Source organism: Dongia deserti (genome assembly GCF_003574735.1).
Lineage (GTDB): Bacteria > Pseudomonadota > Alphaproteobacteria > Dongiales > Dongiaceae > Dongia_A > Dongia_A deserti.
This window is the reverse complement of record NZ_QORW01000017.1, coordinates 57,672-115,342: the sequence shown is the minus strand read 5'-3', so window position 1 is coordinate 115,342 and position 57,671 is coordinate 57,672. Positions and strand designations below refer to the sequence as shown.

General features: G+C 61.8%; 52 protein-coding genes (1 of these 52 only partly in view). 19 read left to right on the top strand and 33 right to left on the bottom strand.

Annotation, left to right across the window (positions count from 1 at the left end):
• Positions 1-398: 398 nt before the first annotated feature.
• On the bottom strand, positions 399-1,850 hold the full coding sequence (pdxR, locus tag DTX69_RS23130; protein WP_284736010.1) for a MocR-like pyridoxine biosynthesis transcription factor PdxR: 1,452 nt from the start codon (positions 1,848-1,850) through the stop codon (positions 399-401).
• Between the two features lie 236 nt (positions 1,851-2,086).
• On the opposite strand from pdxR, the gene DTX69_RS30365 reads away from it, so the two are divergent.
• The 3 genes from DTX69_RS30365 (at position 2,087) to DTX69_RS23120 (ending at position 4,339) form a co-directional block, all read left to right on the top strand.
• Positions 2,087-2,272 (top strand): hypothetical protein, encoded by a 186-nt coding sequence (locus DTX69_RS30365; protein ID WP_162917493.1) that lies wholly within the window; start codon positions 2,087-2,089, stop codon positions 2,270-2,272.
• 332 nt (positions 2,273-2,604) lie between these two features.
• The gene (locus tag DTX69_RS23125) at positions 2,605-3,657 is read left to right on the top strand and encodes a methyltransferase (protein WP_284736009.1); all 1,053 of its coding nucleotides are present in this window, start codon (positions 2,605-2,607) and stop codon (positions 3,655-3,657) included.
• A 58-nt stretch (positions 3,658-3,715) separates the two neighbouring features.
• Positions 3,716-4,339, top strand: a complete 624-nt coding sequence (locus DTX69_RS23120; RefSeq protein ID WP_119303945.1) for a LysE family translocator — start codon at positions 3,716-3,718, stop codon at positions 4,337-4,339.
• 556 nt (positions 4,340-4,895) lie between these two features.
• On the opposite strand, the gene DTX69_RS23115 is transcribed toward DTX69_RS23120, so the two are convergent.
• The 8 genes from DTX69_RS23115 to DTX69_RS30360 form a co-directional block, all read right to left on the bottom strand.
• Positions 4,896-5,951 carry a DUF2955 domain-containing protein gene (locus tag DTX69_RS23115; RefSeq protein ID WP_162917492.1) on the bottom strand — a complete coding sequence of 352 codons (1,056 nt, stop codon included), beginning with the start codon at positions 5,949-5,951 and terminating at the stop codon, positions 4,896-4,898.
• Positions 5,941-7,062 (bottom strand): HlyD family secretion protein, encoded by a 1,122-nt coding sequence (locus tag DTX69_RS23110; protein ID WP_284736008.1) that lies wholly within the window; start codon positions 7,060-7,062, stop codon positions 5,941-5,943. The genes DTX69_RS23115 and DTX69_RS23110 overlap by 11 nt, the downstream gene beginning before the upstream one ends.
• Positions 7,063-7,168: 106 nt before the next feature.
• Positions 7,169-7,693, bottom strand: a complete 525-nt coding sequence (locus tag DTX69_RS23105; RefSeq protein WP_119303943.1) for a hypothetical protein — start codon at positions 7,691-7,693, stop codon at positions 7,169-7,171.
• Positions 7,694-7,797: 104 nt separating this feature from the next.
• Positions 7,798-9,195 (bottom strand): DUF1254 domain-containing protein, encoded by a 1,398-nt coding sequence (locus DTX69_RS23100; RefSeq protein ID WP_119303942.1) that lies wholly within the window; start codon positions 9,193-9,195, stop codon positions 7,798-7,800.
• A 41-nt stretch (positions 9,196-9,236) separates the two neighbouring features.
• The gene (locus DTX69_RS23095; RefSeq protein ID WP_119303941.1) at positions 9,237-10,193 is read right to left on the bottom strand and encodes a DUF2950 domain-containing protein; all 957 of its coding nucleotides are present in this window, start codon (positions 10,191-10,193) and stop codon (positions 9,237-9,239) included.
• Positions 10,194-10,238: 45 nt separating this feature from the next.
• Positions 10,239-11,543 carry a DUF3300 domain-containing protein gene (locus tag DTX69_RS23090; RefSeq protein WP_119303940.1) on the bottom strand — a complete coding sequence of 435 codons (1,305 nt, stop codon included), beginning with the start codon at positions 11,541-11,543 and terminating at the stop codon, positions 10,239-10,241.
• 264 nt (positions 11,544-11,807) lie between these two features.
• Positions 11,808-13,661 (bottom strand): tetratricopeptide repeat protein, encoded by a 1,854-nt coding sequence (locus tag DTX69_RS23085; RefSeq protein WP_119303939.1) that lies wholly within the window; start codon positions 13,659-13,661, stop codon positions 11,808-11,810.
• On the bottom strand, positions 13,627-13,857 hold the full coding sequence (locus tag DTX69_RS30360) for a hypothetical protein (RefSeq protein WP_162917490.1): 231 nt from the start codon (positions 13,855-13,857) through the stop codon (positions 13,627-13,629). Before DTX69_RS30360 ends, DTX69_RS23085 begins: the two co-directional genes overlap by 35 nt.
• Positions 13,858-14,168: 311 nt before the next feature.
• On the opposite strand from DTX69_RS30360, the gene DTX69_RS23080 reads away from it, so the two are divergent.
• From DTX69_RS23080 to DTX69_RS23045, 8 genes are all read left to right on the top strand, one after another.
• Positions 14,169-14,423 (top strand): hypothetical protein, encoded by a 255-nt coding sequence (locus tag DTX69_RS23080; RefSeq protein ID WP_119303938.1) that lies wholly within the window; start codon positions 14,169-14,171, stop codon positions 14,421-14,423.
• A 26-nt stretch (positions 14,424-14,449) separates the two neighbouring features.
• Positions 14,450-15,205 carry a hypothetical protein gene (locus DTX69_RS23075; RefSeq protein ID WP_162917489.1) on the top strand — a complete coding sequence of 252 codons (756 nt, stop codon included), beginning with the start codon at positions 14,450-14,452 and terminating at the stop codon, positions 15,203-15,205.
• A gap of 19 nt (positions 15,206-15,224) precedes the next feature.
• Entirely contained in the window at positions 15,225-15,713 is a 489-nt protein-coding gene (locus tag DTX69_RS23070) for a hypothetical protein (protein ID WP_162917488.1), read from the top strand.
• Positions 15,688-16,263 (top strand): hypothetical protein, encoded by a 576-nt coding sequence (locus DTX69_RS23065; RefSeq protein ID WP_284736007.1) that lies wholly within the window; start codon positions 15,688-15,690, stop codon positions 16,261-16,263. Before DTX69_RS23070 ends, DTX69_RS23065 begins: the two co-directional genes overlap by 26 nt.
• On the top strand, positions 16,260-16,784 hold the full coding sequence (locus DTX69_RS23060) for a glycine zipper domain-containing protein (RefSeq protein ID WP_284736006.1): 525 nt from the start codon (positions 16,260-16,262) through the stop codon (positions 16,782-16,784). The genes DTX69_RS23065 and DTX69_RS23060 overlap by 4 nt, the downstream gene beginning before the upstream one ends.
• 3 nt (positions 16,785-16,787) lie before the next feature.
• Entirely contained in the window at positions 16,788-18,086 is a 1,299-nt protein-coding gene (locus tag DTX69_RS23055) for a patatin-like phospholipase family protein (protein WP_119303933.1), read from the top strand.
• A 183-nt stretch (positions 18,087-18,269) separates the two neighbouring features.
• Positions 18,270-19,802: a DUF1254 domain-containing protein gene (locus DTX69_RS23050; RefSeq protein ID WP_119303932.1), complete on the top strand. Its 1,533-nt coding sequence runs from the start codon at positions 18,270-18,272 to the stop codon at positions 19,800-19,802.
• A 34-nt stretch (positions 19,803-19,836) separates the two neighbouring features.
• A complete protein-coding gene (locus DTX69_RS23045; RefSeq protein WP_119303931.1) occupies positions 19,837-21,348 on the top strand; it encodes a DUF1254 domain-containing protein in 1,512 nt (503 codons plus the stop codon).
• Positions 21,349-22,133: 785 nt separating this feature from the next.
• Here the strand turns inward: DTX69_RS23045 and DTX69_RS23040 are convergent.
• The 18 genes from DTX69_RS23040 to DTX69_RS22955 form a co-directional block, all read right to left on the bottom strand.
• Positions 22,134-23,129, bottom strand: a complete 996-nt coding sequence (locus tag DTX69_RS23040; protein ID WP_162917486.1) for a GlxA family transcriptional regulator — start codon at positions 23,127-23,129, stop codon at positions 22,134-22,136.
• A 298-nt stretch (positions 23,130-23,427) separates the two neighbouring features.
• The gene (locus DTX69_RS23035) at positions 23,428-23,997 is read right to left on the bottom strand and encodes an HD domain-containing protein (protein WP_284736005.1); all 570 of its coding nucleotides are present in this window, start codon (positions 23,995-23,997) and stop codon (positions 23,428-23,430) included.
• A complete protein-coding gene (locus tag DTX69_RS23030; protein WP_119303929.1) occupies positions 23,994-24,845 on the bottom strand; it encodes a TauD/TfdA family dioxygenase in 852 nt (283 codons plus the stop codon). Before DTX69_RS23030 ends, DTX69_RS23035 begins: the two co-directional genes overlap by 4 nt.
• Positions 24,846-25,087: 242 nt before the next feature.
• Positions 25,088-26,164, bottom strand: a complete 1,077-nt coding sequence (locus DTX69_RS23025) for a tartrate dehydrogenase (RefSeq protein ID WP_119303928.1) — start codon at positions 26,162-26,164, stop codon at positions 25,088-25,090.
• A gap of 1 nt (position 26,165) precedes the next feature.
• Positions 26,166-27,248: an isocitrate/isopropylmalate dehydrogenase family protein gene (locus DTX69_RS23020; RefSeq protein WP_119303927.1), complete on the bottom strand. Its 1,083-nt coding sequence runs from the start codon at positions 27,246-27,248 to the stop codon at positions 26,166-26,168.
• 51 nt (positions 27,249-27,299) lie between these two features.
• Positions 27,300-28,709 carry an MmgE/PrpD family protein gene (locus tag DTX69_RS23015; protein ID WP_119303960.1) on the bottom strand — a complete coding sequence of 470 codons (1,410 nt, stop codon included), beginning with the start codon at positions 28,707-28,709 and terminating at the stop codon, positions 27,300-27,302.
• Between the two features lie 128 nt (positions 28,710-28,837).
• Positions 28,838-29,578, bottom strand: a complete 741-nt coding sequence (locus DTX69_RS23010) for an FCD domain-containing protein (RefSeq protein WP_162917485.1) — start codon at positions 29,576-29,578, stop codon at positions 28,838-28,840.
• A gap of 166 nt (positions 29,579-29,744) precedes the next feature.
• Positions 29,745-31,466, bottom strand: a complete 1,722-nt coding sequence (locus DTX69_RS23005) for an ABC transporter permease (protein WP_119303925.1) — start codon at positions 31,464-31,466, stop codon at positions 29,745-29,747.
• Positions 31,467-31,475: 9 nt separating this feature from the next.
• The gene (locus DTX69_RS23000; RefSeq protein ID WP_119303924.1) at positions 31,476-32,522 is read right to left on the bottom strand and encodes an extracellular solute-binding protein; all 1,047 of its coding nucleotides are present in this window, start codon (positions 32,520-32,522) and stop codon (positions 31,476-31,478) included.
• An 11-nt stretch (positions 32,523-32,533) separates the two neighbouring features.
• Positions 32,534-33,601, bottom strand: coding sequence for an ABC transporter ATP-binding protein (locus DTX69_RS22995; protein WP_119303923.1), 1,068 nt, complete (start codon positions 33,599-33,601; stop codon positions 32,534-32,536).
• A 106-nt stretch (positions 33,602-33,707) separates the two neighbouring features.
• Positions 33,708-34,457, bottom strand: a complete 750-nt coding sequence (locus DTX69_RS22990; protein ID WP_119303959.1) for an SDR family NAD(P)-dependent oxidoreductase — start codon at positions 34,455-34,457, stop codon at positions 33,708-33,710.
• Between the two features lie 14 nt (positions 34,458-34,471).
• Positions 34,472-35,845 (bottom strand): MmgE/PrpD family protein, encoded by a 1,374-nt coding sequence (locus DTX69_RS22985; RefSeq protein WP_284736004.1) that lies wholly within the window; start codon positions 35,843-35,845, stop codon positions 34,472-34,474.
• Positions 35,842-37,251 (bottom strand): MmgE/PrpD family protein, encoded by a 1,410-nt coding sequence (locus DTX69_RS22980; protein WP_119303922.1) that lies wholly within the window; start codon positions 37,249-37,251, stop codon positions 35,842-35,844. The genes DTX69_RS22985 and DTX69_RS22980 overlap by 4 nt, the downstream gene beginning before the upstream one ends.
• A gap of 94 nt (positions 37,252-37,345) precedes the next feature.
• Positions 37,346-38,833 (bottom strand): tripartite tricarboxylate transporter permease, encoded by a 1,488-nt coding sequence (locus tag DTX69_RS22975; protein WP_119303921.1) that lies wholly within the window; start codon positions 38,831-38,833, stop codon positions 37,346-37,348.
• 102 nt (positions 38,834-38,935) lie between these two features.
• Positions 38,936-39,316, bottom strand: a complete 381-nt coding sequence (locus tag DTX69_RS22970) for a VOC family protein (protein WP_119303920.1) — start codon at positions 39,314-39,316, stop codon at positions 38,936-38,938.
• A 51-nt stretch (positions 39,317-39,367) separates the two neighbouring features.
• On the bottom strand, positions 39,368-39,892 hold the full coding sequence (locus DTX69_RS22965) for a tripartite tricarboxylate transporter TctB family protein (protein ID WP_119303919.1): 525 nt from the start codon (positions 39,890-39,892) through the stop codon (positions 39,368-39,370).
• A 4-nt stretch (positions 39,893-39,896) separates the two neighbouring features.
• Positions 39,897-40,874: a Bug family tripartite tricarboxylate transporter substrate binding protein gene (locus DTX69_RS22960; protein WP_119303918.1), complete on the bottom strand. Its 978-nt coding sequence runs from the start codon at positions 40,872-40,874 to the stop codon at positions 39,897-39,899.
• Positions 40,875-40,984: 110 nt separating this feature from the next.
• On the bottom strand, positions 40,985-41,722 hold the full coding sequence (locus DTX69_RS22955; protein WP_119303917.1) for an FCD domain-containing protein: 738 nt from the start codon (positions 41,720-41,722) through the stop codon (positions 40,985-40,987).
• A 166-nt stretch (positions 41,723-41,888) separates the two neighbouring features.
• On the opposite strand from DTX69_RS22955, the gene DTX69_RS22950 reads away from it, so the two are divergent.
• From DTX69_RS22950 to DTX69_RS22935, 4 genes are all read left to right on the top strand, one after another.
• Entirely contained in the window at positions 41,889-42,983 is a 1,095-nt protein-coding gene (locus DTX69_RS22950) for an AbrB family transcriptional regulator (RefSeq protein WP_162917484.1), read from the top strand.
• A gap of 10 nt (positions 42,984-42,993) precedes the next feature.
• Positions 42,994-44,361, top strand: coding sequence for an MmgE/PrpD family protein (locus DTX69_RS22945; protein ID WP_119303915.1), 1,368 nt, complete (start codon positions 42,994-42,996; stop codon positions 44,359-44,361).
• Between the two features lie 531 nt (positions 44,362-44,892).
• Complete coding sequence (locus DTX69_RS22940; RefSeq protein ID WP_119303914.1) at positions 44,893-45,939, top strand: EamA family transporter; 1,047 nt, start codon at positions 44,893-44,895, stop codon at positions 45,937-45,939.
• 5 nt (positions 45,940-45,944) lie between these two features.
• Positions 45,945-46,691 (top strand): hypothetical protein, encoded by a 747-nt coding sequence (locus DTX69_RS22935; RefSeq protein ID WP_162917483.1) that lies wholly within the window; start codon positions 45,945-45,947, stop codon positions 46,689-46,691.
• A gap of 9 nt (positions 46,692-46,700) precedes the next feature.
• On the opposite strand, the gene DTX69_RS22930 is transcribed toward DTX69_RS22935, so the two are convergent.
• The 5 genes from DTX69_RS22930 to DTX69_RS22910 all read right to left on the bottom strand — a co-directional run bounded on the left by DTX69_RS22930 (position 46,701) and on the right by DTX69_RS22910 (position 51,115).
• Positions 46,701-46,937: a hypothetical protein gene (locus tag DTX69_RS22930; protein ID WP_119303912.1), complete on the bottom strand. Its 237-nt coding sequence runs from the start codon at positions 46,935-46,937 to the stop codon at positions 46,701-46,703.
• A gap of 99 nt (positions 46,938-47,036) precedes the next feature.
• Positions 47,037-47,924, bottom strand: a complete 888-nt coding sequence (locus DTX69_RS22925) for a DUF1259 domain-containing protein (protein ID WP_119303911.1) — start codon at positions 47,922-47,924, stop codon at positions 47,037-47,039.
• Between the two features lie 164 nt (positions 47,925-48,088).
• The gene (locus tag DTX69_RS22920) at positions 48,089-48,664 is read right to left on the bottom strand and encodes a chromate resistance protein ChrB domain-containing protein (RefSeq protein WP_162917482.1); all 576 of its coding nucleotides are present in this window, start codon (positions 48,662-48,664) and stop codon (positions 48,089-48,091) included.
• A gap of 46 nt (positions 48,665-48,710) precedes the next feature.
• Positions 48,711-50,132, bottom strand: a complete 1,422-nt coding sequence (gene chrA / locus DTX69_RS22915) for a chromate efflux transporter (protein WP_119303910.1) — start codon at positions 50,130-50,132, stop codon at positions 48,711-48,713.
• Positions 50,129-51,115, bottom strand: a complete 987-nt coding sequence (locus DTX69_RS22910; RefSeq protein WP_284736003.1) for a chromate resistance protein ChrB domain-containing protein — start codon at positions 51,113-51,115, stop codon at positions 50,129-50,131. The genes chrA and DTX69_RS22910 overlap by 4 nt, the downstream gene beginning before the upstream one ends.
• A gap of 93 nt (positions 51,116-51,208) precedes the next feature.
• Between DTX69_RS22910 and DTX69_RS22905 the strand changes: the two genes are divergently transcribed.
• Both DTX69_RS22905 and DTX69_RS22900 read left to right on the top strand, forming a co-directional pair.
• Positions 51,209-52,102: a type II toxin-antitoxin system HicB family antitoxin gene (locus DTX69_RS22905; protein WP_162917481.1), complete on the top strand. Its 894-nt coding sequence runs from the start codon at positions 51,209-51,211 to the stop codon at positions 52,100-52,102.
• A 94-nt stretch (positions 52,103-52,196) separates the two neighbouring features.
• Positions 52,197-53,339 (top strand): hypothetical protein, encoded by a 1,143-nt coding sequence (locus DTX69_RS22900; protein ID WP_119303908.1) that lies wholly within the window; start codon positions 52,197-52,199, stop codon positions 53,337-53,339.
• 94 nt (positions 53,340-53,433) lie between these two features.
• Here the strand turns inward: DTX69_RS22900 and DTX69_RS22895 are convergent, their stop codons facing one another.
• Positions 53,434-55,005, bottom strand: a complete 1,572-nt coding sequence (locus DTX69_RS22895) for a Fic family protein (RefSeq protein WP_119303907.1) — start codon at positions 55,003-55,005, stop codon at positions 53,434-53,436.
• 255 nt (positions 55,006-55,260) lie between these two features.
• Between DTX69_RS22895 and DTX69_RS22890 the strand changes: the two genes are divergently transcribed.
• Both DTX69_RS22890 and DTX69_RS22885 read left to right on the top strand, forming a co-directional pair.
• Positions 55,261-55,866, top strand: coding sequence for a hypothetical protein (locus DTX69_RS22890; protein WP_119303906.1), 606 nt, complete (start codon positions 55,261-55,263; stop codon positions 55,864-55,866).
• Between the two features lie 6 nt (positions 55,867-55,872).
• Positions 55,873-57,671, top strand: the 5' portion of a protein-coding gene (locus DTX69_RS22885) for a DEAD/DEAH box helicase (RefSeq protein ID WP_119303905.1). The gene runs 1,366 nt beyond the window's last position; 1,799 of the gene's 3,165 nt are visible here — the first part of the coding sequence; the start codon lies at positions 55,873-55,875; the stop codon falls past the right edge of the window.

Genomic DNA, 57,671 nt, shown 5'->3' with positions numbered 1-57,671 from the left:
CGATCATCAACGACCCATTCAAGTCGTTGACAAGACGAAATAATTCTCCCGGCCACCTACGAATACCGTCAGCCCAACCGTCACAGGTAGCTGCTTGCCCGCGATAGGTGACGATAGATCTTGGAGGTTACGGAGCACGTTATCTCAGCAATGTCGTGCATTGCGATTTCGTCTGTTGGCTCGCCAGATCACAACATCAAACATTGGAGCAGCGCCGCCTTGAGCGGCGCACGCCTACTCGTGAAATCCCGTCGGGCAATGAGCTACTTTCGTCTGCTACGCCCGCAATAGCGGACCATGTACTTGCTCAAGAGAATGGCACGTTAGTGCGATAAGCCGACATAGCTCAGATGTGACTGTCACGTTGTGCTTTTCGCCGCAGGACCGCCGACGACGGTTCAGTGGTAAAAGCAGGATCGTAGCCGCCGCAGCCCGTCTTCGATGCTGGCGGTAGGGATTGCCCCATATCCCAGCAGCAGTCCGGATGGTCCCGGCGAATCGACACCGAACCTCGACAGCTCCTGAACGGCGACACCGGCGTCGCACGCCCGGCGCACGACGGCGCCGATCCGGCCGGCGGACGCGGTGCGCGCGACGGCGGCGATGTGAAGTCCGGTGGTCGAGGGGATGACCTCGAGATGGTCGGCAAAGTCGCGGGCCAATGCGTCCGCGATCATCCGGTGACGCGCCCGATAGACTTCGCGCGCCTTGCGAAGATGACGGGCAAATCCGCCGCCGTCAATGAAGTCCGCCAGCACGGCCTGGATGGTTGTCGAGGTGTGCCAGTCAGTCACAAGCTTCGCCTTGTGAACAGCCTCGCGTAGCGAGGGCGGGACCACGACGAATCCCAGACGCAGCGTGGGCAGCAGCGTCTTCGAGAACGAGCCGATGTATATGACCCTCCCGGTCGTATCGAGCATCCGGAGCGGCTCGATCGGACGCCCTCCGAAGCGAAACTCGCTGTCGTAATCGTCCTCGATGACCGCGGTGTTGTGGCGATCGGCCCAGGCCAGGAGCGCCAATCGTCGAGGCAGCGCCATCGACACGCCGAGCGGGTACTGGTGGGACGGCGTCACGTAGACGGCGCGCGCTTGCCGCGGAAGGGCGTCGACATCGAGACCGTCGCGGTCGACCGCAACGCCGGTCACGCGCAGACCGAGCGCCGCGAATGCCCACCGCGCAAGTGAATAGCCCGGATCCTCCACGGCAATGTGATCTCCGGGTGAGAGTAGCACCCGTGCGATGACGTCCAGCGCCTGCTGCGTGCCGTTCGTGACAATGACGTCGTCGGCCGACGCCTCGACACCGCGGGAGACGGCGATGTGACGCGCAATGGCTTCCCGCAGCCCTCTGTTGCCCGCCGGGTTGTCGTAGACGATCGTGCTCTCGGCTTCGGAGCGCAGTTGGCGACCCATCAATCGTCGCCACGCGTCGTGCGGGAACAGCGCCGCATCGGGGAGGCCGCTCCGAAAGTCGAAACGGGGAGGCTGGGCGAAGATCATAGGCGGCAGCCAAATCGCATTCCAGACCGGGCGCGCGCGCAGCGCAGCGCCGATCCGCTTGTTCTTCGGCCTGCTTCGCGTCGATGCCAGGTTCTCGCTGACGACCGTGCCCGCGCCCACGCGCGACGTCACGAATCCTTCGCCGGCGAGACGGTCATAAACGCCGGTGATCGTCGTGCGAGAGACCGTGAGCTGCCGCGCGAGCTCCCTGCTGGGCGGCAGCGGATCGCCGGGCCGCAGCTGACCCTCGACGATCGCCCGGCGCAGCTGCCGGTAGATCTCGCCGCTGAGGTCTTTGCGACCGACCAGGCTGATGTGAAGCTCCATTTCCGCAGTATAGGGCGCCATGAATTGGCCTGCCAGACTTTGCAGGAATTGGCTCTCGTAGCAGTCCTCTGCCTTTCCTATCTTACCACCGACGCTGCAGGCAAACGCTGCCCAGCGAAAAGATGCCCGACGTATCGCCCTTGCCGATCAAGGAGGAGCAGACGGCTCCAGCCTCGGAAAGTGGCACGACCCTGACGTGTTCCCGGGTCGATGCACATCAGCCACAGCCGGCATCATCGCCTGACTGGAGGATCGCCATGGCAATCAGGTCGTTGCACTGGATCTGGCAGCTGATCGGGAGCGAGCGGCGCAGTGCGGCGCGACCGGAGCGACACGCCTCGCCGCCCATGACGATCGAGGTGGAATCCTTGCCGGACTACCGATGGCGCGAGCTCGGGTTTGTCCAGGCCCGCCGTAATGACGAAACCGAGCAAACTCGCTAGTGCGGCACGTCCCCCTGTGAACCGGTTCACTTCGCTCGCGACCGCAGACGGCTACCCTCCAAGCCGGACGCTGAGCACTTCGTGCCATTCCGCAATGACCGAGAGATGGAACCCATGAAGGTGCTGGCCATCGGTGGGGGTATCGGTGGATTAGCGAGCGCGCTGAGCCCGCATGCCGCCGGTATCGAGTGCACGGTCTTCGAGCAGTCGGACAGCATTCGCGAGCTTGGCGGCGACATGCTCCTTAACGGCCAACCAGGTAATGAGATCAAATCAATTAGTTATGCCAGTGGATACGCCTCCGCGGCGCCCGCAAAATTGGAGACACAGCAATGGAAGACGCCAAGCTGCCGACAATGTCGCGTGGTGACGTCACGCCAGATCACATTATGCAGATCGGCATGGGATTCTGGGCATCGAAGGCGCTGCTGAGCGCTGTAGAGTTAGGCGTCTTCACCTACCTTGCCGATAGGTCGAAGACTGGGCGCGAACTTGAACGCGCCTTGGAACTCAATCCGCGCGGAACGTACGACCTTCTGGACGCTCTGGTCGCGCTTGGCCTGCTCGAGCGCGACGGCAACGGCGTGGCGGGTCGATACCGCAACACCGCCGAGACGGCAGTGTTTCTTGATCGCAAGAGCCCGCAATACAGTGGCGGGATCCTCGAAATGGCGAATGCGCGGCTTTACCGATTCTGGGCCGACTTGACGCCGGCACTGAAGACGGGAAAGCCGCAGAACGAGGTCAAGCATTCCGGCCTGCCAATGTTCGATGAACTCTACGCCGACCCAAAACGGCTGGAGCAATTCATGGACGCTATGGCCGGCATTTCGAAGGCGAACTTTAGCGCCCTCGCCGAGAAGTTCGACTTCTCACCCTACAGCACGTTGGCCGACATTGGCGGTGCGAGCGGACAGCTCTCTTGTTCGGTCGCAAGCCAACACACGCATCTTTCCTGCCGCTCATGCGATCTGCCCGTCGTGAAGCCGATTGCAGAACGCAACATCCGCAAACATGGCCTGAGCGAGCGAGTGCAGGCGGACGTCATCGACTTCCTTCACGACGGATTCCCGAGAGCCGATATCATCACTATGGGGATGATCCTTCATGACTGGAATCTCGACCGTAAGAAGATGCTGATCGCCAAGGCGTACCGCGCTCTGCCCAAGGGCGGAGCACTGATCGCGATCGAGAACATCATCGATGATGAGCGGCGAAAGAACGCATTCGGCCTGCTGATGTCTCTCAACATGCTGATCGAGTTCGGAGACGCATTCGACTTTACCGGTGCCGACTTTGCCGGCTGGTGCCGAGACGCGGGCTTCGCGCACTGCGAGGTTCGACACCTAGCGGGGCCCACAAGCGCGGCGATTGCGTACAAATAGCACCAAGATGGCGGGCTTCGACCAGGCACAGGTCAACCGCTAGGATCGGAACTACGGCGTGGATTGGTCCACTCTTGCCCAATTCTTGGCGGCGACGCTCCTTCTTCTTGTAACGCCCGGCCCGGTCATAGCGATTGTCACTCATAACACTGTACGGCGCGGAACCGCGGCCGGCCTGCTGACTGTGGTCGGCGTCGGGCTTGGCGATGCGTGCTTGCTCGGGGCAACGTTTGCGGGCTTGCGGCTTTCCAGCGAACTCTTGCCGGCGGTGTTTCGATGGCTTTCGCTCGCTGGGGCGCTTTACCTCATCTGGCTCGCCGCAGAGGCCCTGCTCGTCCGCCGTGGGACCTCGCGAACGGCAATCTTGTCTCGCTGTCGTAAGCCGCTCCTGGACGGCCTGACGATCGCCTTCGCGAATCCTGCGGCGCTTCTGTTCTATACCGCCTTTTTCCCGCAGTTCATCGACCGGAATGATTCGATCGCGGAACAGATGATCGTGTTGAGCGCGTTATATATTTGCACTAGGTTGACGGTCGACGCTGCGTGCGTCCTCACTGTTGCGCGCGTCCGGTTACCGGCGGGCCGAACGCAGATTGGCAGGTTCGCGGAGCAGGGAACTGCCGCCGTCTATCTCTCGATCGCGGTCATCACCGTCCTTAGGTTCATCGAGGTGGCAGAGTGATTTGGAGGCTGTCCACGCATCGTCGGCACTAGCATTTCCGTGCACCCACGGACGTCGCAATCCCATTCGGAAGACCGCATCAGGGCGCTGCGCCACACCGTCCGCATCGGACACCAGGCGTGGACATCGGCGCTCGTTCTTTGCCATTCAACTGATCCATCAGCTTCAATGCACACTTGCCAGTGCCCGCCGCACATAGCCGTAACGGTCCGAAGCGGAGCAAAAGATCTGGGCTTTCGCCGAGCGGGCGACAAGCGTCGCGTCGCGCTCAAGTAGCGCGACCGAAACGTTCCTTATGAAACGTCTGGGTCGGAAGAATTGACCCGTCCAACTGGAGTTCCATCATAACTCTCCGCAAATGGCAGCCTTGCTGGACACTATCCCAGGCCCTGGACACAGGGCTGGAAGCGGAATTCGCGAAGCGGACACGCTTAGTTTCAGCCGAGGATCGGAGCAAGGCCGAACCGCGTTCGCGCGAGAGTTGTCGCGCCGACATTGCGCGACGAAGGCGAGGCTGGCGAGTTGCGTGCTGATGGCTGCTTCGATCTTGTTCCAGTCAGCCTCGGAACCGTGCTTGACAAGGCAAGATGCAGCGTCGCGGGAGCAGCAAACTGACACCAGCCAGCGCATAGAGTGACGCAAGGCCGACGTCAATAAACCGGCTGATGAAGGCGCCGCCGCTGCCATCGCTGATCGGCGTCAATCCTAGGCCCAGCAGGATCAGGAAGGTTGGCATCGCGACGGCGAAGATTTCCGCTTCAGGCGTGGGACGCGTGGCGCCTTCGGACAAGGCCAGTGCAACTGCGAGCGTCACCAGGAACAGGAGCGGAAGCCATGGAACCATGGCGACCGTGTAGTAGGCGACGCTGGCGAGTACGCCCCCAATCAGATTGCCGAGCAACAACCCAAAGGCTGCGCGCTGGCGTATGTCGACCTTTTGGCTGAGCAGCGAGACGATGGTGATGAGGACAACGATGCTGACTTCTCCGTCGACAGCCAGATAGTGGATCAGCGCAGGCATGAGGATAAGGGTATAGGCGCAGGCCGTTCGAACCGGGGCGATCGTAGCGGATGGCTGATTCTGCGGCTCCCTCCCAGCCTCGATGGAGATCATGCCGGGGGTATCGGGAAAGAGCGCGTAGCCCAGCCATGCCAGCAAGACGGCGGAACCCGCCGATGCGATCATGATCCAGACGAAGTGCTGGGCCAGGTCCCGCGAGACCACCGCCAGGACAGGCACCATGACGTTACAGGTCAAGAGCATTGCCGGCAGTGGGCCGCCTCTGCCCGTCAATTGCATGAGAAAACATCCGAAAACGACCAACCCCAGAACGAGCAGGTATACGAGCGGACGATTCTGCAAGGTGTTGGCAAGACCGAGAGCGAAGCCGCTGGCGGCCGCAATGATCACCACGAATCCCAGTGCTTGCGGCAAGCTGGGGGTCTGCCGGCTGTTCAACAGCATTTGAAATGCCAGCAGCGGAGCGAGGAAAGTGAAAGGCTCCCCCTGGATTTCGGCGATCGTCAGGCCTAACGCGACCGCCAGAGCAATCCGCAGACTCTTTCGTTGGCGCTTCTGAAGGGCGTCGAGCGTGGAACTGTCAGGTGGCATAAGTAAGGATGCTGACGAGCCAGATCCACGCCCGGCCGACGGCATTCACCAAGCCGTTCTCTCCGGTATAGACGATGACATTGGCCTGAGATCCGTGCCTAAGACCGGGCACGTATTTTTCTGCGTCCAGTTCGATCCGCACTGGAAATCGCTGTGGATCGCGGATCCAGCTCGATTGATTCCTGATCGTGGGCAGAGCGCCGAGATTCCCGCTGTTGTAATTGGACACGCCCCAACCGATACTTTCGACCGTGCCGGGGAAGATCTCGCCCGGCAGTGCGTCGAATACGATATCGACGGCATCGCCCGGTTTCACGTTCTCCAGGTTGTTCTCGCGGAAGCTGGCGATGACCCAGTAACTGCGCGCGTCAATGAATGTCATGACGGGCTGGCCGGCCGCGGCGAATTGCCCCAAGGTCAATTGCAGATTGGTGACCAGCCCGGGCGTGGGTGCGTTGACCATGGTGCGGATAAGATCGCGTTCCGCTTTCGCCTGCGCGGCGGTAGAGGCACGAAGCTGCGGATTGTCGGCGCCCTGTGGCCCCAGCGCTTCCTCGGCTTGGCGCTGCTCGGCCTGCGCCTGCCTGAACTTGGCCTTGGCAGCATCGCGCTCGGCTTTCGCTTGGTCGCCGCGCGCCTTGGCAAAAACGCCCTTCTTGACCAGCTCCTGTGTGCGCGCCGTCTGCTCCATCACGTTGGTGAGGTTGGCCTGAGCTTCCACCACCTTGGCCTGGGCAGCGCTGACACCTGCCGTGTCGGCACCGATCGACTGTCCGGCGGCTGCCACGTCAGCCATGGCCTTTTCGCGCGCGATTTCGTAGGGCTCAGGATCGACGCGGAACAGCAACTGTCCGGCCTCGACTTTCTGATTGTCTTCGACCGCGACCTCGACGATGCGTCCGGGCACTTCCGGGGCAATGGCCACGACAAACGCCTGGACGATGCCTTGTGGTGTATAGGGCGTCAGGCGATCGGCGATCAGCGAATATCCAAAGAGTATGACGCAGATGAGAAGGATGATGGCGACCCACCGGCGAACCGGATTGTGGGACTTCGTTGCCTCCGTCGGCATTGCTGTCTCGGTCGGCTCGGTTGTTTCAGCAACGCTCATAGTCGCCCCCTTGGACATTTCGATCACGGTGATCGCCTAGCGCCTCGAAGCTGCGATTGCCGGCCCTCACCCGCGAGCGGCGGGACACAGACCTCATCGGTCTGCCTTACGCGCCCCTGTCGTCCTGAGTTGAAACCTTCGCATTATAGTCAAAGAGCGCCGCGAGTTTGTTCCAGAACTCGCCTCCGAGGACGAACAAGCTCGCGATGAGAACCGCATCGGCGGCCAAACTCCAAAATTTCTCGTTCGCCTCCCAGTCGACGAATATTCCGGGGAAGTACGGCAACAGTGAGCTGAATACGAGGGACAGAACGAACAGCACGAGCCCGATGCGATAGCGGCCCTGGCTCACCTGTTCAGCCGGCCGGAAGCGGCCGAGGAAGTTGAACACGTAAGTCTTCAGCAGATTGAAACCAGGCTTTCCCATTACAGCGATGGCAGCGACTTTCGTCAGCACCGGCATGACGGCGAGGAAACCCGTCAAGGGGGTCTTCAGGCCCATGCTTAAGTCCGCCCCGGCTACCAGCGGGATGAGCGCCCATGCCACATATCCCCCAGCAACTAGCAGAATTCCGATTCCGAAGCGCCAGCCCGACTGAGCGAAGCTGGGTGCTTGTGCGGTACCGCTCATCGCGTCACTCCCGTTCAATATCTCTTACGGCCCGTATGTGCCGGGCTCCAGCACCTTCAAGAGGACGCAAGGCGGCGTCGAGCGCCGCCTTCTTTTAACCTCTGTCAATTTGCTACTTCGAGTGGCGGCACCGTCCACGCGCCGGTCAGGACTTCTTCCTTCGGATAGTAGAGGCGCATGACACCGAAGAAGGGACCTTTCGGCGCAGGCAACCAGTTCGACTCCTTATCCGGGCCAGGATTCTCAACCTGGATATAAATGGTCAGCCCGCCATCGGGGTCGAGCTTCATGTTGGGAAGCATCGGCGAATTGATGAGATAGCGATTGATCGGATTCGCCACGAGCAGCTGGGCCGGCAGATCATACATGGTCATCGACCAGAAAGCGTTGACCGGGGGGAAGGCGCCCGGCGCAAAATTCAGAGTGTAGTTCTTCTCCGAAGCATCGTATGGCTGGCCGGCGGCATCCTTTTGATAGGCGCCGTAGTAGGCCTCTTGTTTTGAGTTCCCGTAGATTCCCATTTGGGCGCCAACCGCTCGCTTAACCCATTCCCCATTGAATAGCTCTCGCGCGCCGAGAACGTCGGCGGCGTTCGCCGTGACGGCGCGGACCGCGTCGATCTCCCTCTGGCCGTCTTCCATGCCGCTCACGAGCGCGGCGCGCATGTCGGGCGACAGCACGGCGATGTCGACCGTCTTGCCAGGCTCCACGCCGATCTTGGCGAAGCTTGCGCGAAGGTCGGCGTCGGCAGGATTGACCGGGCAGAATTGCAGGACGAAGGCGAGCAGGTTGAAGAACTCCGGCGAGGTGCGCTGATCCTGAGCGGTCGACGGTTTCGGCCAATTGATCTCCGGCGCCGATGCTGGAGCCTCGGCCTGGAGATAGGCTGAGAGTGGCTCGAGCTTGTAGCCGGCCTGGATTTTCTTGACGTTTTCGATGTCATCCGGACCGAAGAGCTGGGTCCGATAGACCGGGAAAACAAACTCCGTCTCCGACCGGATGACTTTAGTGATTCCACTCGGAGCCTCGCCGGTCCAACCGGGCCCGGCGATCAGGTAGCTGCCGCCGCCGTTGCCCTCAGCCCGCGTCCCGAGATAGGCGAAGTTATGCGTGTAGAGATCGACGAGTTGCACTGAGTAGTAACGGTCCTTCTCGATAGCCGGAAGTGTCAGCACGATCGGCTCCGCCCGCAGATCGAGAAAGGCATAAGAGTAAGGCGTGTCGGAGTTAGGTGTCTGGACCGCTTTGTCTGCGGGCGTGTAGACGTTCGCGGCGCTTGCGATCTGATTCAGCGGACTCTTGAACTCCGGGCTCTGAGTGTCGATGAAGTAGGCATGCACAACCCTGTAGTTGTCGACTATCGGAAAGCCAAAAACATAAGCGTCCTTTGCGATAGCCCGCGCCTCCGCCGGCGTAACGTCCGCAGCACTGGCTTGCGTGAACGCCGCCGCGATCAAAGCAGCAGCCGATAGCATGCTTGCGATCTTCATCTTCACGTTCATCGTTTTCTCCCTGACGTTCGCTCCCTCTGACACTCGCTGGCCTATTTTACGGCGGGCTGCCACGAGTCATCCGGGTTGAACTCTTGAATTGCCGCCGAGGCGAGATCGGTGTCCTCTCCAAGATCCTTCTCGTAGAGCTTGCCTTGGTGGCTGACGACGAATGTCTGGACTCCCGTGACGCCATATTCGGCTGGTACCGCTATCAGGCCGTAGCCGGCAATCATGTTGCCGTTGATGACATAGTCGTATCGTCCGCCAGGCGCATTCTCGCCCTGGCGAGTCAGGACACGAAAGTAGTAGCCTCTCAGTGGATCACCAGCGTCGCGGCTTTCAAAATATCCACCCTGAAGTGCGACAAAGCTCCGCAAGGGACTGACGGCCTCGTTTGAAGCCTCGGCTACCTCCCAATAGAGGCCATCGTGCTTGCCGTTTGAGCTCGCCAACCTCTGCGCATATTCGAGAACTTCGTCGCCGTCGCGATCGGCGACCGCATATTCGACCTGTGCCTTTACGTAGGCACGCAAGGCAGAGATCGCAGCGAGCTCGTTGGCTCCGATGCGCCTGGCGAGCAGTTCGTAGAGTCCCGCCTCAGCGTCGAACTGCCATCCTTTTGCAGTGCGGACGATCGGAAACGGCACCGGCCACTGCTGTTTCCCGATGAGAATGGTGCGCGTGTCGCCATCTCCTTCCTGCAGGGTCATCGCTTCCGTTGCAGCGGCGAGCGCCAGCTTTCGATTTTCGCGCTCGGCTGTCTCGTCATCGGTGAAGAGGCTGTCCTTGTACTCATCCCCCAGCACGTCCAGAATCGCCTCACGGTTGCCTGCCTTCAAGGCGCCGACCAGTGCCTCCGCGGCCGCCTCCGGCGTCTCATACACCTTCGCGTCCTCGGCCTGGGCGGGTGGCGCAAGCCATACGGCAAGCACCAACGTGGCGGCCCAGCGGATCGGCCGGAGTGTCCGGCCACGGTTATCAGGCATTGCTTCGATCCTTTTCTTCATAAGACGCTCCCTTCCAAAGCAAATTCAGCCGACCGAATGGAGAAATCAGCGGCGATTCGGCCGAGGCTGGCCGCTGGCCTTGAGGCTGTTGGCGCCGCGCTTGCTCTGGACGTTGACTTTTGATCCCGATGACACTTGGCCAAATGCGCCCCCAGGTTTTTGTTTGAGCTGCGTCTGGTTGATCGCCTTGGCTGGTTCCTGCTTTTGAACCTGAGGCAGTTTCTGTTGCTTGGGCTTGAGCTGCTTCTGTTGCGTCGATACCTTCGTCGTCACGCTCGACGACTTCTTAGGAAGGTTCAAGCTGGTCTGGCCTCGTTGGCTTTGCTTCTGAACGGCAGCACCGCTCTGGATTCTCGCAGCGGGTTTGGGCGACGTGACGGGTGTGCCGCTAACTGCAGGCCGTGCTTTGGCTGTCGTCTGGCGTGCCGTAGTGGATTTCTGCCGTGCCTTCTCCGGACTCCAGGTCATTTTTCCTTGCTTGGCGGGACGCGTCTCGGCACTGAAGCGATTGTTATCGATGTTGACCCGGTCATTGTCGATATTGATGTCCCCGCTATTGTTGATCTCGATGTCGCCTCCGTCGAAGTCACCGTCACAGCAATCAATATCGATGTCGTCGTCGTCCCAATCGAAGGCATAGGCAAAGGTGGCACCGACGACGGCTCCGGCGAAGAAGGTCGCCGTTGGATTGTAGTAAGGAACGTAGGGCGTCGAATAGACAGGCGGGGGATAGGCCGCGTAGTTTTGATAGACAATCGGCTGCGGGTCGTACGTAGGCACGTAGACGACGTTCGGCTGGGCCGGCTGAACGATGATGGTATCGCCTTCCTGGACGATCGTCTGCTGTTCGTTCGATTTGAGATATCCGGCATCAACGGCTTCGTCGCGCAACTGCTGTATGGTGTTCATGACGTCTTCTTGCTGGTCCAGCACCGCATTGCCAAGCTGCTCGGTCCATTCCAGATTGTCGTTCATCTGAGTGGCCGCCTCCGGATAATTGATCAGCGCGGCAATGGCGGGGTCCCAGTCTGGGTTTGGCTCCAGAGCCGGATCTGTCGCCTTCTTCTCAAGAAAACGGCTCGCCTGAACGACTTGCAGAGGATTGGTGCTGGCCGGCAGCACGATGGCAAGCAGCTCGTCGGGATAGAGAGCAACAGGCGCCAGGACAGCCCGCAGCTCTTCGGTCGAAAGCAGATAGAGCGGCGCCTCGCTTTCGGCGACGACCGCGGCATCGTCCTCGATGCCGGCCATCTGTGCCTGCGCGGACGGCATTGCGGTTGTCGAGGCTGCCGTCACTATGGCGCATGCGACGGTGCAGAAAAGATTACGCCAACGTTCCTGTTTCATCATTTTCCACCCCGAGCCATGTTATCCTTTGCCAGAGAATCGGCAGGCGTCCTTGCCGTCGAGCGCCGGAAGGGCCGCTCGACACTGCTCAAATCCGTTCCCAGCGGTCTCGGTAGCGGCGCGTGCTGCGATGATCCGCGACAACGATCCTTTCCGACGCCATTCGTAGTCCGGAGGATCGCGCCGATGGAGTACGTTACCGTAACATCTCAAGCTAAAGCGACGATCTCGTGACAAGAGTCGCCACCGCTGCGTTGCAGAGCGGTATCAGATATCTTGGCCGAGTATGTTCATCCCGGCCTTGCGGAGGCCATCGACGAGCCCGCGCGTGAGTTCCGGGTGTAGGTTGTGCTTCTTGAAGAATGCAACCGCATGTTCTGTAAAGGCCGGATCAAGCTCCAGAATCTTGCGGACGGCCTCTTCAGCCTCCGTCCTGTGGCCAAGTTGGCCAGCCGCGGCGGCGATCGCGATATAACCGTACGAGATGTTCGCCAGGTTGATGCGTTTGGCTTCAGTCAAGGCCTTTCGATAATCCCCACTGCGATAGGCGTGAAGATAGGTCGCAACACGATAGAAGTCGCTCAGGGCGGGGTTTCGCGCCATTGCCTCTGTGATCAGCGCGTACCTTTCCCATTGGCCGGCAACGTAGGCGCGGCCGCCGAGGTCCGCCATCAACTCCGTGTCATTGGGATTAAGCTCCAGGCCCTGTTCCGCCGCGCGAAGGCTGGAATCGACATCGTTCCGGAGCCAGTAGATGAGGTGCAGCGCCTGGTAGCCGTGAGCGGAGCGCGGCTCCAGCTCGACAGCCCGGTTGGCAAGTTCGAAGGCGCGCGCCAAGGGATCGAACGAGATCTTGCTCCGATCGAACCCGTAACGAGCGGCGTCGCAATACAGCAACGCAAGCTTGGAATGCGCCAGCGCGTAGCTAGGATCCTCAACAATCGCATGCTCAAGGCAGTGGCGAATGCCGGCGAACTGCTGCCGATCGGCCTTTTTCCAGTACTGGAGGAACTGCAGCACGCATTCATATGACGACAAGGAGCTTGGCGCACCGGCCCTCAATTCCTTGACCTGGTCGCCGAATATGACACCATAGGGCTGCGCCAGAATCTGGACGATCTCCGTGGCAATCTGGTCTTCGGTTGCAAACAGGTCCTCCGGCACCAGCCGGCCTCTAAAGGTTCCCGACCAGACATATTGCCCCGTCTCAGCATCGATGAGTGCGACCGAGGCACGGAAGCTCTCGGCAAGTGCTGTCGTCGTGCCAGTCACCAGATAGTCTGCTCCGAGCTTCGCGGCGGAAGCTCCTACGTCTTGAGAGAGGGGCTGACGGAAACTGGTTTCCGGTCCGAAAACCATCAGGTCGTTAAAGCGCGTGAGCCCGCTGATGACCTCTCGCGTCAAGCCGGCCGCCACATCGGGGCGAGACGATTGACCTTCAGAAGTAAACGGCAGAACGAGGATTACAGGACCATGCCAAGCTTCAACGGAACTTGGCTCCGGCCGCGAGTAAACGTACCACGCCGCGGCAATTGCAATTCCAACAACGAAGATCAGCGCGGCAATGGCCACCAACACAGGTCGATTTCGAACCGTGATTACCGGGACAGCTGCTTCATGCGGATCGGCAACGTGGGAAGGGTCATGCACGATCGGATCCGGATCTGGTCGCGACGGCGCGTTGACCTCGAAAGTGGGAACGTACGACCCCTTCGGAATCGTGATGAGGACAGGATCGGTTGCTCCGGACGTGAGATAATAGTGGTCGAGCGCACGGCGCAAGCGCCCAGCTTCGATGCGAACGATGGGATCGACCTGTGGATCAAAATCAGCTTCGCGCCCCAATACCGACGTTGCGATACTATAGGCCTTGATCCGGTCGGCATGGCCCTGCAGCTTTTCGCGCACCACATAGGAGAGGAAGTTTCGATGGCGGTCTGAAACGTCGAATGCGGCACTCGCAACCATCCGTTCGAGTTGGTCAAGGACCGCCGATGCCGGCACTTGGGCGATGCCCGGCCCCGCACCTTCGCTCTGTAGTTCTACCCCCATCATGAAGTCCGGATTCAAGTTAAGTGAAACCGACTCAATCGGCAGATGCAGAAGCACCGACAGGAACATTATCAGGCGGGATATCGAAGATACAGCGTCCTTTTGAATGACAATATAATGAGATTGCCAGCCACCCGACCGCCATTCCGGCGCGCGTTCTAAGAAATTTCATCATGTATTCAGCGACGTAGCGCGTCTCTGATACCGTAACATGTCCCACTTCACTGGCGATTTCGGCGTCAGCTTGTCCGGAAAAGAAGCTCATAGAGCGTCATGAGGCCAAGCGCGTCCATTCGCTGCCTGTCCTTACCCAGTTGGATCTTCCTGATGATTTCGCGTGCCGACGCGGGGACCAGGGGTAACAATCTGGAGTGTCTCCGGGCGACCCGCGTTGCGAATGCCCAGCTGAATGCTCGCACTAAGCGACGCGACACACGAATGACGCGCACCCCTCCTCGCTGTCGCACGAACACCGCCCTGCTGTTACCGTAACGTACCTCCCCTTCAGGCGAGTTTGCGCCACCCTCCACCTTGAAAGCACGAGCCATCGTTGCGGTCAGTGATGTGGGAGTTCCGGTGTCTGCACTCGCGTCGCACATCGCCATCGTCACCACCCTGTTTCCAGGCCAGGAGGCGGCAGTCAAAGCGCTTGTGATACGGAGCGAGCGCTTCCGTAGCCTCTGCGAGGACTACATGTTGGCAGCGGAGACTTTGACCATCATGGAAAAGCGAAACCTGCCGCAGGATGGAGAAAAGATGCTGGAATACCGAAGCCTGGTGACGGAGCTCGCCGGAGAGCTCTCCGAGGCATTCGCAGAGTCCAGCGAATGATTCGTTGCTGGGAGGCAAGCTGGCGAATGACCGGGCTCGTACTAATGGCTATGGCTACATCGGCATCGGCAGATGACGTTGATGGCAATCTCGCGCCGATCGACGATTGGTCCCTGTCCATTGCGCCCTATGCCTGGGCCGCGGGGATGAAGGGAACGGTAGCGAGCTTGCCAGGCCTGCCGCCGGTAGGAGTGGACGCCAGCTTTCAAGATCTGCTTGAGAACCTCGATATCGGCATCATGGTGTCCACTGAGCTTCGCTATCGCCGCTGGGCTGCGTTCTCGGACATCCTATACATCAACCTGAGCGCCGATGCGGACACACCAGCGGGGATTCTTTTCGACAATATTGACGTTGATCAGGAAACCTTCATCGGGACCTTTGCTGGCGCCTATCGCGCGTTCGATGATGGCGGCACGTTTATCGACGTGATGGCAGGAGTCCGTGTCTGGTCTGTCGATACCAGGCTCACCCTGGACGGCGGCCTGTTGGCCGACCAGGAGCGGGAGCACAACGAGAATTGGCTCGATCCGATGATCGGAGCCAAAGCGCGCTACCAGTTCGGCAACGGCATCTTCCTTAACGGCGTCGTGCAGATCGGCGGGTTCGGTGCTGCTTCGGACTTTTTCTGGGATGTCTTCGGTGGCGTTGGGTACCAGTTCAACGACAGCATCTCCGCCGTCGCTGGGTATCGGCATCTCGAAGAAGACTACGAACGCAACGGGTTCGTATTCGACGTGGAAATGTCCGGCCCCGTACTCGGCGCCGTCATTCGCTTTTAACCGAAGGGAGGCAGCATACATGCCTGCAGAAACAAGACAGCTGGCAGTTCCCCATACCATCGACGGAGTGACGCGGCGCCGGTTTACCGCTGCGACGCTGGCCTGTCTCGGCCTCGCGTTTGCTTGGCCAGCAGCAGCGGCGAATCCGGTTCAGTCGGGCACTGTAACCATCGAACAGGTGCAGATTGCCTTCATCGGCAGCGGCAATCTGGGTGGCGGGACGCTGGTCGCCGGCGGCAGCAAGTACGGATTCACCGTCGGCGGATTGGGCGTCGGCGGCTTCGGTGTTTCCAAGATGGAGGCGACCGGCACCGTCTACAACCTGCACAACCTCGCAGATTTTTCCGGCGCATATGTCCAGGCGCGCTACGGCCTCGCTGTCGGGTCGCTCAGTACCGGCGAACTGTGGCTGCAGAACGCGCGCGGCGTGGCGATCCATCTCAAGGCCAAACGAACCGGTCTCGCTCTCTCATTGGGCGGCGATGCCGTCTACATCGACTTCGATTGAATCAAGGAGACATACCATGAAGTCACGTAAATGCACTGGCTTGTCGGCAATATTGTTAGGAGCGGCAATATTGGCGGCGCCAGCGGCTGCTGAGACCGAGCAGACCATCAAGGCCTTCTCCGCCTGGCAGGGACGTGGTCAGATGTTTGAAACCGGCCCGGATCGCGCGACGTTCGTCGGATCATTCACAGGAATGATCTTCGTCGAGAGCGACAAAGGTCCGATCAATGCAGGTTTCATGACCTGCCCGGCCATCGTCGATGTCAACATTCTGGATGGCACGCAACAGGCCAAGGGACGCTGTACGATCACGGCCCAGGACGGTGCTCGCGCCTATGGAGAGATCTCATGCCAGGGGGTCCATCTGGTCGGCTGCGACGGGGATTTCAAGTTCACGGCGGGAACCGAACGCTTCAAGGGAATCACCGGCGGCGGGCCGGTGACCATCCGGAGCGGCCTGAAGGATTTCGCCATGGGCGACGGCAATATCATCCAGGAATCCGCTGGCGGAATCATCGTGTGGCCAAAGCTCATCTACAGGTTGCCATGATTGAGCGGGTCCAAGGGAGAAATCGCATGAAAAGACCATACCGGTTGTTGCGGCTCCGCGGAGCGGTGACCTTGCTCGCTACGGCGCTGCTGTTCGACAGCCCGGATGCACTGGCCAATGCACCCATCATCTATCCTGCCTCCGGACAGAGCATGGAACAGCAGGCTGCCGACGAGACGCAATGCCGCGGCTGGGCGCAACAGCAAACCGGCGTCTCGCCCTATTCGACGCCGCCGGAATATTACAGCAGCGGCTATTCGAGCCCAGGAGTGGTCGGCGGCGCAGCGCGCGGCGCGGCGCTGGGTGCCATCGGCGGCGAAATCATGAACAACGACGCGGGCAAAGGTGCGGCGGCCGGAGCCGCAATGGGCGCCACCGCCGGCTTCATGCGTCGCAATCAGGAACGTCGTCAGCAGGCGCAAGGCAACCAACAGGCACAAGCGCAGTATCAGGCTGACTTGGCCAATTACAACAGCGCTTTTGCCGCCTGCATGCAAGGCAGCGGTTATGTCGTGAAATGACTCATGCCGCTCCGGCGTAAAAGGGGCTTCGTGAATCTTCGGCACTTTGATCTGAACGAGGGGAAAGCTGTGACTATGTTGCGCTTATCGCGTGTTGCGGCTCTGTCACTGGTCATTGTGCTGTCGGGTTGCAGCACATTGCTGCGCGACCCGGCGCCCTCCGCCCGGATGGCGGACGCCCGGATCGGCGAATTCACATCAATTCGATACACGCCGCTGGCGGATAGCAAGCCGGTCGCCGATGCGATCCGCCAAGCCTTTGTCGGCGAGACGCCCGACAACTACGAAACCTTGCCGGATGGCGGTCGCCGTTATGATTATCTCGCTGTGTCCGGGGGCGGTTCAGACGGCGCGTTTGGCGCAGGCTTGCTGAACGGGTGGAGCGCGCATGGCGACCGGCCCAAGTTCAAGTTTGTCACCGGCGTCAGCACCGGCTCGCTGATTGCGCCTCTGGCTTTCCTGGGCTCGGATTACGACGCGAAGCTGAAAGAAGCCTACACGACGATCGACGCCGCCCATGTCTTCGTGCTGCGCGACATGATCATGCTGCCCTGGGCGGAGGCGCTCGCCGACACCGCTCCACTGCGGCAGATCGTGGCCAAATATGTAAGCGAGGATGTGCTGGATGCGATCGCCGCCGAGCATGCGAAGGGCCGGCGGCTGTACGTAGCGACGACCAATCTCGATGAAGAGCAGCCTGTGATCTGGGACATGGGAGCGATTGCGTCCAGCAAGAACCCCGGCAGGTTGGCGCTGTTCCGAGAGATTCTGGTCGCATCGTCGTCCATTCCCGCGTTCTTTCCGCCCGTCCTCATGAAGGTAACGATCGACGGTAAGATCTATGACGAAATGCATGTCGATGGCGGGGTTTTCTTCCAGGCTTTCGGCGTGGGTGCCGTCGTCGATCTGCCCGCCGCGATCCGGGACGCCAATCCGGACTTCAGCGGCCAAATCGAGCAGCGTCTTTATGTGATTCGCAATGGCCGCATCGACGCAGTCCCGTCGCCAGTCGCTCGGGGGCTTGGCAGCATCTCTGCGCGCGCCATCGCCACGCTCATCAAGGTCTCCGGCATCAACGACCTCTACCGCCTCTACCTCGGTTCGCTGCAGGACGACGTCGAATTCCGCTATGTCACCATTCCGCGCGGTGACCAGCCCCTGACCACCGAGGAGTTTAACAAAGAAGAGATGAACCGGAAATTCGAGATGGGGCGAAAGATGGGCATCGAGGGCATTCCTTGGCAAAGCACGCCTCCCGGCTATTCCACGCCTGAAGCGCCGACCACCGTTACGTCTGGATAAGAGGATTTGACGTCTCACGCCAGTCGACCTGAGGCGGACTTGAAGACGGGTGTAATAGGCGGGGTTCATATTGCCGCGTAGTAGCGCCTGTGCACTTCGCCTTGCTGATGTCTCTTCCTGGACCGGCACTCACTGCCGAAGTCACCGTGTTTCTCGACCCGAACAGATCAACTGGAGGAAACGATGAGGGCGACAAGAACAATGGGCCTGCGGGTCGCGGCCCCCCTTGCATCGATGGTGCTTCTATGGCTGCCTACATTGGTTCAGGCGCAGGACGCAAAGCCAAAATATTCCGCCAACGTGCCGCCGTCGATCCAGACACCCGACACTGTCGAAACGCGCATCGGCACCCTTAGATTCTTCGACGGTTTGCCCGATGAGGAGACCGTCAAGAAAGTCTACGACAACCTCGATTTCGGGCGCGGCGTCGAGGCCTTCCTGACCGGCATGCCCGCTGCCTCGGTCTATGGCGTATGCGAAGGCATGAGCGAGGTCGGCGTCAAAAGAAACAGGGAAATCGGCATCACCGAAGACCTGATGGATGCGCGCTCGCTGTTCCTTACGCCGAACTCCACAACCGTCTACGTCATCATGTGCCTCGACCTCAACGAGGGGCCGATGGTGCTCGATGTGCCGGTGGGTGTATTGGGACCAATCCAGGACGCCTATTTCCGTTTCGTGTCCGATGTCGGCCTGACCGGCCCCGACCAGGGCAAGGGCGGCAAGTACCTTTTGGTGCCTCCCGGCTATGCCGGGGCGCTCCCCAAGGACGGCTATTTCATCACGCATACCAAGACGAACAACCACGTCGCCTTCTATCGCGCCTTTGTTCAGAACGGCGACATCGCCGGCGCCGTCAAGAACGTCAAGGATAATGCCCGGATGTATTCCCTTGCGGAAGCCGCAAGCCCGCCCGAGCAGAAATTCGTCAACATCTCGGGCGTGCAGTTCAACACAATCCACGCCAACAACTTTCATTTCTACGAGGAACTCGACGCCGTGGTGCAAGCCGAGCCGGCCGACTTCGTCGATCCAGAAACTGTCGGGCTCTTTGCTTCAATCGGAATCAAGAAGGGCAAGCCTTTTGCGCCCGACGAGCGGATGAAGGCGATCCTGGTCGATGCCGTCGCGGTCGCCAATGCGACGGCGCGCGCGATCGTGTTTGCCTCGCGCAACGAGGCCACGAAGTTCTATCCAGACCGGCAGTGGTTCTCGGTCTTCGCCGGTGTAAGCCACGAGTTCGCCCAAGGCGCCGAGCGTGTGCTCGATGCACGCACGCTGTTCCACTACTATGCCACGGGCGTAACGCCGGCGATGGCTGTCGCCAAGCCCGGCACCGGATCGGCCTATGCCATCGCGGCACGTGACTCCCAGGGTCGGTACCTCGACGGCAGCAAGACCTACAGGATTACGCTGCCCGCCCCGATTCCGGCCGGAAACTTCTGGTCCTTCACTGTCTATGACGGGCAAACACGATCGATGCTGGAAACCGACCAGAAGCTCGCCGGGCTCGACAGCACGCTGCCCACTGTGAAGACCAATGCGGATGGATCGGTGACAGTGTGGTTCGGCCCAAAAGCGCCGGCAGGGCACGAGGGCAACTGGGTGCAGACGATGCCCGGCAAAGGCTGGAACTCGCTGCTGCGGCTCTACGCACCGCTCGAGCCCTGGTTCGACAGGAGCTGGAAGCCAGGCGATTTCGAGCTGATCGAATAGTCGCTGCACTTTGTACGATTCAAGGAGAAGCATCATGACTCTACAGGTACTGCTGCGCGCCAGCATATCGATGATGTTGGTGCTCGGCGCCGCTGGTTCGGCAATGGCCCAGGCCAAGCCGAGGATGGCGACCGATATTCCGCCTGAGATTACGACACCGGACACCGTCGAGACTCGCCTCGGCACGCTGAAATTCTTCGACGGCCTGCCGGACAGGGCGACTGTCGCCAAGATGTACGATAATCTCGATTTCATGCGCGGTGTCGAGGTCTTCCTCAACACCATGCCCGGCGCGTCGCTCTATGCGATGCGCGAGGGCCTGCGCAGCGTCGGCGTGGACAACCAGACGGTTGCCGTGTTTGAGACGCTGGCTGACTCCAAGTCGCTGTTCCTGACGCCGAATACCGAGACCGTCTATGTCTTCGGCTGGCTAGACCTCAAGGACGGACCCGTCGTGGTCGAGACGCCGCCGAACATCCTGGCGTTCGTCGACGATTTCTGGTTCCGGCATGTGACCGACATGGGCAATGCCGGTCCCGATCGCGGCAAAGGAGGAAAGTTCCTGTTCGTGCCGCCCGGTTTCACCGGACCCATACCGGGGGGCTATTTCGTCGCGCGGCCGCGGACGTTCGGCAACTGGCTGTTTGCACGCGGGTTCCTGGTGAATGGCGACCCGAAACCGGCCGTGGAGAGCTTCAAGAAATCATGGCGGCAATATCCGCTGGCGAAGGCAGGCAACCCGCCTGAAACGAAGTTCGTCAACGTATCAGGCAAGGCATTCAACACGATCCACGCCAACAACTTCAAATTCTACGAGGAGATCGCGCATCTTGTCGCGGAGGAGCCGACCGAGGCGTTGGATCAGGAGACGCTCGGGCTGCTCGCCTCGATCGGGATCGAGAGGGGCAAGCCCTTCGCCCCTGACGAAAGGATGAAGGCGATCCTGACCGAAGCGGCGGCAGTCGGCAACGCCACCGCACGCTCGATTCTTTTCGACAATCGGGACAAGAACTTCCTTCTTTATCCCGGCAGCTACTGGGAAGTCGGCTTTCTCGGCGGCAGCAGTGAGTTCCTCATCGATGGCGCCCGCTATCTCGATGCGCGCACCCGTTTCATGTACTACGCCACTGGCGTCACGCCTGCGATGGCGGCCAAGATGGTTGGTGTTGGCTCGCAATACGCCGTCAACTTTCGCGATTCAAAGGGCGAATATCTCAACGGCGCCAAGACATATCGCCTTCGCATACCGCCTAACCCGCCGGTGAAGAACTTCTGGTCGTTCGTCGTCTACGACGGACAGACTCGTTCTGAATTGCAGACCGACCAGCAATATCCGAGCATCAGCAGCCAGAAGGCCGATCTACAGATCAATGCGGATGGCTCCGTGGATGTTTATTTCGGCCCGCGGCCGCCCGCCGGCAAAGAGAGCAACTGGATTCAGACAATACCGGGCAAGAGCTGGAACACGATCCTGCGACTCTACGGACCGCTGGATCCCTGGTTCGCCAAGACCTGGCGGCCCGGTGATATCGAGGAGATGGACTGAGTCGCTTATATCGGCTCTGACCGATCTCTCTCGGCCGGCATGCGCTAGAAGTGACAACTCACCTCCGGGAATACCACGAATCCAGCGAACCATCTAACTTAGACTATACTACGAACCCGCACGGTCGCTTGTTGGATATGCCGACGGAGATGCCGTCAATTGTTCTCGCTTTCGCCTACTTGCATCGCCGCCCAATTGATCGTCGGCTACACATAATAAACAGACCACGGAAATCCGTGCGCCGACATGCGCTTAAAGTACGTTTATGTACCCCTACCCACTCGATCATCAACGACACAGCTAAGCGGTTTGATTTCATGAAATCCTTTTGGCCTGGCAGCCTACAATACCGTCAGCACGACCGTCATACGTAAACCCTTCCCGCGATAAGTAGCGATAGTCTGGGAGCTTACGGAACCACGTCGTCTAAGCAATGCCGTGCTTTGCAATTTTGTCTGCTGGGCAATCAGAGCGCACTTCCCGAACTTGAAGCATTTGAACAGCACATCCACCCCGCGAAACCTCGTCATCGAGACAGATGAGATACTCTCGTCTGTTACGCGTTCAATAGCAGACCATGTGCCTGCTCAAGAGAGTGGCTCGTTAGTGCCAATTGCAGACCACGTGCGATGTGACCATGGAATGCAACTGGGCGGCCGGTCTTTTGCTAGTCAGCGCTCGTTCTGACGGCATGGCGTAAGGCGACGAAGAAAGCAAACGCAGCCACCCGACAGCGCCGATGGCCACAGCGATGACGAGATAAACCTCGCACGAAGATTGCAGCCTTAGTCCAATACCAGTCGCATGCGATCGCGTCGCGGATTGTGGCCAAAAGCTTTGGCATAGGCACGAGAGAAATGCGACAACGAGACAAAACCGGTGGCAATACCGACTTCCGTAATGCTCAGGTCTGTTCGATGAACTAGGCGCCGAGCCTTAAGCAGGCGGCGCCGCAAAGTGAACCTGCAGGGTGACAATTTGAATTGCATCTTGAACAAGCGCTGTAGCTGGCGCGGGCCGATACCGACAGCCGCCGCCAATTCATCAGTGCTCAACGGATCCGCAAGATTAGCATCGATAATCTGGATCGCTCCTATCAAGTTGCGATTCCAAATCCCGAATACAACGGCTTCCGAACGCTGACTTTCCGTGCTTGCGCGGATCCGATCGTGATTGAGGACATCTGCTACCTGGCGAGCTACGCTGGCGCTCACCGTTGTCGCTACGCAGGCCAGCGCGAAATCGATCAATACCTTGCCGCCAGCACACGTAAGAAGCCGATCCTGCACCGCATATAATCTGTTGCTCAAAGCAAGGTCTGGCCATCGCTCCTCAAAGATGTCCCGTTCTGACCAATGAACGGCACAGGTCTTGCCAGTCAGCAAACCTGCACTCGCCATCAAGATGACGGCAGAGCCACTCGCCAACACGTACGCCTTATGCGCTATGGCACGACAGAGCCAAGCCTTCAGGTAGCTCATATTGGGAGGGTCGCCATCGGACAAGAGTATGATATTGTCCGGGAAAGCTGCCGCCTCGATAGCCTTTTGTACGCCCACTTGGGTGCCAAGCGAACTGGTGACGGCCATCCCATCCAAGCTGATGAGATAGTAAGCAAATACATTGCGCCCTGCGCGCCTATTTGCAGCCCGGAATGTGTCACAAAGCGCCGCCAGGTCATAGAGTGGAAAACCCGGTAGCAAGACGATGCCCACCTCAACTTGGTCAGTGAGAAAGTTCTGCATTACCAAAGGAGCAACCGACGCGGCTTGTTGAATCATCGGCCGCCGGCCGGTCATGGGCGACCGAGGCACTGGTCTAGCTTCTGCCTCTTTTCGCTCACTATAATGATGCACGTTTGCTCGCCCGATACTTACCAGATCATCTTCGTAGCCTTTGTCGATCGTGCGATCGCGGCTGTGAAGCAAGGGCGATGCCCGCAGGTCATGTGGCCCTGGGCGAGCGGCTGCAGGCCTCGGACTCATGACCGGCTTCATCAATTGCGCTGATTGGGCCACATCACTCGCGGCCAAGCCGAACCCAAACCAACATGCGACACAAGCACAGCTTGGTCCTCGATCAAGCCGGACCCAATTGCTTGTAAGCTTCTCGAGAGAAGACCTGGTTGACCATTGGTTCGAAGAAGCCCAATGGCTCCGGCGCATAGCTTGGGTCAAACGACGATTGATCCCATCTTTCGCAGAAGGCGACGCACACTTCGAAATGAGGATGCCCACGGAATTTCTCGCGTTCGTTCCTGTTCCAGCCATAGTGATGGGCATAGTAGTACATCTGGAAAACGCCATGATGCTCGACGGTCCAGATGCATTCCTCACGGACGTATGGGCGGAGTATTTCGGCCGCAAAGCGATCATGGTTCTGAGGGGCGAGCCCGTCGCCAATATCATGAAGTAACGCCGATACGATCCAGTCGATGTCGGCACCATCACGCACGGCCCGCGTCGCCGCCTGCAACGCATGTTCGAGCCGCGTAATCTGGTAGCCTTCGTAGGTTTCCTCTCCCTGGCGCTCCAGTTCGCGCAGGAGCCTCGCGGCGGTACCGGTCCAGTGCTTGGGTTCCAGGCTCCGGAGCAGCTTGTAGTCGTCGTAGGTTCCATCTCGCATCTGAGTGAAGCTGACGACGTTCACTTGGGGCCTCGCGCCTGCAGTTTGCGAGAGAGAACCCGGTACTGGCTCTCGATCGCATCCCGATCGATATAACATCCTTGCAGATGCCGGAGACCGGATCGGGGATCGAACGCGGTCCTGCCGTGAAGGAGGCGGCGATTGTCGAACATGACCAGCTCACCGGGAGACAGGAGAAACTTGATCTCGAACTCCGAGGACCGAAGTGCCCGATCGAGCAGGCGCCGCGCGGCATAGAAGCGATCCAGTTCCTGAGGCGGCAGCAGAGGAACGAAGTCAAGACGAGGACTGAACCTGATGCCAGAGAATGTGCCGGCATGGTCATGCTCGATAATGGGAGCGTAGTCGGTGTAGTCCCCATCAAGGTCCCTGAAGATAAATCGAACGGGGATATTCGACAGGATCTCGTATGCGCCAGGATCGATTGCGCGGATCCTCTCGACCACCGCATAGCCATCGACCAGCGTGGACAAGCCGCCGGTGGACTCATTGATAAGACAATGCAGCAGCTGTACGCCGGGAACCGGATCGCGGTAGGGATTATCTGTGTGCGCATCGAGGCCAAGGCCGGTATAGGCGAGGTCGTTGGCCTCGGGGATGGACTTCACCTCGAACAGCAGGCCGAAATTGGTCTCCCGCGGATAGCCGAAGCGACGCGCCACATCCAGAATTGACCCTGGTTTGGTGGGGACTTCGCGCAGGACCACGAAGCCATATTTCAGGAAGTGCTCGATCTGCTCGAGCGAGCGCTCCGGCGCGTATTCGGAGGTCCAGGTGAGCGTATTGATAGGGCCTAACTGACTGTCCCACGCTATGCGCTTTGGCAGGCCGAGGTCGGGCTCGAGATCCATCTCGGAAAGAATGCTATGTCTGTAAAAGTGACCCTTGGCCCCATCATTGAAGGACACATGCCAGGCATCGCCCGATACCTGCCGGACTTCGACGATCTCGTGGCAACCATTGACCCGTACCCGAAAATACGCGGAACACCGCCACGGATGCCTATTGGCGCGTCTAACAGACCGTTCATTGCCAGCCTGATCGTTTCGACACAGCAGAAGCAGCTAAGTCCACGTAGTGCTACCGCCGCCGCTCAAGCATTGACGCCGCGGACGGCTGCAATCACCGCGTCGGTGACCTGCTTCGTGGTGGCATTGCCGCCGAGGTCCGGCGACACGACCTCGCGCCTGCCGGTCACCGATGTGATCGCCGACATCAAGCGGGCGGATGCCCTCTGCTCACCAAGATGGTCCAGCATCAGCGCCGCGGTCCAGAAGGATGCCAGCGGATTGGCGACGCCTTTGGCGGTGATGTCGAAGGCCGAGCCGTGAATTGGCTCGAACATCGACGGATACTTGCGTGACGGATCGATGTTGGCAGTGGCACCGAGGCCGAGCGAGCCCGACAATGCTGCCGCCAGATCCGTGAGAATGTCCGCGTGCAGGTTGGTGGCAACGACCGTATCGATGCTGGCCGGCTTGTTCACCATGCGCTGGGTCATGGCGTCGACGAGCATCCAGTCGATAGTGAGATCCGGATAGTCGCGGATCACCTCCCTGCACACCTCGTCCCACAGCACCATGCCGTGGCGCTGGGCGTTGGACTTGGTGACGACGGTCAGGAGCTTGCGCGGTCGCGCGCGGGCGAGGTCGCAGGCGAAGCGCGCGACGCGCTCGATGCCGGCCCGCGTGAAGACCGCGACGTCCATGCCGACCTCGATCGGCAAGCCGCGATGCGCCCGGCCCCCGACGCCGGCATACTCGCCCTCGCTGTTCTCGCGCACGATCACCCAGTCGATGCCAGCGCTCAGCTCCGGCCGCAATGGTCCGATGACGCCAGGCAGCAGCTTGGAGGGGCGAACATTGGCGTACTGATCGAAGCCCTGGCAGATCGCGAGCCGCAAACCCCACAGCGTGACATCGTCCGGCAGATGCGGATCGCCGACCGCGCCGAAATAGATGGCATCGAAGGGTCGCAGCTGCGTCAGGCCATCCTCCGGCATCATGTGCCCATGGCAGCGATAGTAGTCCGACCCCCAGTCGAAGCGCTGGAAACTGAAGGTCAGGTCATGTTCTACCTCCGACAGGCTATCGAGCACGCGGCACCCCGCCTCGATCACCTCCGGTCCGATCCCATCCCCGCCGATAACGGCGATCCGATGCGCACCCATCTCATTTCTCCGACTCGATCGCGGCGACGATGGCCCGGGTCATGTCGTTCGTATCGCCGGTGCCGCGGATGTCCCTGGTGCGAGTCGTGGGATCGGCGAGTGCGTGCTCGATGCCGCGCTTCATCGAAGCGGCGGCGCCCACGGCCGGCTCGATTCCGCGATTGTGCCCGAGCCACTCGAACATCATGCGCGTGGATTCGATCATGGCATAGGGGTTTGCGATGCCCTTGCCGGCGATGTCGGGGGCTGAGCCATGAGTCGCCTGCGCCATCGCGATGTTACCTTCGCCGATGCACAGGCCCGGCGCCATGCCGAGGCCGCCGACCAGCCCGGCCGCCTCGTCGGTCAGGATGTCGCCGAACATGTTGGTGGTCACCACCACGTCGAAGCTCTGCGGATCGCGCACCAGGCGCATGGCGAAGGTGTCGACGATCACCTCGTCGAGGGTCACATCCGGGAATTCCTTCGCCACCTTGTAGCACTCCTCGACGAACATGCCGCAGCCGAGCTTGAACACCGTGTTCTTGTGCACGGCGGTGAGCCGCTTGCTGCGGGTCCGCGCGATCTCGAACGCGGCGCGCGCCACCCGCGCGCTGCCGGCTCGCGTGATCACACGCACGGAGATGGTCACGTCCTCGGTCGGGCGGAACTCGCCACACCCCGCCACCACGTTGCGGTCCGGCTGGAAGCCTTCGTTGTTCTCGCGCACGATGACGAGGTCGACACTCTCGTGTAGTGCGCCGAGGCCGGGGAAGGATCGGGTCGGCCGCACATTGGCGAACAGGTTGAAGTGTTTGCGCAGGATCGGATGCGGGTTGATCGCCTGCGGCACCTTCGGATAGTCACGGTGACCGATCGGTCCCAGGATGAAGCCATCCATCCTGCTCAATGCCTCGAGCGTTCCGGCCGGCATCGTCGAGTTGTGGCTGTCCAGCGCCGTGCGACCGATCGGCATCGCGCGCCAATCTATCCTTAAGTCGTGTCGTGCCGCGGCGGCGCGGGCCACCGCCACCGAAGCAGGCACGATTTCGTGGCCAATATCGTCGCCATTCAGGATTCCGATCACCAGATGGGCGGCAGTCATGCGAGCAACTTTCCAGACGTGGACAACGCCGTTGGATTGGGTGGGGGTGGATCAGTCGAAACGCAAGAGCCTGCCGGTCAGCTTGTCGATGGACGGCAGCGTTTCGAGGTTGCGCACCAGCTCGACGATGTCGTCCGCGTTCGACTTGCGCATGCCGGCGAAATCGGCGTTCTCGCGGAACTTGTCGGCGACTTCCTCGTAGCTCATGGGATTAGCCGGACTGCCCTTGCCGAAATCCGCGCGGCCCGAGATCTTCCGGCCGTCGGTCAGCTCGATGTCGATGAGCGTCGTCATCTTGTGGTAGCCGGCTCTCTCGGCGACATCATCGACCACGAAATCGACTTTCTCGATCATGGCCTTCACGTCGGGCTCGTTCACCACCGCGTCCGTGAATTCCTTAAGGCCGGCGCGGCCGCGCAGCAGCAGGATGGCCATGCAGAATTCCATCGAGAACTTGGCCTGCAGCTCGTCGTGCGGGCGGTGATGGATCAGCGCGTTGGGCATATTGGAGTTGGTGCCAACCCGCACGCGCCGCACCTGCTGCGGCTGGATCTTATGCTCACGGATCAGGCGCAGCATCTCGGTCATGCCGGGGTGCGTGAGCGAACCCGACGGATGCGGCTTGATGGAAACGCCAGGGTCCGCGAATGTCCATGGCGCGCCCAGCCGCTGGTAGATGGCGCCGAGATCGAACCCGCCGCCCGCGGCCCGGAAGAAGCCGCGCGGCGCCTCCAGGATCTTGTCGGTCGCGGTCCAGCCGAGTTCCGCGAACTGGGCCGCCGCGACGCCACTCTCCGACGACCGGCCAGCGTGGAACGGCTTGGTCATGGTACCGAAATTCTCGCGCAGGCCGGCCGACTGGCTGCCGGCGATGGAGAGCGCGCGCTGAGTCGCCTCGACATCGAGCTCCATAAGCTTGGCGGATGCGGCAGCGGCGGCGAAGGTGCCGCAGGTGGCGGTGGCGTGGAAACCGGTCTGATAATGCCGCGGATCGATCGCCTCGGCGATCTTGCACTCCACTTCGACGCCGAGATGGTAGGCGAGCATCACATCTTTGCCCGACGCACCTTTCATCTCGCCGATCGCAAGCGCGGCCGGCAGAGCCGGCGCGGTCGGATGGGTGAGCAGGCCATAGACGCGATCCGGCGCGACCGCGAGCTGGGTGTCGTCGTAATCGTCCGCATGGATGCCGACGCCGTTGGCGAAGGCGGCAAACCGCGGCGCCACCTTGCGATTGCCGCCGATGACGGTCGCTGGTCCCGCCGCCAGATTGAGGCTGTCGAGGTGCTTGCGCACTAGTTCGCCGCTGCGCGCCACGGCGCCGGACAACGCCAGGCCGAGCCCGTCCAGGATCGACTTTTTCCCGAGTTCCACCACGCCCGACGGCAGATCATCGAACTTGGTCCCGGCGATGAACGCCGCGACATAGCGGGTGAGCCGGACGTCGGTTGGCTTGTTCATGATATCCCCTGAAATATTGAGCTTTTCAGCGTTTTCGTTGGCTTGAACCGTGGCAGTCGTATTGTAGATTGTCAACAATTTTCAGCCAACATATCAGCATCAAAGCCGAAGCCTGTTCGGATGTCTTGTTAGGCCGGCGTCTTCGACTTGCGCGCGGGGCGCGCCTTGGCCGCCGGCGGCGACGCGCGGCGCGCCTTTCGGGTGCGGACGATGCCGTTGAGGATGTGGGAGCGCGCCGCCATGAATGCCTTGTTGGGATCGCGCGCGGCCAGCGCATCGAGGATGGCGCGATGCTCCGCGTTGGAGATGGGCAGCGTGTCGCCGCTGGAAAGCGCGCGATAACGCTGGATATGCAGCTCGCGCGCAAGGCTGAGGTAGATCTGGCCCAGGCGCTGGTTGCCGCACATGCGCGCGATCTGCTCGTGGAACTCCAGATTGACGGGATAATAGATGCTGACCTCGCCGGTCGGCACGATCTTGTCCATGCGATCCACCAGCTCGCGCAGGATGGCGATCTGGCTGTCGGTGATCCGTGTGGCCAGCATCATGGCCATGGAGGCAAAGATGCAGGCGCGCGCTTCCGATAGGTCGAGGGCCTCATCGTCGCTCAGCGCGCGCACGAAGAAGCCGCGGTTGGGAATGATCTCGATCAGCCCCATCGCGGCAAGCGCGCTGCAGGCCTCGCGGATCGGGCCGCGGCTGACGCCCAGTTCCTGGGCCAGCGCATTCTCATTTACGCGGGCATTGGGCGCGAGCTTGCCGCTGACGATCATGCGCTCGATCTCCGCCTGGACGACGCTCGCCAGGGAGCGTGTCCGCAGAAAATCGATCGCCGAGAATTCCGGCGGCATTGTGCTCTGCTTGGACATTGGCCTTGCCGCCCCGTTGCCCTCTACTCGGTTTCGCCTCGCCCCGACCAACCGACATGGCGTGAATCGGGCCGCCCGATTCGACGACAGCATAGCCGAGCTTTGCCAAATGCAAAATCGCCAACCGGACCATGCCGCCAATGGTTAATTGATCGTAGCATGAGTTTCATCCCCGCGGCTGGAAGCGCGTGCTGCCGATCGGCATACGGCTGGCGAGGAACACGACCGTGAAGGAGACTAGCAGCAGCAGAATGCCAAGGACAGAAATCGCACCCAAGTCGCCGCTCTCGTTCAAGTCGTAGATGATGACCGATACCAGCTTGGTGTTGGCGGTGGTCAGCAGGATGGTCGCCGACAGCTCGCGGATGGTGCCGATGAACACGAAGCACCAGGTCGCGATCACGCTGGTGCGCAGCAGCGGCGCGGTGATCTGCCACAGCGCCTTGAGCCGCGAGGCGCCGAGGATGCGGCCGGCTTCCTCCAGCTCCGGATGGATGCCCTTGAACGCGGACGAGAGCTGCTGATATCCCGCCGGCATCTCGATGGTCAGGAAGGCGATCAGCAGGATCCACAAGGTGCCATAGAGCCGGAAGGTCGGATTGGCGTAGCTCAGGAACAGGCCGACGCCGAGGACGATGCCTGGGATCGCGATTGGCGCGGTCGCGAGCACGCCAAGGGCAGGCGCACCGAGAACGCTGCGCCGCGTCACCAGATATGAGACCACCAGAGCGATCGCGGTGACGCCGGTGGCGGTCAGCAAGCCGAGGATGAGTGTGTTGAACATCGCAAGCCGCGTTGCCGAGAACTCGAAGAACACGAAATGGAAGTGACGAAGTGTGAATGAGTCCCAGGACAGCGGCGCATCCACCGTGTGGGTCAAGGCCGTCTTCAGCAACGCGGCGTACGGGAAGATCACGGTGAGGCACAGAATGCTCAAGACGAAGGACACGGCCAGCCATTTCCAGCGCCCCAGCCTGGTGATCATGGGAGACCCGCTCTTGCCGCCCAGCACCGTGTAGCCCTTGCGGCCCAGGATCCATTTTTGGCCGCGCAGCAGCAGGATGGTGAGGAGCAGCAGCGGGATGGACGCAGCGGCGGCGAGCTCGAGCTTGGGCGGGTACTGGAACAGGCTCCAGATCTTGGTGGTGACGACGTGGAATCCCGCCGGCAGTGCCAGGATGGCCGGCGAGCCGAACATTGTCAGGGCTTGCAGGATCGCCACCAGCGATCCTGCAAGCATGGCCGGGAGAACCAGCGGGAACGTGACTCTGCGGAGGGTGGTCAGCCACTTCCCACCCAGGATCGACGACGCGTCCTCCAGGTCCGAAGGCACGCGATCAAGCGCATTGGCGACCAGGGTGAACACGAAGGGAAAGGTGTAGCAGGCGATCGCGAAGATCAGCCCCGCGAACGTGTAGATGTCGAGCAGGTATTGCGACGAATCCAGGCCGAACAGCCAGCGGTACAGATTATTGAAGATGCCGCTGTTGGGCGCGGCCAGGATTTCCCAGGCAATGGCACCGAGGAACGGCGGCGTCACGAATGAGGCGGTCACCAGGGCCCGCACGAACCGGCGAAGCGGCAAATCGGTGCGCGCGACCAGCCACGCCATCGGGGTCGCCACCAGGCAGGCCAGCGCTCCGACGCCCAGCGCCATCCCGATCGCAAGACCGAAGGACCGGCGCATCGCACGGTCGGTCACCAGGGTCACGAAGTTATCGAGGGTGAAGGAGCCAGCCTTCGTCGTGAAGCTGTAGACCAGCAGCCAGAACAACGGAAGGATGACCAGCACGCTCAAGAGCACGCCGAGCGACAGGAAGACCGGCCCCGAGAGGTCGAACCGCCGGGTTTGCCTGGGTGCCTGAGCGATGCTGGCCACGTTGCTCATCGATGGATCTCAGGTCCCGAAATATTCTTCGTATCTGGATTTGATGGTCTCGATCTCGGACTCGAGGCCGGCGGCGTCAGGCAGCATCAGCTTGATGTCCTTGAGCGGTGTCCTGCCCGCCTTCTCTTTCAGCTCCGGATGGAACGACCGCAAGCCGCCGAAGTCGTGGTTGAGCTGCTGCGCCTCGAGCGAGAACAGGTAGGCGTAGAACAGCTTGGCCGCGTTCGGATGGGGCGGGTTCTTGAGGATCGCGGCATTGCCGATGACCAGCGGGGTTCCTTCGGCAGCGTAGACGATCTCGATTGGAATGCCCTCTTCCTGAAGGCGGAAGCAGTTGTATTCGTTGCCGTCGACCTCGACGCTGCGCTCACCCTGCGCCAGCTTCTTTGGCGGCTCGGTCGAGGACTGCACCTGCATCACGTCCTGCTTGCCGAGCTTCTCGAAATACTCCCAGCCCAGCGCCTTGCTCATGGCATGGGTTGCCGTCATGATCGTGCCGCTATAGCCGGGATGACCCTTCACCAGCTTGCCTTTCCACTTCGGATCCAGCAGGTCGGCAAAGCTCTTCGGAGCATCCTCCGGCTTCACCTGGTCCTTGCGATAGGCGATCACCGAAAGATGCGCGCGATAGGCGGCAAAGAAGCCGTCCGGATCCCGCTCTTCCGCAGGCCAGGATTCAGCCACGACCTTGGGAACGGCCGGTGTCAGCCAGCCTTCTTTCTTGAACAGCAGGAAGTGGACGGCATCGGAGGTCTCGATCACGTCGGCGTTGTAGACGCCGGTCGAGTATTCCTGGCCGATGCGCTGGAACACGCGCTCCGACCCGGCCCGTTCGACCTGCACCTTGATGCCCGGATATTTCTGCTCAAAGGTCGCGGCCAGCTTCTCGGCCACGGTCACATCGGTCGCGGTGTAGAACACGACGCTGCCTTCCTTCTTGGCGGCATCGATCAGCTCCGGCGTGATGTCATAAGGCGCCGGCGGCTCGGCCTGACCGGGGCTCGCCCACGCCATTGCGCCCGCCAAGGCAGCAACAGCAACACTCTTTGCCCACATGCTTTCCTCCTCTAGTGCGCGAGTGCCCGGCAGAATTCCGGCGGGAAGTGCAGCCAGACCTCCTGGCCTGCCGGGACCGCAACGTTGACCGGTGCGATGCTCCGCACCATTTCCCCGCCTGGAATGCTCACAAGATAGTCTCGGTGCGAGCCGAGAAAGGTCTGCCGCACGACCGTGCCCGCGACGATGTTGGTGTCCGCCTGGGCCGGTTTCGCCTCGTGCAGCCGAATGTCGTGGTGCCGGACCGAGACGGCGGTAGCGGCGTCGCTGCGGAACTCGCCGCTGCCGCAACGCAGGACGAGGCCGCCGTCGCAGGCCACTGCGCTGTCGCCCGTGTGCTTGCCCTTCAGGATGTTGGTGCCGCCGATGAACTTGGCGACGAATTCGGAACGGGGGCGCTGATAGATGTCCTCCGGCGAGCCGGCCTGCTCGATTACGCCCTGGTTCATCACGACGATCATGTCGGCGGTGGTCATGGCCTCGGCCTGATCGTGCGTCACGTAGACCGTGGTGTAGCGGTATTCGTCGTGCAGGCGACGAATCTCGAACCGCATCTCCTCGCGCAGGTTGGCATCGAGGTTGGAAAGAGGCTCGTCGAGCAGCAGCGTCTCCGGCTTGACGACCAATGCGCGCGCCAGGGAGACGCGCTGCTGCTGCCCGCCCGACAATTCCCCCGGATAGCGTTCCGCCAGCGCGGACAGCTTGGTGGCCGCGAGGATGGTTTCGACGCGCGTGCGGATCTCGTCCTTCGAAAGGCGGCGCAGGCGCAGCCCGTAGGCGACGTTCTCGAACACCGTCATGTGCGGCCAGAGCGCGTAGCTCTGGAAGATCATCGACATGTTGCGCGCTTCGGGGGGCAGGCTCGCGCCGGGCGCCGAAACCCTTCGGCCGCCAACCTGGATCTCGCCATCGTCCGGGGTGATGAAGCCCGCGACCAGGCGCAAGGTCGTGGTCTTGCCGCATCCCGAGGGGCCCAGCAGGCACACCAGCTTGCCCTTCTCGATCGCCAGATAGATCGCATTCACGACCGCGATCGGGCCGTATCGCTTGGTCAGGCCGACCAGCTCAACGAAAGCCATTCTACCTCCCGAAAATCCGGATTCTTCGACCCGTTACCTAGACCGTGAAGTGTCATCTGCAGATTGTCAACAATAAACCATATAGCAAACTTGGGCGCGGCGCCGCTCAGGGCATAAACGCGCCGCCGTTCACATGGAGGCTCTGCCCGGTGATGTAGCGGGCGTGCGGACCGCACAGGTAGCGCACCAGCGCGGCAACCTCCTCCGGCGTACCACGGCGGCCCAGCGGCATGGGACGGTTGGCATGGTGATGCGGATTGGCCGGGCTGGTCGCGCCGCGGTGCGTGCCGATGAGGCCGGGCACGACGCAATTGACCGTGATGTTGGACGCCGCCAGGTCGAGCGCGGCGCCCTTGGTGAAGCCGGCGAGCCCCGCCTTGGCGGTGATCACATGCACGCGCTGCTCGGCGCCGCTATGGCCGGTCATGCCGCCGATCGTGACGATCGACCCGCCGCCCCGCCCGCGCATCTGCGGCGCGCAGGCCTTGGTGCACAGAAAGGCGCCGTCCAGCATGATGCGCGTCACCTCCGTCCAGTCCGCGAACGTCACCTCTGTCAGCGGCGCTTCCTTGCGGATCGCGGCGTTGTTGACGAGGATGTCGATGCCGCCATAGGCGGCTGCTCCCTCAGCCACCATGCGTTCAACCGCGGCGGGATCGGTAATGTCGGCCTGCGCCAGCGTCGCGGTGCCGCCGGCCTTCCTGATCAGGTCGACCGTCTGCTGCGCGGTCTCGACCGAGCGCCGCGTGTTGACCAGGATGCGCGCCCCCGCGGCCGCAAGATCGAGGCAGATCGCCCGCCCGATATTCTGCGCGCCACCGGTGACCAGCGCGACCTTTCCGTCCAGCTCCCTCATGCCGCTCTCCATGCTCAGGTGCCGGTCTTGGCCAGACCGGACATGTCCGGCTGGCGCGCCAACGTGGCGCCGAATTCCAGCAGCGCCTGCGCCTTGTCCTTGGACCACCCGCCGAACTCCGCGTTCTGCAGGAACTTGTGCTCGAGCTCGACGCGCGACAACGGATCGCGGCTGCCGCCGCGCAGATGCGGTTGATGCAGCTGGATTACCTTGCCGCTCTTGAGCGTCGCAGTCAGGTAGCCGGTATAGTTCTTCGGATACTCGTTCTTGGGATCGATGCGGTAACTGATGCGCGCAGCGAGCGCGAGCACCGCGCGATCCTTGACCTTGTCCTCGGTGAATTGCGCGAGGCCCGCGTCGCCCTCTATGAACGCCACCGCCATGCAATAGGGCGTGCTGAACTTTGCGGCATAGGCGGTCGGCGGCTGCTGCTTCAGACCGAGCGGCTCCCACAAGCGGTGCACGGTCCCCTCGCCCACCGCGCAGGCGATGTGGTCGATTTCGTCCGCCTTCACACCCTGCTTGCGCAGCGCGAGCGCGCAATCGATATAGGGCTGCACCATCGTGCCGCAGGCATAGGGCTTGAAAGCCAGTTGGCTGCCAACCCACCTGGTGCCGAGATCGTCCAGCAGTAGCGAAAAGTCCGGCTTGATCGACGGTGCAAAGGCCGAGAAGAAGCCGTGCGTGCCCTCGAACACCGTGCCGGGACCGGAGAAACCGGCGGCCCCCATCGCGGCGGCGCGCAACCCGGATTGTGCCGCCCAGCCGGCATGCAGCCGCTTGGTCGAGGAGCCGTCGGCCAGATATTCGATGATGCCCGACGCCATGCTGCCAGCGATGCCGAGCCCGTCAGTGATCGCCGGCGCGCCGAGGCCTTTGACGATCGCCGCCGAGATCGCCGCGGCGAACGTGCCGAGCACAGCAGTGGGATGGAAGCCGGCCTTGTGCACCGACTTGTCGGCGACGAGGCCCAAGCGGCACATCACCTCGATGCCCGCGGCGATCGCCAATACCGTGCGCGGACCGTTGGCCTTCAGCTGCTCGGCGATGGCGAGCGCCGCCGGCACGGTCACCGCGCCGGAATGGACCGGGCAACCTTCGAACGTGTTGTCGAAATCCTCGCCATGCGCCGCAGTGCCGTTGATGGCCGCGGCCGCATAGGGCGACAGGCGCCGGTTCTGTGCGATGACCGTGCAGTCGCCCGCATCGTCGAACGCCGCCATGGTAGCCTGCGTGTAATCCATGGCCCTTGCCGCGACGCACAAGCCCAGAACGTCGATGACTGTATCGATCGCAGCACGCTCTGCGGCCGCATCGAGATGCTCGGGCCTGAGCCGCGCGACCCAATCAGCCAGATGACCGGAGACCGACTTTTGCATCGAACTCATGGCTGGATTACCTCGGCGAGCTTGGCCGCATCCGGCAGCTCGTCCACCTGCCACGCTGCCGCGATCAACTCATCGCGCCGCTGGTCCGAGAGAAGGCCAGACGTGCAGGCTGCGACTTTCGCCTCCAGCTCCTGGTCGGACATCGGATTGTCCGGGCCGCCGCGGTAATTCTCGTTCGCCCACTCGACCAGCTTGCTGCCGTCCTTGAGCGTGATCTCGATGCGCGAGCGGATGATCTCCATGCCCTTGGATTCGATCGCGGGATCGAGGTGGGTCTTGATGCGCCGCTGCATGTCCTGGGTAGCGGGCGACTGGATGAAGGCATCGGTGAATTCCTGGCGCCCCGCGCGGCGCTTGAGCGCGATCATGCTGAGCAAAGCCGCCATGCTGAACTTGGCCTGCAGGTGGTTCTGCGCCACCGGATAGCGGATCGGGTTCAGGATGTTGGAGCCGGCGTGGAAATCGATCGTCTCGATGTTGGTGGGATCGACATTCTTCGCCGTCACCAGCTTCAGCATCGCATCCATCGACTGGTGGGTGACGATGCCGCACGGGTAAGGCTTGATGCTGATGCCGGGCTCGACCATCGACCAGGTCTTGCCGAAGCCTTCCGCCAGCTTCGCCTCCATGACGCCGCCGCCCTGCACTTGCATGAAGCCCCAGCGGCCGTCCAGGGATTCCGGATCGGCCGTGAAGCCTTGGGACGCGAGCAGCGCCGCCGTCACGCCGTTCTCCGAGGCGCGGCCGACGTGCAGCGGCTTGGTCATGGTGCCGAAATTGCAGCGGATGCCCGAGGCCATGCTGGCGGCGATACCGATGGCGTACGCAAGCTTCGTGTCCCTGAGGCCGAGCATCTTCGCGGCAGCGGCTGCCGCGCCGAAGGTGCCGACGGTGCCGCTGGAATGCAGGCCGCGCTTGTAGTGATCGGGCAGCATCCATTCGGAAATCTTGGATTCGACCTCCACGCCGGTCACGAACGCATTGACGAGATCGCGACCGGAGACGTTGCCGAGCCTCTGCGCCATGACGAGGGAAGCGCTGAGCGCTGGAATCGTCGGGTGCGTCAACAGACCGTAGACGTGAGCCGGGTCGCGCGACACCTGCGTGTCGTCCCAATCATGCGCGTGGCCGGCCGTCCCCAGCACGCGCGCGGCGAGGCCCGCGGGAACCTTGACATCGCCGGCGCCCAGCAGCAGCGCGTCCGGCCGGCCGCCGGTCTCGCGCGCGTCCTTCACCAGCACCTTGACCGATTCCTCGTCGCTCCCGGCGACGTAGAGCGCCAGGCCGTCGAGAATGCAGCGCCGCGCGATCCGCACCGCCTCGGCCGGCAGCTGGTCGAAGCTGCTGGACTCGATGAAGGCGCACGCCGCCTTCGTGACATTGCTGGGAATTGAGCCTTGGGTCATGTTCTGATCCTTGCCAATACTGAACTGCTGCCATGCCCTGCCGTTGCGGCAACGCCAGAGCCGGCGGTCACCACAACGTAGAGCGCTTGCCGGACTACGCCGCCGCACGCTGGCGGCGGCTGACCCACCACGAGCGGCCGATCGAGCCGGCGACGAACAGGCAGGCCACGCCCAGCATGCCGGCGGCAATCGGATCGGTGACAAAGGTCGAGTAGTCGTTGTTGGACATCAGCAAGGCGCGGCGAAAGCTCGATTCCAGCATGTAGCCAAGAATCGTGCCGAGCACGAGCGGCAGGAACGGGAACTTGAAGTATTTGAGCCCATAGCCGAGGATCGCCGCGACCAGCGCCAAGCCGATGTCGAACGCGTCATTGTGGATCGAGAAAATGCCGGTAAAGATCAGGGCGTAGATGCCGGCGGACAGCAGCGGCTTCGGTTGTGTCACCAGCCACAGGCAAGGCGTCATGATGAGGATGCCGAGCGGGATCATCGCCAGGTTCGCGGTGAGCAATCCACCAAACAATCCATAGATCACTTCCGGATGCTGCGTGAACAACAGCGGACCTGGCACCAGGCCGTGCAGCAGCAGCCCACCGAGGAGAATCGCGGTCGAGTTCGAGCCGGGAATGCCGAAGCTCAAGGTCGGGATGAGCGCCGAGCAGGCCACCACGTTGTTCGCGGCCTCGGGACCGGCTACGCCCTCCGGCGCACCCTTGCCGAACTCCTCCGGATGCTTCGACCAGCGCCGCGTCTCGTTGTAGGCCATGAACGAGGCAACGGTTCCGCCCGCGCCCGGCGTGATGCCTTCGAAGCCGCCGATGACCGAGCCGATCGCCGTCGCCGGCCAGATCCGCTTCCACATCACCCAGCCCGGCAGCTTCACGGTGACGAACTTCTTGGGCTTTTCCCAGCCTGGTTCGCCGGCCTGGATGTAGAGTTCGCTCAGGGCGTAGACGCCGATCATGATCAGGATGTACGGGATGCCGTCGAGCAGCTCTGGCCGCCCGAACGTGAAGCGGTTGACGCCGGAGAACGGATCGCTGCCGACAGTCGCGATCATCAGGCCTATGACGGCGCTCATCAGCGCCTTGACCAGCGCGCCCTCGTTCAAGGTGGCGATGACGCTGATGCCGAGAATGCCGAGCGCGAAGTAGGCCGGCGGCGTGAACAGCAGGGCGAGCTTGGCCAGCGGCTGCGTCAAGCCGACCAGCAGCGCCAGGCCGAACAATCCGCCGATGACGCCGCAGACCAGCGAGATGCCGAGCGCCTCGCCCGCCAACCCTCTCTGGTTCATCGCGTAGCCGTCCAGCACCGTCGCGGCTGCGGCGTTCGTGCCGGGTGTGTTGATCAGAATGGCCGGGATGGATCCGCCATACTCGGCGCCGACATAGGTGGCGGCAAGGAGGACGACGCCGGTGGTCGGATCCATGCCGTAGGTGAAGGGCAGCAGCAGCGCCATGGTGATGGAGGGCGAGATGCCGGGCAGCGCGCCGCCGACGATGCCCCACAGCACGCCGCCGAACGCCGCGGCCAGCAGTGCGGGCGAGATCAGAGCGTTCAGAGAGATCAGCAGCGTTTCCATCGTCCCCGTGTCCAGTACGCTTGCGGTGCACTCTTGCAGGCCGTCCCGGGCCCTTCGCACATGAAAAGGGCCCGGCGCCGTTGTCCGGCCGGGCCCGGTTCGTCAGTCTATCTTGAAGTGCCTGCGCGGCGCGACTTCCGCGACGCCGCCGCCCGGCATCTTGAACTTCAAGGGGATCACGCCCGGATTGCTGACGACCTCGAGGCCGCGTCGCTTCAGCTCCGCGGCGAACTCCTCGACGCTGTCGACCTCGAATCCGAAATGGTGGATGCCGGTCTTGTTGCCGAGCGCCTGGGCTTCCTTGCTGCTCGCGCCGGCGTCGTACTTCACCAGCGCGATGTCGATGTGTCCGTCGGTCATGTGACGTGAATAGTGGTCCCGGTTCTGTCCCTGGCGGACATCGCGGAACCCGAACACCGTTTCGTAGAACTCGCCGGCTGCCTCAAGGTCGTCGACCTTGACGGCGAGATGCGCAATTCTCATCGTCGAACTCCTCCTTCGCATTCGATGGGCCGGCCGCTCCGGCGCAGCCGATCATCCGGCGATCGTCCGCCAGACTTGAGGCCAAATGCCGTCCGGCATCGGGATTTTCAGAACCATGTCGAACAAGACGTACAGCGCGGCGGTCAGCAACGCGGCGATTCCGGCGATGCGCCATGACATCGGCCGCCCGCTATAGACGGCGGTGACGCAGATCATGGCGAAGACCGCCGGGATATAGCCGACATAGCCGACGACCAGCAGGAAGGCGAGGCCGATCAGGAACATGCCGGCGGCGCGCAGGTGCTTGTGCCTTGCTTCCGCCAACTGCTCCCGCGTCGCCGGCGCGTCCTCCGGCAGCGGTCGCTTCCAGCGCTGGAGCACAGTCTGCAGGATCAGGATCGCCGACAACGCCGCCAGCGCGACCGCCAGGCCGCGCGGGAGGGCGTCGGCGCCGACGCCCTTCCCGATCAGCGAACTCTTGTGGATGTGGATCGCTCCGATCCAGTAGGCACCCGCCAGAGCAAGGCAGATGCCGGCTCCGATCAGGTCCCTGCGGAACGCACCCTGGATCTTCATCGTCTTAGTCCGCGGAGGTGATGTTGTATTCCTTGAAGAACGCCTCCTGCTCCCGCACCACGCTCGCCATGAACGTCGTGAACTCCTCGTGGGTCATGAAGGCGGGGATCAGGCTGGCGTTCTTGTACCATTTCTGGAACTCGGGATCCAACAGCGCCTTGGTCACGCCCGCCTCCCACGCCTGGATCACCTCAGGCGGAAGGCCCTTCGGCCCGACGATGCCGCGGAACTTCTTCACCACCATGTCGATGCCTTCCTCCTTGGCCGTCTTGGCGTCGGGGAAGTCGGGCAGGCGCTCATCGGTGAACACGCCGATGACGCGGATCTCGCCGGCGTCGAGCTGACCGCGGAACTCCTGGATCTCGCCGATGCCGAGATCGAGGCTGCCGTTCAGCACGTTGATCATCATGTCGCCGCCGCCGTCATGGGTGACGATCGTCACGTCGACTCCCGCCTTCGTCTTGAACTCTTCCAGCGCCTGCCGCTCCAGCGAGGCCGGCGTGCCGGTGCCCCACTTCTGGGTGCCCGGGTTCGCCTTGGCACTGGCGACGATGTCAGTGAAAGACTTCAGCGGGCTGTCCTTGCGGACATAGATTACCTGGGGATCGAGGAAGACCCTCACCACCGGCTCGACCGAATCATGGCCGAATTCCGGCTTGCTGAGCAGCGACATGTTGATGTAGCTCGGCGTCGATCCGTAGAACACCGAGCCGTCGGCCGGCGAATTCGCCACTTTGGCGATCGCCTTGGCGCCGCTGCCGCCGCGGACGTTCTCGACCGCGAATTCCGCGCCCATCGCCGGCGCAAGGAACTTGACCATTTCACGCAGATAGACGTCGGTTCCGCCGCCGGGGCTCGAGTGCGTGACCAAAGTCACCGTGTCGACGGGATACTTGATGTCCTGGGCGTGGGCGGCGCTTGCAACCGCAAGGCCCGCGACAGCCGAGGCAATGATGGCAAGTTTGCTCGCTCTCACGAACATGTCTCTCTCCCAGTATGTTGGATCGCTCGTGGCGATCTTGTTGAAGCCGGTTTTCTCCCGGTCTTGGCGCCGGCGAAGACTCGCTTCGCCGCGCGGATACCAAGCAGCCCTCACTCGATGGTTCGGTTGTGCGCTCCATCGGCACTCGCGGCACCGGCCTGCGTCAGCTTGTCGAACGCCGCGAACATCCGCTGCTTGCCGTGCTGCACGTGGCGGTAGCTGGTGTCGTAGGCGGCAACGGAATCCCGGTGCTCGAGTGCGTCCAGGATCGCATGATGCTCCTCGTTGGATTCGCGCAGCGCGTTTGGCTGTACCAATCCGTGGGTGCGGAACAGCTGAAACTCCTTGATCAGCGCACGATAGCTCTTGATCAGCCGGCTGTTGCCGGTCAGCTGCAGGATGACGTCGTGGAATTCGAGATTGACCGGATAGAAGCTCCGGAAGTCCCCGGCCGCCGCCGACACATCCATCGCGGCCACCAGCGTGCGCAGCCGATCCATCTCTGCACTGGTGATCCGTGCCGTCACCAGAGACCCAGCCAAGCCGGTCAAGCCCGCACGCAGGTCATAGACCTCCTCGACGTCGTGCCGGTCGAGACGCCGCACGAAGACGCCGCGATTAGGGATGAGGTCGAGCAGCCCCTGTTCCACCAGCCCCCGGCAGGCTTCCCGCACCGGACCGCGGCTAACGCCCAAGCGGAGAGCGATGGCGTTCTCGTTCACCCGACCGCCGGCCGGCAGCTCACCGCTTAGGATCAGGGTTTCGATCTCGTGGCGCACGACGCCGCTCAGCGAGTTCTCCCGCATCTGGGCGACGGTCGGAATGGTCCGGGCTGTTGCATCGGTCATGGTTCGTGATATTTCTGTGGTGACTGGAGATTGTCAACGATTTACTTAACGACACAGCTTCTGAAACTGACTTTCCCTCCTCCATAGGTGATAAAGCCATGTTTCTTAGGACTATAGGTTCAATCCCAACACTTCAGCGCGGACCTTGCGGCGCCCGGTGATGTCGATGGATCGCACGGACCGCAAGCGCAGCAGGCTCGGCGAACTCTGTTGGCTGGCGTTCGGCTATGCGGTGGCCGCGGCCGCAGGATACGGCGCATCGCGTATCCATCTGCCGCTCGCCTGGGTGCTGGGACCGCTGGTTGCGGCGGCGGCGTTCGGCATCTTCGGCGTGCGGCTGCCGGCGCCGATCATCATGCGCCGTGCAGGCCAGCTGATCATCGGTTCTACCGTGGGCCTCAGCATGACCAGTGCCGTTGTAGCCGGCCTTGCCGTTTGGCTCCCACTGATGATCGCGACTGCCCTCCTCTCGATCCTGGTGTCCGCGACCTTCAGCACGCTACTGGCGCGCGTCGCACATCTCGACGGCAAGACCGCCTTCTTCTGCGTGCTGCCAGGCGGACTGGCGGAGATGGGCAATATCGGCGCGGGCATCGGCGCGCAGATGGAACCGGTGGCTCTGATCCAGGCGCTGCGCGTTGCGATCGTCGTGCTGCTGATTCCGCCGCTGATGGTGGCGCACGGGCTCTATCAGGCGCCGGAGGCGATTCCGGATCTCGCGCTGGAGTTCGTCGCGCTCGTTCTGGGCGTCGGGCTTGGCGGCGCACTGTTGGCCTGGATTGTCCGCTTCAACAATCCCTGGATGGTCGGCGCGCTGATCGCGGTCGGAGTCCTGACCGCGCTCGAGATCGCCGAGGGCCGCATGCCGCAACCGCTCTTTGCGTTGGGACAGATCCTGATCGGCTACAATATCGGCACGCGCTTCAAGCGCAGTGCGTTGCGCAAGCTGCCGCGCGTCGCCGCGGTCGCGATCGGCATCATCCTCCTGATGGTGTTGGTGATGGCGCTCTATGCGCTCGGCCTCTCTCATATCTTCGAGATGGATTTCGCGATCGCCATCCTGGCCGCCTCGCCCGGCGGAACTGCGGAGATGGCCGCGACGGCGCAGATCCTGCATCTCCCCGTCGCGCTCATCACCGCGTTCCATGTCGTACGCGCGGTGCTGGTGAACGGCTTTGCGACGTACTATTGGCGCGGCCTGACGGCCATCGGCTATCTGCCCACGCTGGAACGGCTGCTCAATCGGTCGAAGAGATCCTAGGGAAACGAACATGAGCCACGATGAGATGCGGAATGGTCCTGCAGCAGCGACGACGCTCGCACAATTCGCCGCGGCGTTGCGTTACGAAGCCTTGCCAGCCGCCGTCATCGAGCGCGCCACCCATTGCCTGATCGATGCCATCGGCTGCGCGATCTATGGCGCGCGCTTTCCGTGGTCGCGCATCGCGCTGGAGCAAACCGGCCTCGATGCCAAGGCCGGCTTCCTGCCGGTCGTGCGCGCCGGGAGCCCCGGCGCCGTGCGCGAGGCGGCGCTGGTATGGGGCACCCGCGCCCATGCCTTCGAGCTCGACAGTCTGTGCAAGCCGAGCGCCGGCGTGCATCCCGGCGCGACCGTGGCGTTGCCCGCGCTCGCCATGGCCTATGCCCTCGGCTCCTCAGGACGCGATCTTCTGAAAGCGATCATCGCGGGATGCGAGGTGATGTTCCGCATCGGCACCTCCACCCTGCACACCCCGGAGAGACGCGGCTTCCATGCGCCTGGCCTCAATGGACCTTTCGGCTCGGCGATTGCATGCGGGACGCTGCTGGGCTTTTCGGCGGAGCAGTTCGCCAACGCGCTCGGGATCGCCGGCTCGCTGGGTAGCGGCCTGCTCGCCTTCAGCCGCGCCAGCGGCGGCGGCATGGTCAAGCGCCTGCATATGGGCCGCGCCGCTGAAGGTGGCGTGCTGGCGGCGCAGCTCGCCAGCGGTGGGTTCGACGGACCGAACACCGTGCTTGATGGCAAGCTTGGATTCCTGCAGGCGGTGTGCGACGAGAGCGATCCCGCGCTGCTGACAGCGGACCTCGGCAAGGTGTGGAAGATCGAAACTCTGTGCCTCAAGCAGTTCGCCTGCCACATCACCGCTCACGCGCCAGTGCATCTGCTGCGTACGTTGATGCAGCGTCATGACTTCGGCGGCGATGACATCGCGGGCTTGCGCATGGGCGCCAGCGAGAAGGTGCTGTCGCACCACACTGCCAACGCCCCTGCCGACCTCATGCAGGCGCAGTACAGCGTGCCTTATTGCACGGCCATGGGCGCCTATCGCGATTTGCTCGATCCGGACACCGTGGCGGAGGACGTGCTGACCGATGCCGGCATCCGCCGGCTGGCGGCCTTGATCGAAATCGAGCCGCGGCGCGACGGCACCACCAAGGGCTGGGGCGTCGACATGACAGTTTCTCTCAATGACGGCCGCACGCTCGACGAATCGATTGAGGACTTTCCAGGCTGTCCAAGCATGCCGTTCTCGGCCGAGCGGCTGCGCGCCAAGTTCAGCGTGCTGACCAGGAGCGCAAATACCGGTCCGTTGTTCGAGAAGCTGACGCACATCGAGGCGGTCGAGGATGTACGCATGCTGTGGAATGCCGCGCGGTAGGGCAACGTCAATTCCTCTCACTTTCACTCACATGCGCACCGCCGTGCTATTTACTATCGGGGGCGCACAATCAGCGGATTGGGAGAATCCGTGCGCCCACATGCGGTTAAATGGCGCTTATGTACCCTCTCCCCACTCGATGATTAACTGCACAGCTAAGCGATTGATTTCCTGAGATCGTTTTGGCGTGGCTACCTACAATACCGTCAGCCCGACCGTCACACGCAAACGCTTCCCGCGATAAGTGGCGATAGATGTGGGAGCTTACGAAACCACGTCGTCTCAGCAGTGCCGTGCTTTGCAATTTTGTCTTCTGACCAATCAGAGCGCACCTCCCGACTTTGAAGCATTGCCGTTTTACCGGCGCACCTGCTCGCGAAATCTCGTCATCGAGGCAGATGAGATACTCTCGCCTGTTACGCGTTCAATGGCTGACTCCCGCACTGACTGGTTGGTTTGCTGGCCAGTTTGCGCCACAGGCAACGGTCTGTAGTATTCGGACACGTCAAATCGTAATTGCGGCGGAAGCAAATGACGTCCTTTGGAAGGCCTGCCTTTGCGGTGATATACGCGCTTGGCTCTGCAGCCTTGTTCGGCCTGAGCACGCCGTTCGCCAAGTCCCTGCTCGGCAACGTGTCGCCCTGGCTGCTTGCTGGGCTGTTCTATCTTGCGTCCGGCCTCGGGCTTGGCATGTTCCGCCTGGCCTGGCGCGGCGGGGAAGCGGGCTTGAATCGGCACGACATTCCGTGGCTCGGCGCTGCCATCCTTTCAGGTGGCGTCTGCGGTCCGGTACTGCTGATGTTTGGGTTGACCAATACCCCGGCCTCTGACACCGCTCTGCTGCTTAATCTGGAGAGCGTCCTGACCCTGGCAATCGCGTGGGTCGTGTTCAAAGAGAATGTCGACCGGCGCCTTTTTATCGGCGCGGTCGCAATCGTTGTAGGAGCGGTCGTCTTGTCCTGGCCGGGCGAGCTGGAAGCAGAGCTGGGTTGGGGGCCGATTCTGATCGCCGGGGCATGCCTAGCCTGGGCAATCGATAACAATCTCACGCGCAAGGTCTCCGCGGCGGATCCGGTTCAGGTCGCGATGCTCAAGGGCCTCGTTGCGGGAACAGCAAACGTGGGGATCGCTATTGCTGTAGGTGCGCAGATGCCCCCGGTGGGCTTTCTTGCCGGCGCGGCCGTGGTCGGCTTTCTCGGCTATGGCGTTTCGCTCGTGCTGTTCGTGTTCGCGCTTCGGCACCTGGGAACCGCGAGAACGGGAGCGTACTACTCCCTCGCGCCCTTTATCGGAGCCGCTGCCGCCATCGTCATGCTGGGCGAGCAGGTCACGTTCCCGTTCCTGATCGGCGGCGCGCTGATGGCCGTTGGGTTATGGCTGCACCTGACTGAGCGACACCTGCATATCCATGAGCATGAGTCGATGGAGCACGACCACGCGCACGTCCATGATGAACACCACCAGCATGACCATCCGTTCCCGGTCGGTCCGGAACCGCATAGCCACGTGCACCAGCATGGAAGGCTCATCCATCGGCATGTCCACTATCCGGACCTGCATCATCGCCATCTGCATTGACGCGAGTGGGCTTCGATATCATCACTTCTATCGGTCAGCAGGTTCTGGAGCTGCATCGGCACATTCACAGCTCCGTCGCAGCGGAACTGAAATCGCTGGCAAGCGGCGGCGGCTCGCTCCTTCTGGCGTGCGCCACAGCCTTCGCTCTTGGAACGGTGCATGCGCTGACTCCCGGCCACGGCAAGGCAATTCTCTTCGCGTATTTTCTAGGCCGGAAGGCGCGACCATGGACGGGCGTGTCCGCCGCTGCTCAGGTGGCGGGTCTGCACGTGGGAACCGCGACTATCCTGGTCATCTCGATCGGAGCCGCTTCCTACGCGTTTGGACGGCCTACGGGAGCGGCTTTCATGCTGAAAAGCTTCAGCGCCGTGGCGGTGACCGCAATGGGCGCATGGTACCTCTGGCGCTCACTCCGAAGCCGGGACTTGGATGTGCGATGGTCTGCCCACGATCACTCGAAGGTGGCGTTGGCGGTCGGTGTTCTTCCGTGCCCACTGACGATGCTCATCCTGAGCGCGGCATTCAGCTATGCCAGCCTTGGTGTTGGACTGCTGCTGGTTGCCGTGATGGGGCTCGGAATACTTGCGACCATTGGTGCAGTCGGTTCAATCGGGATCGCCCTGCAACGACTCATCGCGGTCAGCCTGACACCAGCGACGGATCGCTACATGCTGGCGCTGCGATTTCTGGAGATCGGGAGCGCGACGATCATTCTGGCGCTCGGGATCTCTGCGCTCGGGACGATCTGGTGATCTTGCGGCTCAATCGTTCTCGATACAGCGGTAACGAAATACCCGCGCCGCCACTTCGCGATCGAACTGCGTCCCGCGTCCATAGTGCGAGCAATGGCTCAGGGCCATCGGCGCCGCTTGCGGCGCGCTGTCCGCTTGGACAGTAACCGCCTCAGAGTCCCCCTCGACTCGTCCGCCGGTCAGGAAATCAACCGGGCTGCCGCAGCCAGCCAGAAACGCGCTCCACGCCAATAGCGCCCAACGCATGCACCATCCTCGGACCAGGTCGACACTGAGTCAAAGTCGCTAAATCCAGAATGGCCAGCGCGGATAGAGGTTCCGGACCAAGCGAGCGGTTGCGTCCCGCTAGTTTGTCTTTGCGTTGACTTTGCTCAGGGCCGCATTCAGGCCCTCGGCCAGCTTCGCGGCGTCATTGACCGCCCAGAAGTGCATGAAGAACAGCCGCGGCTGCTCGTCCAGCATGTGGCTGTGGAGCGCAGTCACTTCGATGCCGTTTTCGCGCAGCGTGCGGAGCACCGGGTTGACCTCCTTCGACGTGAGCACGAAATCGCCGGTCGTCGCGGCCTTGCCGCCGCCCGTGGGCTGGAAGTTGATGGCGATCGCCGATCCCATGGCAGGCGGGACATCCATTCCACTGTCCTTGATTGCCTCAGCCCGAGGGACGCTGACCTGGTAGACGCCGCCGTTCACCTTGCCCTTGACGCCGAGGGCGTTGTCGATCATGGCGGTATCTAAGTCTATGGATGAGGCTTGGCTCGCTGTCGTCGTCGGTGCTGGCGGCGTCTTGCTTGCAACCAATCCCTCGCGCAATGCCGTAGCGAGCTGAGTCGGATCGCCATGACCCAGAACGTGCATGTAGTAGGTCGCAGGCGTCGCGCGCAGCAGGTGGTTGTGGATAGCTGTGATCTCGATGCCGTCGGCGACGAGGCGCTGCATCACGGGGTTGATCTCTTCTTCCGTGAGGACAAGGTCGCCCATCATCATCGCCTGGTCGCCCATAGGCTCGAACGCCACCCATCCGCCCAACGCGAGCGCGGGCTTGATCGGCACTCCGTCGAGCGTGACCTTGAGATCGCTTCGCGGGAAGCTGTAGCGATGAATGCCGCCTGGCTGCTCCGCGCCCTTTCGCTCCAGGACGGAATCCACTTGCGCCCACTCGATCTCAGCCGAGGCTGGCGTTGATGCCGCTGAAAGCGCAATTCCGATCGTCACCGCAATGATTGCCGCCCGCATAGATGCCTCCTGTGATCATCATTCTCTGGTGATCGCTCCGCCGAACGTGTGGCCGCCCGATGCCGCTTCGTTGCACGGCCGCATAAACAAACTGGACAGCCGGATCATCGCCTAGAGATGAGCATTTACGGGCCTGCCGCGTATGGCAGGCGCCCCATCAGCCATTAGCCTCGCCAGAATGGCTTCCTGCACTCTTCGTCCACTTCGTCCGGCGTGAGTCCGAGATCGCGCAATAGCCAGGGATCGAGCTCCGCCAGCGCAATGCGCTCACGTCGCCGGGAGAGCCACAGTGCGACGCCGCGCTCTGGGCGGCCGACAGGCTCCGCTCTTTGCGCCCATCGATATAAGGCGTCGTATAGCATGAAACCGTGAGCGACCCGGCTTTGGTCGTCACGGATGCTGCGGGCCAGACCGAACGAGATCGCGCGCAGCCCCGCCGCTTCTGGCGTCACGGCGGCATTGTCGTTGTCGGCCGCGCGCACGATGGCAGCGATCCGCTTTAGCGCCGGTTGATCAAGCTTGTACTTCGCAAGAAGCATGTCGAAGCTGCATCCGCGACCGCCGTGCCAAAGATCGACACCGGGAACATCGAATGGAATAGCGCCGGTCGCGCTGGCGACGCTTCTCACGTCCTCAACTGGGACGAACAGAAACTTCGGATCGCTGTCGATGAACCGGGTGATCAGCCACGGGCACGCGATGCGGTCGATCTTGGGGCGTTGTCTGGTGACCCATTGCATCTTCCATCTCCTTTGGCTTCGGTTGGCGCTGTCAGCACTTCTTTAGTCACGAGAGGCCAACCGTGACGTAAAAAATGAGGCCCGCTGCCGAGCAAGCTGCGAGGACCGGGATCATGCCGATCTTGAATCGGAACACGGCCAGCAGGGCCGCGAAGGTCAGGATCAGCGAAGGCACATTGACGCTGCCAAGCACCGGCACGTCGAGCGGGATGCCGATCACTGAGACCTCCCGCACCTCGGCGAAAAGGACGTGGAGGGCAAACCAGATCGCAAGATTCAAGATCACGCCGACCACCGCCGCCGTGATCGTGGCGAGGGCGGCCGAGAGAGCCTTGTTGCCGCGCAGCCCTTCGATGAAGGGAGCGCCAAGGAAGATCCAGAGAAAGCATGGCACAAACGTGACCCACGTCGTCAGCAAACCGCCCAAGACGCCGGCGAGAAGCGGGTCGAGAGAGCCGGGTGCCCGGAACGCTCCCATGAAGCCGACAAACTGGGTCACCATGATCAGCGGGCCCGGCGTTGTTTCGGCCATGCCGAGGCCATCGAGCATTTCGCCTGGATTGAGCCAATGATAGGTATCGACCGCCTGCTGGGCGACGTAGGCGAGGACCGCATACGCGCCGCCGAAGGTGACGACCGCCATCTTGCTGAAGAAGACCGCGATGTCCGTGAACACACTCTCACCACCCAGCAGCAGGAAAAGCGCCAGGACGGGCCCCAACCACAGTACCAGGAAGATCGTTGAAATCTTCAACGACCACCCGAGCGTCGGTCGCGCGTGCGCGGGCACGCCGGTCCCGAGCGCGGTCTCCTCATCGGGAATGGCCTTGCCATGGCTGGCTCCATGGCCACCGGCGACCAGGAAGGTCTGAAGTCCGGCGCGCCCACCCACGAAGCCGATGAGAGCGGCGCCTAAGACGATCAGTGGAAACGGCGCGTGCAGGAAGAAGATCGCGACGAAGGCCGCTGCGGCGATTGCCACCATCACCTTGTTCTTGAGCGCGCGCCTGCCGATGCGCACGACGGCTTCCAGCACGATCGCCAGAACGGCGGCCTTCAGCCCGAAGAAGAGGCCCTGCACCAGACCGACATGGCCAAAGACCGCGTAGATCACGCTGAGGGCCATGATGGCGACCGCGCCGGGCAGCACGAACAACGTGCCTGCCACCAGGCCGCCCTTGGTCTTGTGAAGCAGCCAGCCGACATAGACAGCGAGCTGCTGTGCTTCGGGGCCCGGCAGCAGCATGCAGTAGTTCAGCGCATGCAAGAACCGGTTCTCGCCGATCCAGCGCTTCTCCTCGACCAGGATCCGATGCATCACGGCGATCTGTCCGGCAGGGCCGCCGAACGACAGCGCCGCCACACGCGCCCAGACGCGCACGCCTTCCGCGAACGGAATGCCATGGTCGCGCTGGGCGCCGACGGCACCTGAATCACCCGCGATGGCGGCCGAGGACCGTTCGTTCATCGTGAGCTCCCGCGCTGCTTCTGGAAATATTGATAGAGATCATCAAGAACCGTCTTGGCCCGTGCGATCCGTTCATTGTCGTCGGCGGTCGCTACGCAGACGCTGTCAATCAGCATCTTGAAGCCCGCGGCTTCTTCCCGGCCGAACTTGCCGTCCTTGAGGTCGATGTCATGCACGATCTCGGCGATCTCCATCAGCGCGGAATCGCGCAGTCCCGCGCGCTGCAGCAGCACTTCGAACGTGCAGCGGTCGCCCTCATGGGTGTATTCGGCCTCGAACATGTCGAAGCGCAGCTCGCCAGGTTCGGGCTTGTAACCCTTGCCGTCGACGAACTTGAATTCACCCGTCGGATCGATGAATCGGCGGATCAGCCAGGCTGACGCGATGCGATCGATCTGCACGCCACGGCGGGTTACCCACACACTGCCCGCCACCTTCCCCCGCAGCCCGCGCTCTTCTCCGATGCTGGGCATGGGACCTTCCTCCCTGATCTTCGCTTCAAGGGCGGAGACGATCCCCTCTGCCGTCTCCCGACTGTTGGCGCCGAAGAAGTCGATCGCCGCGATCTGCGTCAATCGGGTGCGGAGCCGCGCGACTTGCCCCTTTGCCTCAGCCTGAGGCCCGTTCGGAGATGCTTTCGCAAAGGCTGCGGTGAGTTCCCTCGCTTCGTTCGCGACGGCGTCGTAGTCCGCGTCGCGCTCGGCTCGGAACATCTGCCGAATTTCCTGATCGTCGAGGCCCTCGATCATGCGGGCCTCGCAGACCATCGCCTCGCCGCCTCCATCAGCGATCTCCCGCCGGATCCACTCGAAGTCCTCCTGCGTCTGCTCGTTGGAGGGGAGGACATAGACCGAGTTCTTCACCCCGATCGCCCCGATCCCCTGCAGGCGCCGCCAGACCTTCACGCGGAAATAGGCGGGCTTCGCAGACAGTTGGTGAATCAGGAGCAGCCATCGGTCGGCTCTCTCTTCGGCGTCGCTCATGAGGGTTCGTATCATAGTCGCACTGGATATGCAACACTTGTATCATCAATAATGTAGATGTATCGTAGCCGCCTGAAGCAAAAGGAGGGAGCCATGCCGATCACGGTTAAGCCATTGTTGTTCAAGTCTCCTCGGCTCCGCGGCCTGTCGGAGCGGCTGCTGGCCAGCCATTACGAGAATAATTATGGCGGTGCCCTGAGGCGCCTGAATGCGATCGACGCGAAGCTCGCCGCGCTCGACTGGGACCAGGCGCCGGTCTTCGACATCAATGGCCTGAAGCACGAGCAACTGATCGCTGCGAACTCCGTCATCCTGCACGAGGTGTATTTCGATGGCCTTGGCGGGGATGGCGGCGATCCGGCAGGCGCGCTGGCCCAGCATCTGGAGCGTGACTTCGGCAGCGTCGCGGCCTGGAAGCGCGAATTCGCCGCCATGGGAAAGGCGCTGGCGGGTGGCTCCGGCTGGGTGCTGCTGACATGGTCGGCGAGGCTGGGTCGCCTCGTGAATCAGTGGGCAGCGGGCCCTGGACAAGCTGCTCTTGTTGAGTTGGTCAAGATCCTTGCGCGTCATGCCGCAAGGGAACAGTTCGACAGGATCAACGTCGAAGATGTGGTGGCGAGCAAGAGGACCAAAGCGCCCCGCAAGCGCTCGACCTCTGCGAAGCGCCTACGGCCTGCGGAAGAGCACGATGCGCCCGAGGAGCCCACTGCATCCAATTGGTATGTTGCGGTCTTGTTCCCGGAGGCGTTACGCGGCTGGTCAGTCCTCTTTCCCGATCTGCCGGGCTGCCAGACGCAGGAAGAAACCATTGAGGAAGCACGGCGAATGGCAGCCGAAGTTCCGGTCGGCCACATTGCGTCGATACGTGCGCATGGCGAACCGGTTCCAACACCGCGGACGTTAGAAGAGATTCGAGCGGATCCGACTTGGGCCGGAAGGCACGATCTCGACTGGTCCGAGGTCGTCATCAGCCTCGTCAAGGCGTGACATCTGGCGTGTCACGAGAGCCCGATCGCCCACGCGGAGGCGGCGGTGGCTGCTGGGATTCAACGGCAGAATCATCTAGGGAAAACTGCATAGAATGTTGCGCAAACCCCGCTATTTGGCATTGGACAGCTCCCATCTGACGCAATGGGCACGGGATTGGTCGTCGGTGCGAGCAGAAGACCGGAGCGCAGCCGCCGATTTCAGCATCTGGCTCGAACGGAATGGCTATGTGCCGCTGCTCACATTCCATCACATCGAGGAGATCGCAAACCATCACCATGCATCGCTGGTGTTGTCTCGGTTGCGCTTCATAGGAGGCATGAAACTACTGGCATGGATCGGACATGGTCCGCTACGCACAGGTCCTGGTACGGTAACGGACCTATTGGCATCCGAAGCCCGTGCCGCCTATGCCCTGCCCAATGCTGATATCTCAGAGGTCCGCCAGACGGCCGCATCTGGCTTGATCCAGGTCGGAACCGGTGCAGATCTTCTCGGCCCCGATCCAGAGGAATGGCTCCTCCTGCGACCTGTCTTCGCGGGCCGGGCAACCAAGGCCCGGCAGGTCATGGCGTTTGCACACACAAACCTGGTGGATATTGAGGATGTCCGTTTGGCGGACCTCCTAAATGGAGGATTGCGACGAGGAAAAGACCTTCGCCGCACTCTCGACCTACTCCGTGGCAGCTTCACAGTCGATATCGCGCAGCGCGGCGATCGCCGGATCAATGATCCAGGCGGAATGGCCGCTACCTTCGTACGCGAAATAGAAGCTCTGGCTGGCGACTCCCCAGCCACCGCATCAGAGCTCGTGCTGAAGGGCTTGGCCATTCTCGAAGTTGGGCCGGAAGATTTCCGTATGGATTCCACCGTCGGTGAAATGCTGGATCTGGGTTTGTTTCGAGCCCAGCTGAAGATTGTCTCGGAGACAGTGGGCGTTCCCTGGTCGGACCTTAAGCGGCAGGTGCGAATGGAGCAGATCCCGTCCTGGACGATACGTCGCAGTCTGCAGCGTCACGCGCCCGATTTGCCAGAACGCAAGGGCAGCGGACTCAATGATCTCCACATTGCCTGCCTGTCGGCATATGCCGACGTGACTTTCGTGGACAAGCGAACTCTTGAGGCCTTCAGGCGTGCCCGGAGCAAGGTACCGGTGCTGGCGAAAGTATGTCGGCGGGTTGAACGGGCCGCTCACTATCGCGATGTTCCAGCTATCCTCTTGCAGCCCGGCGAGTAGGCAGTTGGGTTCGAGCTTGAACCAACTCCGATCGTCCCGCAGCAGGTGCTGAGCTTTGCGTACTGGGGCCGTTGCAGGCCACACGCGTCCAAGTCTAGGCTTTTCCGTGTTCTACTGGCTCGATCTTGTCCATCAGCAGATCCTGATAGATCGCCTCGATAGCGTGCGCTTCGTCATCAGTGAGTTGCTTGAACTCGCGCTCGCGCGCACGCCTCGAAAAATGACCGGCATTCTGGCGCAGGAAGCCCATCATCAGATCAAATGTCGTATCCGGAAGCTCGACGAACGCCTCTACACGACGTTTCGCCACATCATAGCGCCGCAGATAATCGATCTCTTGCGGCAGCGTGTTCCGGATGGTGTGTACAACGCACTGCGCCAGGAACTCCGCTTGGCGTGTCGCATCAAAGAATCGGAAGAAATCCCGTGTTTCGTTCAAGACGTGAACGTTCAGTTGGGGTGTCGTTTCCCACTGGGTGAGCGCCAGACGCGGTCGTGAATAGTGCTCCAGGACCGCCTTGTAGTCTTCGAGCCGTTCCAGGAAGACCGCCGACACCGGAAAGACAATACCGCGTGGATTGAATCCTCTTCGACCAAGGACGTGATGAACAAGCCAGCGGTGAATTCGGCCATTTCCGTCCTCAAACGGATGGATGAAGACGAAGCCGAAGGCAACCGCAGCGGCGGCAATGACTGGATTGAGCGCACCGTCTGCTATCTCGCTGCGGGTGTCGTAGGCGATCAGACCGCCAATCAGGCTCTTGAGGTCATCGGGCCTTGCGCTGATGTGATCCGGCAGCGGCGCGTTGGTATCGCGATCGCGGCTTCCAACAAATCCGCCTGCGAGGCGCCATCCCATGTGCGTGAATCGCGCGTCCCCGATCACGATCCGCTGGAGACGGAGCAGCTGCTCATCCGTCAATGGAGCCTGACCTGCCTCGCTGATCGCTTGGCCCCAACGCTGGATCCGGTCTTGGGGCGGCCGCTCGCCTTCGATGACATAAGACGCCTTCGAATCCTGCAGTAATAGAAAGGCGGCAGCGCGAGCCATGAGGTCCGGCGCAGTACGCTGGACGACCGCGCGGGCTTCGTTAGCGAGATCGTCTCTAAGGAGGCCATCAAGCGTTTCGGTACGACGGACGAGCGGACAGAAGTCGGATGTACCCGGCAGGTTGTTGCGAACGCGATGGCGGGTGACCATCTCACCGGTGATCGCATAGTGCTGCTGTGGATCAAGAATGGCAGCGTAGGGTGCTCGGGGTGCATCAGCGAGATCGAGGCGCCGTCCTGTCAGCCATTCATACAGAAACCAGGTTCGTCTTGCATATTGTCCGGTCGGTTCACTTCGGACCCATTCTTCGATCACCTCCGGTGCGAGGGTCTGGAAGAGCGCGTTGAGCACTGCGAGGTCGACCCCCTGATGGCGTAGCGCGAATTCGAGGTGCGCCGCGACGGTTTCTGCCGGCTGATAACGAGGCGTGAGGATGCGCCAGCGGCCTTCCTGCCGATACGTGTGGCGCTCGCCGATTGCAACGAGCTCGTCGGGAGCGGGCACGCTCAGGCGATATGCTGCGACGAGTGCCGCATAGCCCGCTGGACGGGCTGCGGCGGGGAGGGCCTCGCCGCAGATAAGGCCGATGGGATCGGGAAGGATAAGGGCCGTCATTCTCTGAATCTCGCTTAACAGAGCTGATTTCGGATTTCACAAGCCATGTTGCCCTGAAAATCGATATCACAGAAAGAGCTGAAGATCGATATCTCGAACTGAAAAATGATAACTTTTCCCGAAAAGCATGAAGTTCGATATCACCAGGATGGGACAAAAAAAGAACATCGCGCATCTTGCGGGCCAGTAGCCGCCGGTCCATATATATTGGATAGGCTTAGATTCAGGTGAGACTCATCGGGATAGGTGAATTTTATGGCTGCTCTGGGGGACCTCCTCTTTTATCGCCGTGATCAGGTCGGACTGGACGACGCCCTGCGCCATGAGGTCGAGCTGCTCCGCAGCAAAGTAGACGCCCTGCCCGACAAGTTCTTCTCCGAAAGATCCGACGAGGAAATCGCTGCACACATCGCGCAAGAGCATGCGGTTCAGCCGCTCATCGTCGACTTCGAATCGGCGACGCCGAGCGTTCAAGAGACCCAAGTCGAAGTGCGCGACCGATATAGCCACGATCACAGCTCTGTGCGCGTTCCTGGCCTGCTGGCCAAGAAATCGATCCCCTTCAAAGGGGATCCCGGATTGTGGCGCCTGCGGACCAATCCCTACAACATGAACCCGCCCCGCGGGGAAATCCGGGGCCACACGCTCATCATCGGAATGACGGTGCCCGCCCAGCAGGCCGATGCGGCGGCAGCGTATATCGCGCAGACGATCGCTGAAATCCCGGAATACCTGCAGCGTCAGGAGGCCCAGATCGCCAAGCACAACGCCTCGCTCGCGATGCACGCGATGCAATGGATCCGGCTCCGGCGTCAGAGGCTCGGGTCAGCCTCGGACCTGTTGAAGAAACTGGGTGGCTGAGCACGCATGGCGTTCCGGGGGCTCTTCATCGGCATCGATCGATACCAGTCGCCGGACATCAATGAGTTGTCGTGCGCGCGGCGGGATGCCGTTGCCCTTGAAGCGCTCTTCGCCGATACGCTTGCCGGCCCGACCGTGCTGCTTACCGACCACGACGCCACCCGCGAACGCATCGCCGCCGAATTCGCCGCTCTCGAGCATTGTGATGCCAACGACACGGTCGTGATCGGTTTCTCCGGCCATGGCTCCGAAACGCACGAACTCGTGGTTCATGACACGGACATCAACAACATCGCGGCCACCACGATCCCGCTCGACGCGGTTCAGGAGTGGTTCTCGCGCATCCCCGCCAAGCGGCTGATCTTCTTTCTCGATTGCTGCTTCTCCGGCGGCCTTGGCGCGAAAGTTCTGCACGTCGTAGCAAAGCCGCGCGATCTGCGATCGACCGAAGCGCAGCTGGCCCAGCTCGCCGGCAATGGCCGGATCATTTTCACGGCGTCCAGCGCCACCGAACCGGCGTGGGAACATGGCCGTTACGGCCATGGCCTCCTCACCTATTTCCTGATGGAGGCATTGCGCGGCCCGGCGGAGCTGCTGGACGCCGGCCGTCTCTCGCTTTATCGCCTCCTCGACTATGTCACGGCGCGGGTGAAGGCCGCGGCCCATCAAATTGGACAACCACAGAACCCGACCATGCGGGGCCAGATTGACGGCGAGTTGATCTGGCCCGTGTTTACACCGGGAAAACGCTTTTTCGAGGCCTTCCCGGATCGTGCCTCCGCCAAGGTCACGGCTGATCTCTCCAGCCTGACGGCGTTCGGTTTCCCGGGCGACCTGATTTCGGCCTGGAGCCAGGCGATCCCGTCTCTCAACATGCTCCAGGTCGAGGCGATCAACGACTACGGTCTGCTCGACGACGAGCATCTGGTCGTATCGGCGCCGACGTCCTCCGGCAAGACCATGATCGGCGAACTGGCGGCGCTTCGCCATGTACTGTGCCGCAAACGCGCAGTGTTTTTGCTTCCGCTCAAGGCGCTCGTGGCAGACAAGCGCCGGCACTTCGAGGCCGTCTATGGCCCGTTCGGCGTCCGGATCATCGAGGCCACCGGCGAAACGGACGACATCACGCCGCTGCTGCGCGGGCGCTACGATATCGCCTTGCTCACGTATGAGAAATTTGCGGCCCTGGCGCTGACATACCCGCACCTGCTGGCACAAGCCGGCATCATCGTCGTTGACGAAGCGCAGATGATCGCCGATGCCTCACGCGGCGCCAACCTTGAGTTTGTCCTGACGCTCATTCGCATGCGCCGCCGAGAAGGCATTGAACCGCAAGTGGTGGCGCTATCGGCCGTGATTGGAGACACCGGCGGTCTGGAAAGCTGGCTCGGCGGCCGGCTCCTGCGTCGCAATGAACGGCCGGTGCCGCTGGCCGAAGGCGTCCTGCGGGCCGATGGTTCATTCCGGTATCTCGATCCGGCCAGCGGCGAAGAGCGCGTCGAAACCGGCGTCGTGCGGCGGCAGTACAGCAAGAATTCGAGCCAGGACTGGATCATTCCGCTGGTCAGAAAACTGGTCGCTGAAGGCCAGCAGGTCATCGTCTTCCGGGAGACCAAGAGCGAAGCCCGAGCCGTCGCCAACTACCTCGCCGCCGCGCTCGGATTGCCGCCCGCAGCAGACGCTGTCGTGCGAATGCCGACAACGGATGCCTCCCAGGCCAATGGCGACCTGCTTGCTGACCTGAAACGCGGCGTTGCTTTTCATAACGCTGATCTTCAGCCGATCGAACGCCGAATCATCGAAGA

Coding starts and splice junctions, on each gene's coding strand:
- DTX69_RS22990 (WP_119303959.1), bottom strand. CDS start 34,457: ATGAGGGAGCTGGACGGAAAGGTCGCGCTGGTCACCGGTGGCGCGCAG.
- DTX69_RS23125 (WP_284736009.1), top strand. CDS start 2,605: ATGGAAGACGCCAAGCTGCCGACAATGTCGCGTGGTGACGTCACGCCA.
- DTX69_RS22920 (WP_162917482.1), bottom strand. CDS start 48,664: ATGCAATGGGTCACCAGACAACGCCCCAAGATCGACCGCATCGCGTGC.
- DTX69_RS22940 (WP_119303914.1), top strand. CDS start 44,893: ATGACGTCCTTTGGAAGGCCTGCCTTTGCGGTGATATACGCGCTTGGC.
- DTX69_RS23110 (WP_284736008.1), bottom strand. CDS start 7,062: ATGAGCGTTGCTGAAACAACCGAGCCGACCGAGACAGCAATGCCGACG.
- DTX69_RS23090 (WP_119303940.1), bottom strand. CDS start 11,543: ATGATGAAACAGGAACGTTGGCGTAATCTTTTCTGCACCGTCGCATGC.
- DTX69_RS23040 (WP_162917486.1), bottom strand. CDS start 23,129: ATGATTCAACAAGCCGCGTCGGTTGCTCCTTTGGTAATGCAGAACTTT.
- DTX69_RS22900 (WP_119303908.1), top strand. CDS start 52,197: ATGTTGCGCAAACCCCGCTATTTGGCATTGGACAGCTCCCATCTGACG.
- DTX69_RS23060 (WP_284736006.1), top strand. CDS start 16,260: ATGATTGAGCGGGTCCAAGGGAGAAATCGCATGAAAAGACCATACCGG.
- DTX69_RS22925 (WP_119303911.1), bottom strand. CDS start 47,924: ATGCGGGCGGCAATCATTGCGGTGACGATCGGAATTGCGCTTTCAGCG.
- DTX69_RS22905 (WP_162917481.1), top strand. CDS start 51,209: ATGCCGATCACGGTTAAGCCATTGTTGTTCAAGTCTCCTCGGCTCCGC.
- DTX69_RS23100 (WP_119303942.1), bottom strand. CDS start 9,195: ATGAACGTGAAGATGAAGATCGCAAGCATGCTATCGGCTGCTGCTTTG.
- DTX69_RS23070 (WP_162917488.1), top strand. CDS start 15,225: ATGCCTGCAGAAACAAGACAGCTGGCAGTTCCCCATACCATCGACGGA.
- chrA (WP_119303910.1), bottom strand. CDS start 50,132: ATGAACGAACGGTCCTCGGCCGCCATCGCGGGTGATTCAGGTGCCGTC.
- DTX69_RS23015 (WP_119303960.1), bottom strand. CDS start 28,709: ATGAACAAGCCAACCGACGTCCGGCTCACCCGCTATGTCGCGGCGTTC.
- DTX69_RS22895 (WP_119303907.1), bottom strand. CDS start 55,005: ATGACGGCCCTTATCCTTCCCGATCCCATCGGCCTTATCTGCGGCGAG.
- DTX69_RS23045 (WP_119303931.1), top strand. CDS start 19,837: ATGACTCTACAGGTACTGCTGCGCGCCAGCATATCGATGATGTTGGTG.
- DTX69_RS30360 (WP_162917490.1), bottom strand. CDS start 13,857: ATGAGCTTCTTTTCCGGACAAGCTGACGCCGAAATCGCCAGTGAAGTG.
- DTX69_RS23030 (WP_119303929.1), bottom strand. CDS start 24,845: ATGGATCTCGAGCCCGACCTCGGCCTGCCAAAGCGCATAGCGTGGGAC.
- DTX69_RS22975 (WP_119303921.1), bottom strand. CDS start 38,833: ATGGAAACGCTGCTGATCTCTCTGAACGCTCTGATCTCGCCCGCACTG.
- DTX69_RS22930 (WP_119303912.1), bottom strand. CDS start 46,937: ATGCGTTGGGCGCTATTGGCGTGGAGCGCGTTTCTGGCTGGCTGCGGC.
- DTX69_RS23085 (WP_119303939.1), bottom strand. CDS start 13,661: ATGTTCCTGTCGGTGCTTCTGCATCTGCCGATTGAGTCGGTTTCACTT.
- DTX69_RS22985 (WP_284736004.1), bottom strand. CDS start 35,845: ATGAGTTCGATGCAAAAGTCGGTCTCCGGTCATCTGGCTGATTGGGTC.
- DTX69_RS22890 (WP_119303906.1), top strand. CDS start 55,261: ATGGCTGCTCTGGGGGACCTCCTCTTTTATCGCCGTGATCAGGTCGGA.
- DTX69_RS22950 (WP_162917484.1), top strand. CDS start 41,889: ATGGATCGCACGGACCGCAAGCGCAGCAGGCTCGGCGAACTCTGTTGG.
- DTX69_RS23065 (WP_284736007.1), top strand. CDS start 15,688: ATGCCGTCTACATCGACTTCGATTGAATCAAGGAGACATACCATGAAG.
- DTX69_RS23105 (WP_119303943.1), bottom strand. CDS start 7,693: ATGAGCGGTACCGCACAAGCACCCAGCTTCGCTCAGTCGGGCTGGCGC.
- DTX69_RS23055 (WP_119303933.1), top strand. CDS start 16,788: ATGCCGCTCCGGCGTAAAAGGGGCTTCGTGAATCTTCGGCACTTTGAT.
- DTX69_RS22960 (WP_119303918.1), bottom strand. CDS start 40,874: ATGTTCGTGAGAGCGAGCAAACTTGCCATCATTGCCTCGGCTGTCGCG.
- DTX69_RS23095 (WP_119303941.1), bottom strand. CDS start 10,193: ATGAAGAAAAGGATCGAAGCAATGCCTGATAACCGTGGCCGGACACTC.
- DTX69_RS23000 (WP_119303924.1), bottom strand. CDS start 32,522: ATGTGGGCAAAGAGTGTTGCTGTTGCTGCCTTGGCGGGCGCAATGGCG.
- DTX69_RS23005 (WP_119303925.1), bottom strand. CDS start 31,466: ATGAGCAACGTGGCCAGCATCGCTCAGGCACCCAGGCAAACCCGGCGG.
- DTX69_RS22910 (WP_284736003.1), bottom strand. CDS start 51,115: ATGAGCGACGCCGAAGAGAGAGCCGACCGATGGCTGCTCCTGATTCAC.
- DTX69_RS30365 (WP_162917493.1), top strand. CDS start 2,087: ATGGCAATCAGGTCGTTGCACTGGATCTGGCAGCTGATCGGGAGCGAG.
- DTX69_RS22945 (WP_119303915.1), top strand. CDS start 42,994: ATGAGCCACGATGAGATGCGGAATGGTCCTGCAGCAGCGACGACGCTC.
- DTX69_RS22995 (WP_119303923.1), bottom strand. CDS start 33,601: ATGGCTTTCGTTGAGCTGGTCGGCCTGACCAAGCGATACGGCCCGATC.
- DTX69_RS23050 (WP_119303932.1), top strand. CDS start 18,270: ATGAGGGCGACAAGAACAATGGGCCTGCGGGTCGCGGCCCCCCTTGCA.
- DTX69_RS22965 (WP_119303919.1), bottom strand. CDS start 39,892: ATGAAGATCCAGGGTGCGTTCCGCAGGGACCTGATCGGAGCCGGCATC.
- DTX69_RS23075 (WP_162917489.1), top strand. CDS start 14,450: ATGACCGGGCTCGTACTAATGGCTATGGCTACATCGGCATCGGCAGAT.
- DTX69_RS23115 (WP_162917492.1), bottom strand. CDS start 5,951: ATGCCACCTGACAGTTCCACGCTCGACGCCCTTCAGAAGCGCCAACGA.
- DTX69_RS22970 (WP_119303920.1), bottom strand. CDS start 39,316: ATGAGAATTGCGCATCTCGCCGTCAAGGTCGACGACCTTGAGGCAGCC.
- DTX69_RS22955 (WP_119303917.1), bottom strand. CDS start 41,722: ATGACCGATGCAACAGCCCGGACCATTCCGACCGTCGCCCAGATGCGG.
- DTX69_RS23025 (WP_119303928.1), bottom strand. CDS start 26,164: ATGGGTGCGCATCGGATCGCCGTTATCGGCGGGGATGGGATCGGACCG.
- pdxR (WP_284736010.1), bottom strand. CDS start 1,850: ATGGCGCCCTATACTGCGGAAATGGAGCTTCACATCAGCCTGGTCGGT.
- DTX69_RS23020 (WP_119303927.1), bottom strand. CDS start 27,248: ATGACTGCCGCCCATCTGGTGATCGGAATCCTGAATGGCGACGATATT.
- DTX69_RS23010 (WP_162917485.1), bottom strand. CDS start 29,578: ATGTCCAAGCAGAGCACAATGCCGCCGGAATTCTCGGCGATCGATTTT.
- DTX69_RS22980 (WP_119303922.1), bottom strand. CDS start 37,251: ATGACCCAAGGCTCAATTCCCAGCAATGTCACGAAGGCGGCGTGCGCC.